Here is a 57,671-nt window from a genome sequence, read left to right on the forward strand (position 1 = left end):
GCTCCTTTCAAATAAGTGAGGGAAAGAGCATACATCTCTTTCCCTCTATGCATGTCTTCTTATTTTAAGCCTTCTAAAGTTTTTAAGCCTTCAGTATATTTTTCTTCAGGTAAACGAACATAGCCAACTGCTTCAGCCATATCGCCTGCGTTTTCAAGTGTAAATTTAATGAAGTCGTAGGCTGCTTCATTGTCCTTCATAGCACTATTTTTTACGTATGTGAATAGTGGGCGTGAAAGTGGTGTATATTCGCCACCTTCAATTGTTTCATTAGTTGGCTCTACTCCATTTACTTTTACAATGTTTAATTTATCTTTATTTTCAAGGTAGTAAGCATAACCGAAGAAACCGATAGCGTTTTTATCACCAGCCACACCTTGCACTAGCATATTATCATCCTCTGATAATGTTGCTGAGCTTACTAGATCCGCCCCATCTAAAATGACTTCATCGAAGTAATCATATGTGCCTGAATCCGTACCTGGTGAATAGTAAATGATTTTTTCATCTGGCCAAGATGGATCAATATCAGACCATTTTTTCTCTTTTCCATCTTCAACCCAAATTTTTTGTAATTGTTCTACAGTTAAATCCTTCGCCCAATCATTTTCCGGATTCACCACTACTGATAAACCGTCATATGCTAAAGCTAGCTCTGTAAAATCAATGCCCGCTTCTTCTAATTTCGTTTTCTCTTCATCTTTTATATTACGAGATGCATTTGAAAAGTCTGTTTCACCTGCGATGAATTTTTCAAAACCACCACCAGTACCAGAAACCCCCACTGATACTTTGACATCTGGTTGTGTACCTGCATACTCTTCAACAACTGCCTCAATGATTGGTGCTACTGTTGATGAGCCATCTCCAGCTACAGACCCTTGTAGCTTTTCATCAGCAGCTTCTTGTCCTGAGCTTGCTGGTGCGTTCGTTTCTGCATTGTTTCCATTTTGTGCAGAATCGCTACCACATGCACCTAGCATTAATGCAGAACCCATTACTGCTGTCATCGTTAAGTACTTCCACTTTTTCATCTCATTTGCCTCCGTCATGAACTGTTTTATAGTTATTTGTCTTACAATCTTTACTATAATGACTGATTGTTGAAGTCGTATAAACGGTTCGTAAAAGAGATGTAAAGGAATGTAATGCTTTGTAAACGATTGTAAAGATGCATTTACAATCGAAGAAACTTGCTTCCCATTGGAAAGGTGCTATAATAAGCAATTGTGTCAGGAAATATAATATTTTAATGATAAGGAGAGTTTGACCTTTGTCATGAAACATGCAAAAGTACAAAATGCCGATTATTTTAAAACATATTTATCATTAGTAATGGAACATCGGGACTTCACACTTCAAGAGGCGATTGATTTTATGGTAGCTTCTTATTTCTATCACAATATAGAACTTTATGGAGTAAAGCCAAGAGAGCAATTTGAATTAGCCATTCAGCACTTATCTGCGTAAAGGTACTAAATATGAAACAGGGGCGTTTTGCTATGCAAACGCCCCTTTCATGTTGTTGAAAAAAGATGATGTCAACGGCAGAAAAAGCAACTTTGCAAGGTGAGGGGTTGATTTCCGTTCCGCCAGCGTCCTTTCCAGGGGGCGTCCGAGGAGCCGCTTCACTCACTTGCGTTCGCTCCAGGGTCTCCTCTGTGACGCTAAATCCCCTAGGAGTGACGCTGGCTCCACTCCAATCAACCATGTGCAAAAGTGTCTTTTCCTTATCTTTCATACTAGCCGTAGCGATCAAAATAGCCCATGATTTGTATAATTAGATAGGCTCTTATTTTCAATGTAGTGACAACACCCCTTCATAAAGAGTAGTGAACACCTTCACTTTATTTGAAAACCTTTGCTAAAAAGGTAACACTTTTGTGGGTTGGAGTGGAGGGCTACTTGACTCCCGTGGGATCGCGAGACAGGCGAGCCTCTAAACGGAGCGGTAGCGGAGGAAGCGGCTCGGCGCTCGCCCACAGGAAAGCAAGTAGCCTGCAACGGAAATCCATTTCTACCTTTCAATTGACTGTTTTGTTTTTCAACACTAAGAAAGGGACGTTTTGCTATGCAAACGTCCCTTTCACTACTTATTTTAGTTTAAATTTTGCAACTGACTGATTGAGTTCATCAGCAATTTTGACAAGTTCCTCTGAATTGCGCACAATGTCAACGATTGCTATAGTGGATTTTTGAATAAGTGCCGATGTATTTTCCACCCCTGCCTGTGCCTCTTCTGTCACAGCAGCTACATTTTCAAGCGAATTATTCATATTACTACCACGTTCTGAAATACTTTGTACATCATGTGCAATACCATGAATTTGCTGCTGCATTTGTTCAACGGCTTCATAAATATGAGTGAAAGTTTTACCTGTTTCTCTTAATGTGTTTGTCCCTTTGTCTGCTTGCTGATATCCTTGTTCTAACAATTTCGTCACTTCACTGGATTCTCTTTGCACACCTGTAACTATAGCAGTAATATCGCCAATGGAGCTCTTTACCTCTTCCGCCAGCTTTCGTACCTCATCGGCTACAATCGCAAAACCTTTACCTTGTTCTCCCGCACGTGCTGCTTCAATGGCTGCATTTAACGCTAATAAGTTCGTTTGGTCTGCAATTCCTTCAATCACCTGCACTAAGCTCGAAATATCCCTTGTTTGATGGTCCAGTCTCTTTACTTGCTCCACCGAGTCCTCCACATTTTTATAAAGAATGGTTATTTGCTTTTCTGCCTCTATGATATGTTTATAGCCTTGGTCTGTTAATGCGAGAACATCTACAGACTCTGTATGTAGAACTGTGCCTTTTTGATTAGCATCGTCTATTTGAATAGTAAAATCCTTCATCATTTCCGAGATATCGACGGTTGCTATTGCTTGCTCCTCAGAACCTAATGCTAATTCCGTCATTGTTTTCTCTACAATATCATTCCCCTGTTTTATTTCCTCCATATGGCTTAATTGATTGCTAGACATGGAAGCAAGGTTGGAGGAATGTTGGTGAATGCCTTGAATAACCTGCCTTAAATGGTTGGTCATTTTTTGAAAAGCTATTGTTAAAGTGCCAATTTCATCTGATCTTGTTGTTTCAATAGTTGTTGATAAATCGCCTTCTCCAATTTTCCCCACCTGATCTGCCAGTTTTTTTATAGGGGCTACTAGATAGGAGCTCAAACTATAAACCGCAATCATACTCACTAGCAAGGCCACACCAATAAAGAGTATTAAATTTCTTTTTTGTGTCGCCATTTCTGCATAAATCGCTGTAGCATCTAAATCCGCACCAATAATTCCAATTACTTCGCCAGAGATTGCTTTTATGGGGATATAGGCTGAAATCAGTGCGCCATATGACGCTTCATTTGTCATTTCAATTTGCGCGCTGCCTGTTTCAAACGTTTTTTCAATTCGTGGCAAAATTTCTGGGCTGTCCTCATTTTCACCTAAAAGAGACTCATTGTCATCACCTACTGGTAAGCCATCTACCATATAAAAATAATCATATCCATTCGCTGTTTGATTACGTCCCATCGTATATAAATAGACAAGACCTGTTGACTCACGATAATCATTTAGCGTCTCTCGTAAATCATAATAGTATGTTAAATCTTGATCTGCTGCTAATGTGATTTCTTTTTCGTATCGATCTATATCGATTTTACTTAATGATTGCATGGCTATCGTTCCCGCTACATTGCTTAAAGATTCTTCAATTAACTGTACTGAAGAACGATAGGTCGACCATGCAATCAATATAGAAATAATGAACACTACTAGAGAAAAATAGAGCGTCATCTTTTTCTGTATACTCCCCCGCATCTCAACCACCCCTGTTGTTTTTATAGTGAATAGAAATCAACTAGCTCATATTCAATGACTTATCATTGCCATCATAAGCTACACATTCCATATTTACTTAAGGATTAGCGTAACATCATTTAAAATTCATGACTAGTCTTGAAAAGAGTAAAAATAAAAACGAATTTGGAAAATAAATTTTCCAAATCCGTTTTTATATTAGAGCATCTCAAATGCCCTTTATTCCTGCTCATCCTCACCAATTTTTTCTTCTGTAATCGCTGGTAAAATTGGCTGTTTTACATTGCTATCTGTCACTTTTTCAGCTTGGTATTTTGCTTTTAATTCAAAATACTTATCTAATGACCGTCTAGCAATGACATTATTTTGATAGTAGTGTGGAGCTAAATTTGTATTAACCCATGGGATAACAACTGCATAGGCAATTTCAGGATTTTCATATGGTGCAAAACCAACATGTGTTAAGTTAATCGTGTTTGTACCGTAGTGCTCACGTAATGGACCATAATAAACTACCTCTGCTGTCCCTGTTTTCCCTGCAGCTGAATAGGGAGCATCCGCAAATTGAGCTCGTGCTGTACCTTGATTACCCGTGTATACACGACGTAATCCTTGTTTTACATAATCGATCTCTTCTCTAGGATTATCAATTTGATTCAAAATAGTTGGTCCTATTTCTGTCACTAATTGGCCTAATTGTTTGCCATCTTGAGATGGATCACGAACCTGTTTCACAACATGTGGCTGAATACGATAGCCACCATTGGCAACTGTTGAAATATATTGCGCAAGTTGAAGTGGTGTATACGTATCATACTGACCAATAGCCAAGTCAAGTGTTTTACCACCCATTGTTGGACCTGATGGACCACGCACCCCACTAAATTCATTTGGTAAATCAATGCCTGTTTTCACACCTAATCCAAATTGCGCATAATTATTACGCATTTTTGAGAACGTATCGTCCTTTAAGCGTAATGGCATACCATAACTATAAGGTGTTCCATTAAGCAGCAACGCAATCTTAAACATATAGGAGTTGGAAGAACGTTCTAATGCCAACAGGTCATTCATTGGTACATAGCCATAACGGTTAAAAATAGACGCTTTAGGGTCAGTGCTAGCTAATTTAATAGGCTCATCCCCCATAGAAGTGCCCATGGATATAACGCCTTGATTGTAACCAGTAAGAACGGTCGCTGCTTTAACCGATGAACCTGCTTCATAAGCCGTTGTAAATGATCCATATGCATAGTCAACGACCATATTTTTTCCTGTTTCAGGATCTTTCTCTATTTTTTTACCAACCATCGATAAAATGTCGCCTGTATTTGGATCCATCATGATTAGGAAGGCACGGTCTAATAAATAGGAGCCTGGAAGTGCCTTTAAATTAAGCAATTCTTCTTCCACAATCTTATCCGTTTCCGCCTGTAACTCACTATCCAATGAAAGGATTAAATCTTTACCTGGCTCCCCTTCATAGGTTGTCACGGTGTCGACTACCTGGCCTTTTTTATTGGTAATGTTTTTAACAACGGTTTTTTGACCTTGTAGTAATTCTTCATATTGTGCTTCAATATAACTTTCTCCCACACGGTCATTACGTGAGTAGTCACGTGCTAAATAATAATTAAGCTTTTCTTTCGGTATCCCTTTTGTTGGGACCGTTGTTCGGCCAAGAATAGATAAAGACGATAATTTGACGCGTTTCCAATCTGTTGTTGTATTCACGCCTGGTAATTCTGTTAAACGCTCAGATACACGGGCAAATTCATCCGCTGATACATTTTCACTTTTAATAATTTGAGGAGATAAATTATAGCCAGATACCATCTCACGATAAATCGCTAATACTTCTAAATCTGCCTCTGTTAATTGTAAAAGTTCATCATTCGTTATACGTTCGCGTACCAGTTTATCAATTTCTGCATTGATTTGACTTGTTGTAATATTTTCTTGTGCTCGAATTTTATCCTCTTCTGCCTTCGTGATTTTTTCATAGGCAGCATCATGATTTTGTAGAATCCAGAAATCCTGTTTATCACGCAACGTGACACGCTTCGTTGGCTGTTCAATTAATTGCGCCAGCTTTTTCGCGATATCAAGCATCTCCTCTGTTGTGGTCGTTTGCATTTTCGTATACGTAATGGCATTTTCCGGGTGATTATCCACTAAAATACGTCCGTATCGATCATACATACGTCCCCTCGGCACACTTGTATTGACAGGTACCTCTTCTTTACGCTCTAAATCACGTACATAATCTTCCCCTTTGACGATTTGCATATAGCCAAGTCTAAAAATTAACATTGAAAATACGATAAATATTGCAAAGAAAAGGATATTCATACGAAATGTTAAATTAGAATGATGTTTTGCTTTAACACTCGCCGCGCGATTTTTTCCTGGTGCTTTGCGCATATGCATTCCCCTCCTCATCTTCTGATCATTTCAATACACGATACCTAGTATACCATTCGAAGGTATGACAGAAAAGCACGCACTTATGAATTCTTATGTAAAACATCATTTATTTGACGGTACTTTATGTAGAAAGGTTGCCCTATTTCACGCTCTCTATTTATTTAGGTTCCTCTATCCGTATATTTCTAGATTCTCTCCCTTATTTTTGCTGTTTTATCCAATAAAAAAAGGCTATGCCTCCGTGATTGCTCACTTTAGGCACAGCCGATTATTCATTTTTATTTTGCAGCTTGGAATTTAGCTTCCACTACATCCCAGTTTACTACGTTCCAGAAAGCACCGATGTAATCTGGACGACGGTTTTGGTAGTTTAGGTAGTATGCATGTTCCCATACATCTAAGCCTAAAACTGGTGTTTTACCTTCCATTACTGGAGAGTCTTGGTTTGGAGTAGACGTAACAGCAACTGAGTCACCATCAACGATTAACCAAGCCCAACCTGAACCGAAGCGAGTTGTAGCAGCTTTTGCAAATTCTTCTTTGAAAGCATCGAAAGAACCGAATTTAGCATCGATTGCTTTTGCAACTTCGCCAACTGGTGTATTTGAACCGCCTGGAGCGATTACTTCCCAGAATAATGTATGGTTAGCATGTCCGCCACCGTTGTTGCGTACAGCAGTTTGTTTGTCAGCTGGAAGAGCATCAAGGTTTGCGATTAAGTCGTTAATGTCTTTTTCTGCAAATTCAGTACCTTCTACTGCTGCGTTTAAGTTTGTTACATAAGTATTGTGGTGTTTAGAATGGTGAATTTCCATTGTTTTTGCATCGATATGTGGTTCTAATGCGTCATAAGCGTAAGTTAATTGTGGTAATTCGTAAGCCATTGTTAAGTTCCTCCCTAAAATAAGAAATAATTAGTACATCCTTAGATTATCAAAATTGGTCAAACCATTCAACGAAAAATACTTCAATTTGAAGATTTCAGCCTTTTGACTGAAATACCGATACGTTTACTATCTTACCCTTTCATCCAACACACTAAACCTTAAAAGCGAGGCATTAAATGGCGATAAAAAATACAATAATCATCACAATTTGAATAACGGCCTTTGCAACAGTAGATGTCAAAAAGCCAATTAAAGAACCCACACCACTTTTTACCGCCTCACTAAATGTACGTTTCTCAACGATTAGTTCAGCAATCACAGCCCCTAGAAATGGTCCGATTAAAATCCCTGCCACTGGGATAACAAATGGACCAATCAATAAACCGATGGTGCTGCCCCACATTCCCGCATTGGAACCACCAAACTTTTTAATGCCAAACGCATTTGCCACAGTATCTGCCCCAAATAACAACACGACAAATAGTATTTCAATGACCCAAAACCACCAGCTTAGCTCTGCGAATGAGAAAAATAAGCCATAGAGCAAAAATCCACCGACTAAAAACAGTACACCGGGAATTATCGGATATACTAAACCAATAAATGAAATCATAAAGCAGGCAATCACTAAAATCCAGCCAACAACTTCCATAACGTTTCTCTCCTTTAACGTGCATTGCCTTTCATACGGACTAACAAAGTGAAAAGTTTCATTTCATTAATGACGAATGCCTAAAATAGAATCTGCAATGTTGACTGCATGGTCTCCTATACGCTCTAGATTGCTAACGATATCCATATAAACAATTCCTGCCGCTCCACTACATTCATTCGTATTTAATCGTGCAATATGCTTTTGACGCAGTTTATCTTCCATATCATCTATCAAGCTTTCTAGCTCTGTTACTTCTTGAGCTAAACTTAAGCTTGCCGTATCCAATGCTTCTATACTTTTACGTACCGCCTCTATGGCTAAACTAAACATACCAATTAAATCTTGTCGTGCTGATTTACTTAAGCTTACCTCATGATGATCCTTGTATTGTAAAAGCTCTAATATATTTTCAAAGTGATCTCCAATTCGCTCAAAGTCTCTTACATTTGTTAGTAAGCTATGATGTCTCACTGAGTCTGCACGAGAAAGAGGCTGCTTAGACACCATTACTAAATAATCAGTAATTTCATTGTCTAGATGATTAAGGCCGACTTCTAGCTGTAGCACCGTTGGGATATGTTCCGCCTCTCCTGATTTCATATATAAAAAGGTTTCTTCCAACCCACGCAATGCATGTTCACCCATTCGCAATACCTCTTCTTTAGCTTGACCAAGCGCAATGGCAGGAGAGGCATCGATGAATGAAGGATCTAAATGCTTTGTTGTTACATTAATATTGCCATCATGTCCTGGTAGTAACTTCGTAACCAATGCTGCGAGTCCAGCAATAAATGGTAGTTGGATCATCATATTAAACACATTGAATGAGCCATGAGCAATGGCAATTTGCATGCGAGGCTCTAAATGAAATACCCCACTGATCCACTGTACATATTGCATAAACGGTGTAAACAATAACATGAAAATGATCGTTCCAATGACATTAAATAGCACATGAGCCGCTGCTGCGCGCTTAGCGTAAATAGAAGCACCAAGAGAAGCTAAAACAGCTGTAATGGTCGTGCCAATATTTTCACCGAATAAAATTGGTAAAGCACTATTTAAACCAATTAACTGTTCAGCATATAAACCTTGCAGCACCCCAACCGTTGCGGTAGAGCTTTGCACAAGTAAGGTGAAAATGGTTCCTAAAAATATGCCTAATATCGGTTGATTACTTAGGTGAAGCGTTAACGATGCAAAATCTGCAAGCTGATGTAACGCCTGCATACTAGCACTCATCAACTCTAGTCCTAAAAATAAACCGCCAAAGCCAAACAGAATTTGACCAATATGTTGATATGTTGCTTTCTTTAAGAAAAATAAACAGCCTGCACCAATTGCCAATAAAGGGTAAAAATAGAGTCCAATATTAATACCAATAATAAATGCTGTTATGGTAGTACCGATATTTGCCCCCATGATGACACCAATTGCTTGACGCAATGTTAAAAAACCAGCACTCACTAACCCTACAGTTATGACTGTTGTGGCAGAACTTGATTGTATGCAAATCGTTACAAATATCCCTACCAGGACACCCATAATCGGGTTTGTAGTAAAGCGATTTAACCATTCACGCAACCGATCATCCGCTGATTTTTGAAGCCCGTCTCCCATGAATTTAATGGAAAATAAAAAGACCCCTAACCCACCTAAAAACTGAAAGAGTATGCTTTGCCAATCTATTGTCAATTGTTTTCGCTCCAATTCCTACATCTCTACTACTCTAGTTCTAATCATTAAATGATTCCAAACAAAAAGTAAAGAATTCCTTTAACTTCTTTACATAATGTTAACATTTTAACATCAAGACCCTCCTCATTTATACTTCTTTCATATCTTGTCTTCTTTGAACATGTTAAAATATCGATTGGAGGAGATATAGCATGAAACACTCACAGCTTTTTATCGATAGTCTCATACATCCTAAAAAACTAGCAGCCTATCGTTTATTACCTATTGGAAAGGTTATTCAATATACTTTTCTACTTATTACCATTGTGTCCGTATTCTCTTTAGGTCGCTTTGCAGCAGGTATGTCTGTCGATACATTTGATATGGATAGTTTAACTGGTTTAACAGATTACATAGAGGGCATTAAATGGCTTTTATACCCATTCACCTTCCTAATGCTTTTCGTCGTGACAACAATGCTTATTTTTGCACAAATTGCCCTTTATGCTTTAGCAGGTTTATTTATCTTGAAAGCGATGAAGCGTCGAGGTGAATATCGCCACATCTGGAGAACAACTACTTTTGCTATCACTTGGGCAACGTTACTATCGATGCTAGCAGACTATTTGCCCGTTAACAGTACTGTTATCACTGTACTCTCTTTATTTTTAACCATTTCTCTATTAATTGTGGCCTTTACAAAATATCCAAAACAACCAAATATAAAATAATGTGCATGAATCCCCTCTCTTCTCAATATAGTGTAGAAAAGGAGGGGATTTTTTGCGCGCATTCATCTTAACAACTATCATCATCGTAATTGCCTTTGTCGTCAAAGTAGATTTAACAGAAGGGTCCATCCCGCTTGCGGCTTTATCCACAAAGAGCTCAGAAAATGGACTTTGTGAAAAACAGCGTGAGCCAAATTATATTACCGTACAAACGATTGAAGGAGATACCGTCCATAGTTTATTTGCCCTACACCCTGCAAAAGTTCCCATGACCTTTCCAGAACGCTTACAACTTTTTTACAACTTAAACCCACACTTACAATTACAAGCACTAGTTCCAGGTGAAAATATCAAGCTCCCTCTCTCGTTTGAGCTTGAAAACAATTGCGGAAAATGAAAAGTTAGCGTTTCTTCCTTGTCCTTATTTTCTTACACTGCTAAAATAAATGACAGTGACGGCTGAAAATAGTGGCCCGAAAAGGAGAGAAAGTTAATGAGTGAAATTTGTCACCGTTCAAATACGCGTCCGGTGCGTGTCGGTAACTTAACAATTGGTGGTAGTAATGAATTATTCATTCAAAGTATGTGTACAACCAAAACACATGATGTAGAAGCAACAGTTGCAGAAATTCTGCGTCTTGAGGAAGCGGGCTGTCAAATTGTTCGTGTTGCTGTACCAGATGAACGTGCAGCGGATGCGATTGCCGAAATCAAAAAACGTATTCATATTCCATTAGTAGCTGATATTCATTTTGATTATAGATTAGCATTAAAAGCCATTGAAAATGGTATCGATAAAGTACGTATTAATCCAGGTAATATTGGTCGTAAAGAAAAAGTGGAAGCTGTTGTCAATGCAGCCAAAGCGAAAGGTATACCCATTCGTATTGGTGTAAATGCCGGTTCATTAGAGCGTCATATTTTAGAAAAATACGGCTACCCTACAGCTGATGGTATGGTTGAATCTGCACTACACCATATTAAAATTTTGGAAGACTTGGACTTCCACGATATTATCGTGTCAATGAAGGCATCTGATGTTAATCTTGCTATTGAAGCCTATGAAAAAGCGGCTAAAGCCTTTAATTATCCGCTCCATTTAGGAATTACAGAGTCAGGGACATTATTTGCGGGTACTGTTAAATCAGCAGCAGGTCTTGGAGCCATCCTCTCAAAAGGCATTGGGAACACATTACGTATCTCCCTTTCTGCTGACCCTGTAGAAGAGATCAAAGTAGCACGAGAACTATTAAAATCATTTGGCCTCGCTTCTAATATGGCCACCCTGATTTCTTGTCCAACATGTGGACGCATTGAAATTGATTTAATTTCTATCGCAAATGAAGTAGAGGAATATATTTCAAAATTAAGTGTACCTTTAAAAGTAGCTGTTCTAGGCTGTGCAGTAAACGGTCCTGGGGAAGCACGAGAAGCAGATATCGGTATCGCCGGTGCTCGTGGTGAAGGCTTACTATTTATGAAGGGGAAAACAGTTCGTAAAGTGCCAGAAGAAACAATGGTGGAAGAACTGAAGAAAGAAATTGATAAATTAGCAGCAGAAATGGAAGAAAAACGTGCAGCGGAAGAAGCACAAAAAGCGAATGCCTAAGGAGGTGCTAGCATGAAAAAGCCCCGCTTTGGTATTGATATTGATGGGACTGTGACATGTCCAAGTACACTCATTCCACATATTAATAAACAATACAATGTAAATATTACGCTGGACGATGTTTGTGAATATGATTTTTTATCTGCCTTTCCACACCCTATTGACCGAAGTGCCTTTAATACTTGGTTTAAGGAAAATGAGCCTTATATGTACGAAGTCTCTGAGGTGGCAAAAGATGCAAGAAATATTTTAACCGCTTGGAAAAATAATTTTGAGCTGTATTATATTTCTGCACGAGGTGAAAATGTTGCAGACATCACGGTCAATTGGTTTCATACGCAAGCTATACCATACGATCATATTGAGCTTCTCGGCAGCCATGATAAACTAGCTGCTGCTAAAAAACATCATGTAGAAGCTTTCTTTGAGGATAAGCACGATAATGCGGTGATGCTGGCAGAGGAATTAAAAATACCTGTTGTGTTATTTGATACACCATATAATCGTCTTGCTGTTCCTAATAATGTTGTAAGGGTCTATAACTGGCAGGAAGCGAATCAATTTATTACACAATTTTTTAAATAAGTAGAAGAGCTGTTGGCAAGGTTGGATGAAAACTTCACCTTGTCAACAGCTCTTTCCATTTAATATTGAAATTTAGCTAGCGCTCCCTGTAAAGAGTCCGTCATAGCTGCCAATTGCTGGGCTTTACGATTGATGTCATGAACCGCTAAATTTTGCTGTTCCATCGTTGCCAATAGCTCCTCTGTTCCTGCTGAGGATTGCTGGCTGACAGCCGTCATATTTTCCACTGCACGCACAACTTCCTGCGTCTCCCTTTGAATGACACTAGAGGCAGCTGTCACATTATCAATTTGCGCTACTGTATCGACTATATGGCGTAAAATCGCATCAAGTGCCTGTTTATTGGCATCAATATACTGTGTGTTGGTTTGCACAGCTAAGACAACACTTTGCATAGCATCACTGGCCTTAGCCGCTTCCCTGACAACCATATCAATAATTAAGGCAATTTGGCTTGTTGACTTGGCTGATTCTTCTGCAAGCTTTCGTACTTCCTCTGCTACTATAGAGAAGCCCTTGCCATGCTCACCTGCACGAGCCGCTTCTATCGCCGCATTCAGTGCTAATAAATCCGTTTGACCTGCGATAGCATTAATGACTTGTAAAATACGATTAATTTCTGTTGATTGGTCACTGAGCTGTTGGACAACCGTAGCTGTCAGTGACACTTTTTCAGACATTGCCTCCATCCCTTGAATGGACTGCTCTGCATGAACCAACCCTTGTTTAGATGACGCTGTTGTTAGCTGAGAATCCTGTAGCATTTCCTCAATTGCCATTTGAATCGCTTGCAGTTTCTGCTCAACCTCCTGTGTGACCCCCAATGTGGTAGACGCTTGTTCGGCTTGTAAGGTAGCACCTGTCGCCAGCTCACTTGTTGTCGTCAACACCTGTTCGATACTGATGCTCATATCATTGGTAGAAGAACGTAATTCACCGCTGTATACATTCACCTGATTGGAAATATGTGTAGCCGCTTGTAACAGCTCGCGCATATTGTCTGTCATATGATTCATGGCATGTGCAAGCTCACCAATTTCATCCTTCGAACGAATCTGTAACGGCTCCACGGCTAAATTTCCTGCAGCAATGGTTTTGACCTGTTCCACTGTCTGAACCACTGGTTTTACGATCTTTTGAGCTATCCAAGTAATGGCTACAACTAACACAATAATACCAATAATGGCCAGTAGTATTGACAGCCACATCGCTTCACTTGCGGCTGCCATTACCTCATCGGAAGGAATAATTACCTGCAATGCCCACGGTGTCGCTGTTTGACCAATTTGAATAGGTGAAATCGCAATAAAGGAAGGTTTTTGTAAATAAGATGAATAATCCTCTACTATATAGGATTTGCCCTGTTCAACGGCAGTCAAAATTTCATCTGAATTTTTATATTTTGCCGTTTCAGCTACCGGCCTATTGACATAATCAGGAGAGGGATGGGAAACAAACATCCCTTTATGTGACACAATGGCACTATACCCTGTATCATATAGGACAATTTCATTATTAATAGCTACCAATGTTGCTAAGCTTATATCAACCCCAACAATACCAACGACCTTGCCATCTATTTGAATAGGAATAGCCGTAGAAGTCATCAATACCTCTTGTCCATCAATTGGGTAAGAAAGCGGCTCTAAAATAACCTCTTGCTTCAGCGTTTTAGGTAATACATAATAATCACTTGTTTCATAGTCTTCAAGCGGAGCGACCGTCACATCATTGTTGCTACGTGCCCAATAGGGAAGGAAGCGACCTGATGCATCATGCCCCTCCATATTGGCAAAGTGAGCATCTTGTCCATCAAAGGCATTTGGCTCCCAAATCGTCCAAACCCCTAGAAAGGTGTTATTTTGTTCAAGTAATTGTTTGAACATGTCGTTTGCTAAATCACGATCTCCCTTATGATTGGCTACCATCGTTTGGAGATTAGAGGCTAATGTCCTCGCTGTATCCATCGCATAATCAAGTTCCATCTGCATTTTATATGCACTTTCAGACGCACGCGATTGAGCAAGCTGTCGTGCATCATCCACTGCTAATGAATTAGTTTTTACAATATTGACACTTAAAATAATGATGAAAACAATCATCATTGTAGATAATGTTGTCAGTAAGATTTTATGTAGTAATTTCACATGTACCAGCTCCTGCCTATAGCAACTAAATAAATAATAGCATTTATGCACCAATAAATAACTTAAAATTCAGAAAAATAATCCACATAGAAATCAACTTACAATATAGCCGCATGTTATCCCGTTGTACAAAAGATGACACGCAGCTACTGCTGTCCATTAGTAATGGAATTTTGCTAGTGTTTGTTGTAAGGAGTTTGTCATGGCTGTTAAGCTTTCTGCCATACTTTGCAGCTCATGAACCGCGGTATTTTGCTGCTCCATCGTTGCTAATAGCTCCTCTGTTCCTGCTGAGGATTGTTCGCTAACGGCTGTCATATTTTCTACTGCTCGTACTACCTCTACTGTTTCCTTTTGAATTAAATGAGAGGCAGTTGTCACTTCGTCAATTTGCGCTACTGTATCAACGATATGCTGTAAGATGGTATCAAGTGCTTGTTTATTGGCATCAAGATACTGTGTGTTGGTTTGCACAGCAGCCACGACATTTTGCATAGCATCGCTTGCTTTCACAGTCTCTTTCACAACTGTATCTATAATCGCTGCAATTTGACTTGTCGATTTGGCGGATCCCTCCGCAAGTTTGCGTACTTCCTCCGCTACGACAGAGAAGCCTTTCCCATGCTCACCTGCGCGAGCAGCCTCTATCGCCGCATTCAGTGCTAATAAATCCGTTTGACCTGCAATGGCATCGATTACTTGTAAAATACGATTAATTTCAGTCGATTGGTCACTGAGCTGCTGGACAACAGATGCTGTTAATGTGACTTGCTCCGCCATCGCCTCCATGCCTTGAATCGATTGTTCCGCATGAACCAGCCCTTGCTTGGATGCCTGCGTTGTCTGCTGAGAGCGATGCGTCATTTCTTTAATTGCCACTTGAATAGCTTGCAATTTCTGCTCAACCTCTTGCGTTACGCCTAATGTTAGGGCTGCTTGCTCGGCTTGTAAGGTTGCTCCTGTTGCCAACTCACCTGTTGTTGTTAGCACTTGGTCGATACTAACACTCATATTAGTTGTAGAGGACATGAGTCGATCACTATAGGCACTCGCCTGATTTGAAATTTGCGTCGCTTCTTGAATCAATGTTCGTGTATTACTTGTCATGATATTGACAGCCTTTGCTAAATGGCCAAGCTCGTCCTTGCTATCCTCTGCTAATGGTTCCACTGCTAAATTTCCATCTGCTACTGCTTGTACTTGTGCCACTGCCAATACAATAGGTCGAACAATTCGGCGAATAAGCCATGTTAACACGATTAAAAGATAAATCATACCAGCAACACCTATGATAACCATTGTCCATGTTAGCTTTGTTGTTTGTGCTAATACTTCTTGAGTCGGTACTGTGACCAGCAATGACCACGGTGTCTCAGTTTTCCCAATGTGAATGGGAGCAGTGACAATATAGCTATCCTCTTGTAAATAGCTTGAAAAATCCTGGATAACGGAAGACTTGCCCTGCTGAATGGCTGTTTGGATCTCTTTTATATATGTATAGTGTTCTTGCTCAGCAAGTGGCATTGTCACATAATCATTGTTTGGATGTGTCACAAACATGCCATTATTCGAGATAATCGAGCCATAGCCATTATCAAATAATTTTACTTGTTGGCTTAGTTGAGCTAATGCTTCTAAACTCATATCCACGGCCACGATGCCTTTAAATTCATTGTCAATCGTAACAGGCACAATGATGGACGTTAATAGCACATCCTTACCAGCGACAGGATAAACAAATGGTTCCAAAATCATTTCCTGCCCTTTTTGTTTCGGTAAAAGATAAAAATCAGACGTATCATAATCTACAATAGGAGAATGAACGATCCTATCGCCATCGCGCGTCCAGAATGGAACATAGCGTCCTGTTGTATCATGTCTATCTGTATTGACGTATATTTCATCTTGCCCGTCAAAGGCATTAGGCTCCCATACAGACCAAACACCCATAAATTGCTCATTATTATTCAAAATACGTTGGAACATAGCATCTGTTAAAGCACGATCAGCCTTTTGTTCTTCCACCATTGTCGTTAAATTGGCTGCAAGCGTACGTGCTGTATCCATTGCATAATCCAGCTGAATTTGAATCTGATAGGCATTATCAGATGTTTCTGCCTGTGCCATTTTTTGAGCTGTTTCTATCGTTAAATTTTTTGTTTGATAAATATTCACAGCTGTTATAACTGCAAATACGACAAATACCGTTCCAATGACAGTGGCAAGTATTTTTCCCAATAAATTCATATGTATCATCCCCCTTTAGATAGAAAGTAATAGAGAAGTAACCAATTAAGCTAATTATAGCATTAGTTACTATGAGTAAAGTATCTAAATCGGAGGGATATATGTCTTTTTTATAGATAAAAACTCCTGTTTCCAGGAGTTTTTACAGTACAGCTCACTATATGTCAAGTATGCCTCGTAGCCAACGCTCCACAAAGTTTTCAAACGTAATACCATAATTATCATAAACAGCATGATAAACAAAATATGTTCCTAATCGATCAAGCATTTCATCATTAATTTTCATCACACACCGCTCCCATTCGCTTGAAATTTTACTAAATTTTCAGACTTCTATTCTTCCCAAATGCCGAACAATCAAGTGGAGGTCGCATCGTTGCAAAACCGTCACAATCTGCCGCCTTCATGCCCTTTCTTCGTATTTTTCTTTTCGTTAAGATAGTAATAACAACTTACTAGACTGGAGGGACTACTTGTGAAATGGATGACAAAAGTAGCTTGTATCACATGCATCTGCGCACTACTTTCTGGCTGTGGTAATCGATTATCAGAAATTAAAGATGCTGCTTCAGGCATCAATTCAGCTGCTAATTCCGCAGCTAGTGCAGTTAGTCGAGATGTCCATGTAATACGTGCTCTAGACATTAACTATAAAGATACATCGTTTACGGTTAATGACCTATTTAAAACTATTTTACGTGACATACGCTGGGATTATGACCTTGAAAAAAATGAGCTACATGTGAGAGGTACTTGGCAGTCTCCACTATTTTCTGATCAGGCATGGAGTGAAGAGATGAAAGAAAAGCTTGCTGAATCAGGCTTTGTAACTGTTACCTGTAAAATAATTGATGACAAAATTGATAGCCAGCACACGAACGTAACGCTTACATATAATGAAGAAGTTCTCTTACAAAAAAATGGTGAGGAAGCACTCCATCACCTCTATGATACTTATTTACTTCCGTAAACCTAGTAACGTCTCTACCATTTAATCCTGGTAGAAACGTTTTTTTTTTTGCAAAGAAATTTTATAATTTCGAAATATTAGAGGCTATCATTTGAATAAACTAAAACCATCACGTTATAATCAAAGTATCACGTGATGGTTTGGAGGTGTTTGCATTGGGACAGAGAAATTAAAAATTGGCGAGCTTGCAGAAAAAACAGGCATTACTAAACGAACAATCGACTACTATACGAACATTGGTTTGCTAGATGCAGAACGTTCTGCAACAAATTATCGCTACTATGACCCAGCCATGATTAAACGGCTTCAATTTATTGAACAGCGCAAACAACAGGGGCTTTCACTCGTACAAATCCAACATGAGTTAAACATCACACCCTATGAAGAAATCGATGTACAAGTGCTTCGTTTAAAAATGCAAGATTTAGAGCATGATGTCACTTCTCTGCTAGCACAAATGAACAAGCAAGATGATAATAAAATTGAAACGATTAAGAAAAATGTTTCACCCGAAAGTATTGCATTGATGCAATCCTTATTATTACTCATTCATAATTAGGAGGTGACGTTCTGTTTTTACAGAACGACTATTTGGAGACCATAATAAACCTATCGATTTTTACCATTTTATTAGCTTTAACAGGCTTTTTCGTGGCAACAGAATTTGCCATTGTAAAAGTACGTTCCTCAAGACTTGATCAACTGGTTGCAGAAGGCAATAAAAAAGCAATTGCTGCTAAGCATGTTGTTCAACATTTAGACGAATACTTATCAGCCTGTCAATTAGGAATTACTGTAACAGCTCTTGGTATCGGGATGGTTGGTGAAAAAACATTTGAATTTATGCTTCACCCGCTATTCGAAATGATCGGCATTTCCGATAAGTATATGACGATCTTTACAATTGGAACAGCCTTTGCCATTGCAACGTTTTTACATGTAGTGGTCGGCGAGCTAGCCCCAAAAACGGCAGCTATTCAAAAAGCTGAATCCATTACACTTCTTTTCGCAAAACCAATTATGTTTTTCTATAAAATCATGTATCCATTTATTTGGTTCTTGAACGGCTCTGCACGCGTGTTAGTTGGTTTATTCGGCATGAAACCTGCTAGCGAACATGAGCTTTCTCATACAGAGGAAGAATTGCGATTATTACTGTCTGAAAGCTTTAAAAGTGGTGAAATCAATAAATCTGAGCTCAAATATGTCAATAACGTCTTCGAATTTGACGAACGTATTGCGCGCGAAATTATGGTTCCCCGAACAGAAATTGTTGGAATTGAACAAAATGAATCATTCACCAATATTATTCATTACATTGCGGCTGAAAAATATACGCGTTACCCGATCTATGATGGTGACCGAGATAATATATTAGGTTTCATCAATGCCAAAGAACTATTAACGCATGGTCTACTTGAACAACTGACAGACGACTCATTAGTTCTGGAGGATTTCATTAACCCTGTCATTCGAGTAATTGAAACCATTCCAGTCCAAGAATTACTTGTACGTATGCAAAAAGAACGAATCCATATGGCCATCCTCATGGATGAATATGGTGGCACATCTGGTCTAGTAACAGTTGAAGATATATTAGAAGAAATTGTTGGTGAGATTCGAGATGAATTTGATGATGATGAAATTGCGGATATTCGAAAAATTACAGATCATCACTATTTATTAAATGCAAAGATGCTTGTGGAAGATGTGGAAAATCTATTAAACATTACGCTGGATGCCGAAGAAGTGGAAACATTAGGTGGTTGGTTCTTAACCGTGAATAACGGCATTAAAGCATCAAAAAATATTGAGCTAGGCTCCTACATTTTTAGCATCTATGAGCAACAAGGTCATCAAATTCATTATATTGAGGTACGTCCTCTTCGGAAAAATCTCTCTCTCAAAACAGAGGTTCAATCGTAATAGTATGAAACAGGTATTCCTTATTCCATTATTAGCCATTTCACTATATAATGAATAGAGAAAAATGATTCTAGTTGCAGGGGGCCATACACATGACATTATTTAAGCTATATCATTCAGATGGTATTCACATTATTACTGACGTAAAAAAACACAAAACAAATATTGAATTAAAAACAATCACGGGAGAAGTTCTATTTATTATCGTGGTAACAGATGAAAATTACACAGTCTACGATGATCGTTTTGCAGGCGCATCTAAGCAATTAAATTCTGTTGAAGCTTTCGATATTGATGGGAGTTTTCGTAGTTTAGATTTCGATAATATGCGCTCCTTATTTAAAGAATCTTTTACAAAGCTATTACAAGAGATTGCCGTGTGTGTTAAAAATAAAGAGGAGCTTGTAGATATTGATACACTTCGCCATAAAGTAAGTGCACAGATTAAAGGCATCCACTTCAGGGTGATCTCTGATACGAAAAAATATGAGATTTAACATCCGATAGACTGTCCATTATGGGCAGTCTGTTTTAATTTTAGTCCATCTCCTCACCTTCCCATGTTGAAAGAAAAACACGCATCTTTACTTTCATGTATAATGGAATTTAACAATCTGAAAATAAGGGGTGTTAGGATGAATCGTGAACAATTAATCACACTCGTTTCAGAAAAACTGAAATTAATCCGTACAGAAAAATCTTTTACACAGGATCAAATGAGTGATTTACTAGGACTATCCAAAAAAACACTTGTCCAAATTGAAAAAGGTCGAATACTAGCCGGCTGGACAACCACTGTCACTGTTTGCACATTGTGTCGGGACAGCACGATATTACAGCACGAGCTTGGTGGTGATCCATTAGAGGTTGTGGATTTAATCGCGAATAATGGAACATTGCAGCCAAAAGAAAAAACGATGGGTGGATACATATGGTGGAAAAACATTCAGGAGCACGGTGGTTTTCGACTACAGCAAAACGTCATCAGTCAGCATTTCCGCATTTTAGACAGCCATAATTTTCGCCTAATTTCAACATTTGATGAGCAAATAGCAAAGCAAGCATGGGAAAAACTACAAATCTAATCTTACTATTGAACAGTAGAAGCATTGCTATTTGCTTCTGCTGTTACGTTCCCCCCTTTCCTTCCTCTCATAAGTCATCCTCTCTAGACAAATGAATAAAGATATAAAATCACCTATCATATGATAAAAATAGTAGTAAGAGAATTATTTCTCTAAAATTTCTATGGAAAAAGCCAGGAGAAGCTGGAAAAGTCGAAATTTGTAGAATAATTCTCTATACTTAAGGGTAAAGCTGTACTATTAGAAAGGATGCTCGTAAATGAAGCGAATACTAGCAATTAGTGATATACATGGAGAATTAGGGCTGCTGGAAGAATTACTATTAAAAGCAAACTACGACCCAATGAACGATCAGCTTTTTTTACTAGGTGATTACATTGATAGAGGGCCCTCTTCTAGTGGTGTGTTAAATTTAGTGAGTGAATTACAGGCAAAGGGTGCACGCGTTTTGCTAGGCAATCATGAGGCGATCATGCTCAATGCATGCCGTTCAGGCCTTGCTAAACCATGGAACCATTGGGTAGGGCTTTGTGGTGGAGAGGCAACATTAGCAAGCTATGGCTACCAGCTAGAAGACTTTGAGGAAGCGATCCAAAGTAATACTTTGCCTAGCTTTATTAAAACATTGCCGAAGCTCGAAGAACATTTACAGTTAATCGAGACGTTTGAAATATACATTGAATTAGAGGATGCTATTTTTGTCCATGGTGGCGTTGTACCAGATGTTGCGATAGCCGAAACTGACCCCATGCGCTTACTTTGGATTCGCGAGGAATTTCATGCCGGCTATCAAGGGAAAAAAACGGTTATCTTCGGCCATACTCCTACCTATAACCTACACCACAATCCAACTGATTATCGTGTCTATTTCGGAGAAAATAATATTATTGGCATAGACGGTGGGGCTGTGTTTGGTGGACAGTTACATGCATTCGAATGGCCAAGTCGCCAAATCATTTCAGTCGATAATGAAAAAACAACAAATATACTCTGAAGAATGTATTCTAAAACCATAGTAGCAAAAGATTGTCTTTCATGTTACACATTAGCAAGAGCTTGCCCAATGACCGATTCTTGCTGAACAGTATACGAAAACAAATGGGTTACAGCTCATGTTGAATCATTTAAGTAGTAAAAAATGACAGCTATTTGTAAACATTATTCCTATTAATGATAGTTAGAATTAGGAAAATAGTGAATTGGTATATAATGTTGAATAGTGTATTATCAAATCAGTACATCACTAAAATAATAGTGGTGTGCTTTTTTATTTGTAGACCACTTGTATCTTTAAAACAAAATTTAACCGTTTGTAAGAAAGTTGTACCGTTTATAAAAAAGATGAACTGTTTTTTTAGAACTTAGAATAATAATTTAAAAAAATTTGAACAAAAATCCTGTTATATGCAGGATTTTTCTTTATTCAGCAATTGGGCCAGATTGTAGAATAATCTAAGATCATATTTAAAGGCTCTTTTAGGGGTCCCGTCAGGAGATTTACAACGTTAAGAAAATTTAATGTGAAATAGCCGAATTCCAATGGCTTTGGAATCCGGCTTAGGTCCTTATTTACTTTTATTTAAAGGAACGACCAATTCTAGTTCTTTTATTTCTTCACTAAAACCTTCACTATTTGTATGACTTGGTTTGAGTGTTAATGATTTTGGTATCGTATCCATTGGAGGCAAAGTCAGTACCATATGATGACCATAGTTCCCAGCCATGCCTGCTTGTAGTTTCAGTTTATCATATACATGACCATTATCATCGACTACAGAGAAATCAAACCATGGCCAACTATCGTTTTCATCCATTTCAGTAGGGTAATCAATCGTTAGGTCTATTCTAGTTGATAGAGGTGAAAATGTTACTTTGTCGGCCGTTAATGTATAAACTTCATCAACCGTTTCAGTTGTAACTTCTGGATAAAACTCAAATGCATCACCTTTTATTTTTTCAAGTGGGAAAGCCACCTTCAACTTGCCCTCATAGCCAAATAAATCTTCTCCATGGACCGCAATCTCAATTTTATCTCCATATTCATTATAATTAGAAAAAGTAAATTGATGATGTTCAATTATTGTTTTCGAGTTTATGTCATCTTGCCCTGTTGAACCAATCGCTGGTTTAACTGGTTGTCCATTAATTGTTATATAATTAAAGCCGACAATTTCTTCTTTCATCGAAAGTTCTTTTTCTCCTGTGTAAACTAATGTTACGATTAACCGGCTGCCATCATAAGCTGCTTCTTTTACAGTCATTGTTAAGCCATTTTTACTATCTTGTTTATCAATTACTGTCGTAAGTTGATCGTGTTCAATTTTATCTGAGGCAATGTCTCTAAAGTCCTTATAAATTGGACCGATTAGGGGAATATTTGATAATGCTTCTGCCATGCCTGTTGAAACAAATCCAGAACCGAGTAAAGTAATACATAACCCACATGCAACCAAAAGTGACCGTTTTGAGGTTCTTACTTTTCTATTTTTCTTGGCTTGAAAGATAGCCGTCTTCTCCCTTGCCATTAGCTTTTCAATAGGTACATTTATGTTGTTGATAGATTGATTGAATTTGTCTTTATTCATAAAGATAGCCCTCCTTTAAAATGGGTCTTAGCTCTTTTTTCGCTCTATTTAAGTGTGATTTCACGGTTCCTTCCGGATAATTCATTATGGTGGCAATTTCTTTAATAGACAGATCATGATAATACCTCAACAAAATAATGGTCTTAACAGTAGGATTTAAGAATTTAAAGGCTTCTGATAAATCCATCGAATGCATAATAAAATCAACATTTTCAGAAGCGATTAATTCAGTAAAGATTTCCTCATTATCTGTAGTAAAATGGTGGGATTCTTTCCGAATAAAATCAATCGATTTAAAAACTAGAATTTTTGTAATCCAACTCGAAAAACTTTCAGGCTTTTTTAATGTCTTTATTGAAATATAGGCAGTATAAATAGTTTCTTGATAGACATCAAGAGCATCTTGTTCATTTCTAACGTACGCATAGGCTGTTCGGTACAGCTTTTGTCGAACAGAACCTATCAGAAGTTCAAATGATTCATCATCACCCTTTTTTGCTTTTTTTACTAATTTTGCTATATCCATTTTGGTTCTCCTCTCCGTTACACAATAAAGTCGAATGAGGAAGTAAATCGGTTGCAAAATAATTAAACACATTAAAATTGTTATACATTATCTTTTTCCATTTCCTTTAGCCTACGATATAATGCCGCCTGACTGATTCCTGTAATTGTACATATCTCCTTTACAGTTTTATCGGAGTATTACGTAATTCAATAGCATGATTCTTATGCTTATCTGTATTTTTTTAACTCTTCCTCGATATTACCATTTTGCTTGCTCAATTTAATTCCTGAATGTTGCTTCTCTTTAATCATTTCACTATCTAGTTCACTAAAGGCTGCTGCCATTACCGTTAAGAAAAATTTACTAGTTGGTGTTCTGGTATCAATTCCTAAGTTTAAAATAACAAAGTGTATGTCTCTTTCTCGGAGTTGTTCAACTAATTGCTGTAGCTGAACAAATCGGTACCTTATTCAACAATCGGGCGCGATTGTGGAGCAACATAGGTAGAAAATAATCAACATTTTTTATAATAACCTAACTTAAAACTGCTAAAGAAGAATCCCTTTTGATCAAACTTTTTTCAAAAGGGATTCTTCTTATTTATCGTAAAATAAGGGTTTGCGAAGTATTATTGCTCAAAAGACATCTTTTTATGGAATTACATATAACGATTGCTGTCTCTTTTTCAAATAAAGCAGCCGGTGAATTGAAGAGTATCTCCAAAACTACAGAAATTTTCTTTTTTTCTTTCGTCTATCAAACCAGGGCACAATTTTCTTTTCATATATTTTCATTCCTACATTTCCATCAACAAAAGCAGCGAATAATCCAATAAGAATCATGCTTATTCCCGTATTGTCAGCCAAAACAATTGGTTTAAGCACTGCAAAAACAACCAAGAACACGATTGGCACTGTTAAACCAACCCATAAACTCACAAAGGTTATAGCCATTTTCCCATCTCCCTTTAATAGTCATTATCAAGCGTTATTCTTTTCAATTCACTTGCACCGTTAGTTGAATAAGAATCAACATTTCTTTCGTGAACTTAGATAACCTAGGTGTATGATAGCTTCCATTGGTATACATATAATCCAAACGATACTATTGTCATATAATTTACCTCTTTTATAAATAAAATAATCATGCACGAAATCAAGTGTGTATAGGACAACTTACATCATGATTTCGCATTTAAAAATCAGAAACACTATCATAAAAAAACCTTGTGTACTATATAACTTCATTTTTATTCTTCCTAAATATAAAAATTTACACAGTATCCCTTTGTTCCGAAAGTTTCCCAACAGGATGTTTGACCTATCAAATCTTAACAATGTATTGCCCGATTTCATATATGTAATTTTTTTCACATCCACCTAAACTGACCCATTAGTTGAATAGATAGAAGCTCCTTTTGAATTACTTAAGGTCATTTGTGGAAAGAAAAAGGATAGAAAGAGCAAATTTACTTAAGCTCTTCTATCCTTTTTCTTTCTATACATATAATGTGTGACATTATATAAGAATTCACTATTTAAAATAAATTTAGCTTCTAAACTTAACTTTTAATAAAAACGCGTAAACTTGTTGGTTTTTATTTAGCAAATGCTTCTGCACTAAGTAAATTTTTCTTTTTCTCTGCCATTTCGGAAATAAATAGACATCAAAGGGGAAAATTAATATAGCTTAAAGATAACCCCTACTAACGAGTACACAATGACTGTTGAGAATAGTATAGTCATATGGAATAGTGAAAAAACAAACATTTTGGTAGCCCATTTCACTTGATCTGTATTACTATGATAGCCGTAAATACTCATCACTAGCCAAGCAACGCTTAAGATCAATGCCACAAGCATAATACCTACACTTAACGAGCCAAATAAAAAGCTTGATAGAATCAATAAGATTAAATAAAAATTGGTTTGATAATACGTACGTCGCATCCCTTTGACAACTGGTAGCATGGGCACACTGGCTGCTTCATAGTCTATACGTTTGCGAATGGCAATAGCATAGAAATGCGGCATTTGCCAAATGACCATAACAAAAAATAAACCAAGTATCGCTGGGTGTGTAATATCTGTCGATACAGCAGACCAACCAATTAATGGCGGTACTGCACCACTAATACTACCGATTTCTGTATTATAAATCGTACGACGCTTTGTCCACATTGTATAAGGGACTACATATAGGAATACACCTAATAAACCAAATGCAGCGGCTAGCGGTGAAGCAAGTGCTAACACAGCTATCCCAATAATTAACATTACGACAGCTAATGATAAAGTCGATTTCGCTGACATTTCACCTGTTACAGTTGGTCGGCTTTGTGTACGAGGCATAATCGCATCAATGTCACGATCATAGACATTATTAAAGGCCCCTGCTGCTCCAATGACAAGGGCAGAACCGATTGTTGAAAAAATGATTTCTGGTATATTGTCTACAAACGTCATTTTATTTTTGTACATGCCTAGCGTTAAACCAGCCCACATAGGTATTAAATTGGATTTGATAATCCCTGTTTTGACGGTTTGCGCTAAAATAGAAGAACGTGATGACTTCCCTCTTGTTTTTTCGGAGGATTGTGGTTTATGCTCCGTTTTCAGATTTTGTTCCATTCAGCTTAATTCCTTTTCTCCATAATTTCTACACGCTTCCATCGATAGAAAGCGACAAAATTTGCATCTAGCACATCAAATCATTATTTTACCCCTTTTAGATCTGTTCTGTCTCTCTGTTCACATAAAGTACATGTTTTCATCTAACAAAGCACGCTCATTCACAACATCTTCTATGATACCACCGACTGACGTGAATTTGAACCTTCTTGCCTCGATTCTTCCAATCACTATTGGAGAAAAATAATTGGATGATAGATCATACTGCAGTAGCCAAAAAAACCGAGACAAATCTTTGCCTCGGATTTCCTTTTATTGAATTTCTTCCTGCAGTTGCTGCGCTAAAAATGCCACCAAATCACGAAGATTGTCAGGTGTTACACCATGTCCATCTGGGTATTGTTTAAATGTCACCGTGGCACCAAATTGTTCAAAGATCTCTTTGCTTTCCATGCCCCATTGAGAAGGAATGACATAATCATAATCTCCGTGCGAAATAAAAGCCTGTAAATGTTCTACAGAACGGATGGCATATTCCTCTGTCACAAATTTGGGTGTATAGCCACTTAATGCAACGATTCCTGTCACTAAATTCCCCATAACAAAGGCAAGTGATTGTGCTAATACCGCACCTTGGCTAAAGCCTAGAACAAATACTTTATGGGGATCGATTTGATATTCATCGATGGCCTCTAATAGAAACCGTTGCAATGCCACCAACACTTTATCAAAGATAGCACGATCTGGTTGCCCTACTTCTTGAATGGTGAAAAAAGCATAGCCAGGTTTCTGTGTAATCGGCCCTCGTAAGCTAAAAATATGACATTGCTCTTGAAAATCCTGCACTAATGTTGGTAAATCATCCTCATGGCTACCCATGCCATGTAGCAAAAAAATACCAGGGTATTTCTTCGTTGGATCCATATTTGTTGGTTGTGTATGGTTAAAAGTAAATGGTGTATTCATTCAATTAAATTCCTTTCACGTAAAGCTTCGTAACAAAATTAGCATAATTTTGTTTTATTAATTAGTCCATCTGTATGGTAGGCAATATAGCCATTAACAATACGTATCGTTTCTTGTGGGTCTGCGTCAAAGAGTATTTTGGATTGTTCTGGCGTTGATACAAGAACAGTTAATAAATCCATGCGCATGGAATGCCCAGCAGAGCTATACGCATAATCATAAATAATCGCTTCCTCTGTCATGCCTTCCGTCTCATATTGCTGATGGAATAAATCCTTTGCAGCATCCATTTGCTCTGCAACTTGTTGACGAATTCGCATCTGATGCATTAATAATTCCTCTTCAAGAGCTGCTGGCTTTAGCCACTTTTTTGCCTGGAGCATTTTTAGAAATTCCTGCTCCCAAGCCTGTTCATTTTCTGTAAAATAAAGCATATTAATCATCAACATATCCCAAAAGTCCATTGATGTTGCGGCTGATTGTCGCTGCATGGCAATCGTTTCCTTAAAATGCTCTTCCACTTTTGTAATATTCATATTGCGAACTAAATGATTACATACGTTTTCAATAAACTTATTTGCCACTTCTTGTGCCATAAAAAAATCCGTCCTTTATATCTACAAATCATTTTCTTTCTTATCATACCATGATTGTGGAATATGGCAACGAACCCCGCTCACTAGATTTCTAAGTGAAAAGGATGTCTCCATATGCGTTGGAGACATCCTGAATGTTAGGAGAAAACATAGCTATCCATATTATCTATTGTATTTTGAATGGCCTCTTTCAATGACCGCTGCTGTTCGCCACAAGAAGCTAGTGCGTCCTCTAAAGTGATTGCCGCATTCGCCATAAATGGAGCCATTTGCAAATCTTTAGCTAATTGAATAAGTACGAGGGCTTTATTCCATTTCCAACGTGGGTTTGTGGGATCTAGATGTATCGCTTGCTCTAAATAACCAAGCGCATCGAAAGGCATCCAGCCAAAACGGTGCATGGTCTGTCCTGTGATTCCCCAGTAGACAGCTTTATTCGGGTTTTCCCTTACGGCTTGTTGAAAGCAGTGAACACTCTCATTGTAATGATGTGCGAATAAGAACAGCTCTCCCTGTGTAAAAAAAGACTGTGCTTTGTCAGCTGGTGTTCCTGTTTTCGCGACTTCCTCCAATTGCTGAATACGCTTCGTAAATGCCTCCTCATCTTTTATTGCCCGTATTTCTACAACTAGATCTGATTCTGGATAGCTTTCATCAGCACGTTCCACATGCTGTACTTCGTTATGAGGAGTTGGCTTTGGATAGCGATCATATTCATACTCTTCTAATAAAGTGATATATTTTTGTGCCAGTGCTTTGTCCTCTTCGTTTGTCACCTGCTTCGCTAATTCATAGCATTTCATTAGCTCACCATTATAAAAATAATCATCGATTGACATTCATAATTCCTCCAGTGTACGACTATTCAGTATTTTTAGTATACACTACAAAAACAAAAGAGACTGTATCAAAATAACTTTTGATACAGTCTCACACTTCTCTATTTATTTAACACAACGGTATTTAAGAATGTGCGTAAATCCTCTTCTTTTAAAGCTCCTACAAAACGATTTACTTCTTTACCATCTTCGAAACGAATAAATGTTGGTGTTGCTTCAATATTATATTTTTCCCATAAATCATCATATTCATAGACATTCAATTGAGCAATATCCACACCTAGCTCATCGGCAATCGGCATTAATTCAGGTGTAAATGCTTGACAGTGTACACAGATTGGACTGAAGAAATAAGCATTAACCGGTTCGCCCGCTTTAATTTTAGCTTCTAGCTCGTCTGGTAACATAATGTTTTGATAGTTTGCATCATCCAATTGATCAATTGTTTCTTGTTTTAGCTTTTTATCGCCATAAGGATTGTTTGCGCTTTCTAATTTACTTTTGTTTGAGACATTGGTAAGCACAATAATTGCTGCAAATAAAACAACAATTACAGAGCCAATAATTAATAATTTTTTCACTAAAGTAGTGACCTCCTTTTTTACACTAAAAGCCCTAATTTTAGTGCATTCGCGATTGATTATAAATTGTTTTGAAAACCTAGTAAACTAATTCGCCTTTAAATGAAGATATTTCACATTTATAACATAATTTCAAGTATATTTGGGAACATACATAGTGAGAGTTCATGCAAAATTTGAATGTGGGGTGATCATGATGAAAAACTCGTTCCAGCATGTTTTTCAAATTTATACAAAAGATATCCGTAATATTGTCACAAACTGGGTCGTAGCTGTCATTATAGGTGGACTAATTTTCCTTCCTTCTCTTTATGCTTGGCTAAATATTTATGCCTCCATGGACCCATACGCCCACACCTCTAATATGAAAATCGCGATTGTCAATGAAGATACGGGAACCACTGTGAGAGATGAAGCAATCAATGTCGGGAATGAGGTTATCGAGACTTTACGTACCAATAAAAGCTTTACTTGGACGCTCGAGACGGAGAAAAAAGCCAAGGAACATTTAAAAAATGGTGATTACTTTGCTGTCATTGTCATTCCAAATGATTTTTCCCAAAAACTAACCTCCATTCTAACCGACCAACCAATGAAAGCCCATATTGATTATTATGTAAATGAAAAAAAGAATCCTATTGCCCCTAAAATTACAAGTAAAGGAGCGAGCGTTCTTACGCAGCAGGTTTCGAGTGAATTTGTCTCGACAGTCAATGGCACACTTTTTTCTATTTTTAATACAATTGGAATTGAAATGGAACGTGACATTCCTGATTTCCGCAAATTCGAAAATTATGTTTTTACTATCGAACAGCATTTACCTGATATTCATACATTTTTAACTCAAGCCTCTACTCAAGGAAAAGAGGCAAATCAATTACTTAATCAGGCACTGACACAAGTTCCACAGGTGGAACAACTAACAACAGATGGTTTAACTACCATTCAAAAGGGTTTACATTTAGTGAATGAAGCAGATGCTTTATTTAATGAACTATCCCCTATCATCAAAAAGGATGTCACAACTGTTCAAAATATCGCCCAACATTTTACAGATATCATCAATCAGCTCAATAGTATAAGCCTTGATCCTACCTCTATCATGCAAACGAAAGAGGCACTTAAAAATCAATTGGCAACATCCAAAGACAATATAACCAATAGTATTCAAACGCTTGTGGCACTGCAAAAATTAATTCAAGCAGATGCTTTGACTCGTAAACAATTAGAGGACTCCTTAACAACCATTATCGGCTCTTTGCAGGAAAGTAATGCGGAAGCGAATCAACCAATTATTGAACAGCTTACAGCCATTCGCGAAGTTTTGCAGCATCCTCCAAGCTTCATTGATTCAACGTCAAATGCGCTTACCGCTTTACAGCAATTGCAAAATTTGCATGACGCTATACTAAATAAAATCAATCAATTAAAGCCAATTGATCAAGATGTCATCCAGCAGGATATTTCATCTATTCAGCAAATCGCACAAAATGCTACAGCTAATTTACAAAAATTCTTATCCTACTATAACGAAAGTCTAGAGCCACAAATTCGATCTACCCTTACCAGTGCGAAACAAACTTTAACTAACGCTTCTACCATGCTGACAAATGTAAAACAATTCATACCTCAGGCAACAGATAAATTGACACAGGCCAAAAACATGCTAGGAACAGCGAATAACGCTATTCAAAAAATACAAACAGAATTTCCGACTTTAAGTGCTAAAATCAAAGAATTAGCGAATAAGCTACGAACGTTAGAAGAGGAAGCGGATATAGCAGAGATTGTGCAATTACTTAAAAATGATGTCAATGCTGAACGTGACTTCTTTGAGGAACCCATTAAACTAAAGGAACATCGCGTATTCCCTATTGCGAACTATGGAACAGCCATGACACCGTTTTACACAGTACTATCTATTTGGGTAGGCTGTTTACTGTTAATTTCATTATTATCTGTGAATCTTCATGGAGATACACCTTACAGTATTCGAGAAATTTACTTTGGCCGACTCTTAACATTTGCAACTTTTTCGTTTATTCAAACCCTTATTATTACTATCGGAGATATTTTCTTAGTAGATGGCTCCATTCAAGCACCTACCTACTTTATCTTATTTGGACTTTTCATTAGTCTCGTATTTGTAACGGTTGTCTATACACTCGTATCTGTCTTCGGCAATGTAGGGAAAGCATTAGCTATTGTGATGCTCGTATTACAAATTGCTGGCTCTGGCGGAACCTATCCAGTTGAGTTATTGCCAAGGTTTTTCCAAATAATCAACCCGTTCTTACCTTTTACGTATGCGATTGAAATGATGCGTGAAGCTGTTGGAGGAATTATCTGGTCAACAGTCTGGATGGACCTTCTTTTCCTAGCAGGTTTCTGGTTCACTTTTATCCTGTTCGGCTTTTTCCTAAAAAAATTATTGAGCGAGAAAATGGAACATTTCATGAACAAAACACGTGGATTAGATATATTTCATTGATTTTCAACGAGGCTGCCTGTAAATGTTTATGAAAACGATGTTATAATGGAAGCATTGTAAACATGTAGGAGGCGCTATTTTTGAAGAAATCGATTTCTATTTTTGTTGTATTGGCGTTACTGTTATTAAGTGCTTGTGGAGAAAATAAAAACAGTGCTGATACCACTCCTGAGGCAAATGACGCCTCACATGAAGGACATAGCCATGCGGAGGCTTCGGGTGATATCCAAGAAGTAACCGCTTCTGCTGACGTCCTACCGACCTTTTTAGAGGACAAACAAGAAAATATTCGCTTAGTCTATCAAATCGCTGGACAATCGACAGAGATTCTCGAATGGATGCCATGCTATTGCGGCTGTGGAGAATCAGCTGGCCATAAAAGTAATTTAAACTGCTTTATTCAGGAAAAACGTGAGGATGGTTCTATCGTCTGGGATGATCATGGGACACGTTGTTTAGTTTGCTTAGAGATTGCTGTCCAGTCAGCACAACTGCATAAAGAAGGCAAGAGCTTAAAAGAGATTCGTCAGTTCATTGATGACACATATAAAGAAGGCTATGCAAAACCAACACCAACGGACATGCCTGCGTAAAAAAGCAAAGTCGCACAATCGCGACTTTGCTTTTATTGTTTCAATTGATTTTTCTTTCGTTTACGAAGGATGATATACAATATAACTGCGATGACAAGGATGAGCCCAAGAAATTCTGCAATTAAAATATAGGATATTTCACCTTTTTTATCTACCTTCACATCACCACTATCAGCTTTTTGCTCCACTGCCACGACAAATTGTCCTTCTTTTGTTTCAATCGCAGCGTCTGTCTGTGAATCTGTCTCTTTTAAGTGAGCATAAAAGTCACCTTTTACAGAAGCATGTTCTACTGAATGAATCCATAATAAAGGCTCGTTAAGCTGCCAGAAATTTTTTGTTATAAACACATATTGACCAATTGCCTCAGGTAAAAACCCTTGTGTGAGAAGCTGCTCAGATGTATGAGGAATTTTTGTGGCTTGTTTGGAAAGCCATGTGAGCTGTTCCATTTCGCCCATAAAAATCACTGCATGCTTTTGTAAAGCTTCCTCTGTTACATTCTTATCCTTCATCAGCGAAATTTGCGCCATATTGCCATTCGTCATTAGCGATTTATAAAGCGATACCATTGTTGTATCGTCCATTTCCCCATTATCAGGTATAACGATTAACGTATTTTCATGAAAAGCATTAGGAAAATCACGTAATGTAAATGTCGGTTCAGAAGTGTCCTTTGTAATCGATAATGTACTGTCACTATCAATGTAAATCCAATACCGTTCATTGGTTGTTTCGCATGGATCTTCTAGTTGGAAGCCCGTTACTTCAAATTGGATATCGGTCATTGATAGTTTGTTGAGCACATTGGTTTGAATCGGTATAAGGGCCTCATACATATCTGTTGTTGTTTGTTCTAATTTTCGTAAATCTACTGCATGTGGCACATTATTGATATACGCGATCAATTCTAATTTTCGATCCTCATCCTCTTTGCTACCCGGTATAGTTGCTGATTTTTTGACTATCAAACGCATGAAAGCTTCTTTATTTGCCTCTAACTGTGGCAAGGACACATAGTAATGAGGTGTCATTGTCGCCTGGCTGGATAAAAGTCGATCCTCAAAGCCAAATTGCTTAAATGAAATCGTTGTATCAGATGAATCCTCTATTTTAGGAATATCTTGAATCGCTAATGTATCACCGATTAATTGCTCGAATAATCTTGCTTCGGTTAAAAAAGATAGTCGATCCTGAATCACTTGTCCATTTGAAGAGGTTACGGCTAAAAGAGGTACTTTTCGATGAGAGTCTGTATTCACTAGTTCCTGCATCGTAAGTGTCATGGCATCTTTCTCAACACTTATATTTTCTAACATCTTTTTCAATAGGCTTGTACTAAATTCATTTTTTGCCCCTACGATGATGATGGGACCTGTTATCTTATTAATAGCACCTTCACGCTCAATCTGTACATCTGTGTCACCATGTTGAGATAAAAAGGCTGCAAGCTGATACCCGCTGTTTAATGTGGCTTCAGAGGCTTGCTTTGGTACAATAACCGTCGTTGCATAGCCCTCATAGCCTAAAAACGCAGCAGGGTAGCTATTTAATGACCAAACATTGCTCTCCTCGCTAAATGCTGAAATAGACGATTGTATTTCGATACGTAGCCAATTTCCAGCGTTGCCAGGAGGTACACAAATCCCTTCTTTAAGAATGCCATAAAAACTAGCTGAAATTTTATGAGAACCCTTTAGCAGTGCTTCTTTTGGAAGATTGACGGTAACAGTCTGTTTTAATAAATCTGCTTTCAATGGGATTGTTTTAATGGCTACATCATCCACTTTCACCGTGAAGGAGGATGGCGCTATAAGTAGCTCAGAATGTTGGATTTGAAAAGTAACTTGCTGGTTATTGAATGCTACATCCTCGTTTAGATTGTAATAAAAATCTCTGGACGAGGAAGGTCCCTGTAATTCAATTGGCTGTGCTAATAATGGCTTTTTCTGCTGTTGATTACCTTCAATTGCAATGGTGTTGTCATCTACGGTAATGGTAGCTGCAACTGCATCATTAGCAAAACATAAAAAACCAATACAGAATAAACATAAATAGAAAAATTTGGTTCTCATTATTTTGCTCCTTTATCTGATTGCTTGGAAAAACGCTCTGTCTTATACCACTGAACTTCTTGGCCTGTAAACATGCGCTTTATTTCTAATAGTAATGACCAAACGACTAGTACAATCCACATTTGTGAATAGGTAAAATACATAAGTATGACATAGAAGAAATTTTTTCGATTCATTTCTGTTTTTTCAATACTTAAGGTAATCATCACTTCACCTAAAAATAGTAAAAAGGCTAAAACCCATAAAACAAGAGCAATGTCGCCAACGGTCAATCCAATATCATAAAATAAATTAATAATAAACAGGGCATTAGATAAAATGACACCAAAGAAAAATAAAAAATACGTAAAGAAGAAATAAAATAAATCAAATATTATACTTTTTCTTTTTAGGGTGAAAAATTGACTTAAAAACTTCAGCACGACATATTGATTGCCCCTTGCCCATCTTGTGCGCTGCTTCCACCATACTTTTAACGTTTCTGGTTCTTGCTCCCACGTAATGGCTTTTGGGAAAAAACGAATATGGTAGCCTAAATTATAAACACGGATGGTCAGCTCCGTATCTTCAGCTAATGCTTTCACATCCCATCCACCTAATTGCTCCAAAACCGTCCGTCGGATTGCGAAATTAGTGCCAGGTATAGTTGCCACCTTAAACCATTTCCAACGCCCGCCTTGAGCCATCCATTGGAAACAAATCGTTTCTATATTGATAAAACGCGTTAACCATGTTTCTGCCGCATTAATAACGCGAAATTTCCCAACAGTGGCAGCCGCTTTCGGATCATTCATGAGCCCCATCACTAAATACCAAACGGCCATCCGTTCAGGTGTATTATCAGCATCATAAACCACTACAATATCCCCAGTTGAATCAGCTAGGGCAGAATTTAAGGCAGAGGATTTACCTTTCCCTTTGTTTGGCTCTACCGTTTCAATGACACGAATAAATGGGAATTTCTCTGCGTATCGCGCTGCAATAGCTCCTGTTTCATCCGAGGAATTATCATTAATGACGATCACCTCGAGTTGATCTTTCGGATAATAAAGTCGTGACATGGCCCGTAGTGTCTGTTCAATAACGAGCGCTTCATTGTGCGCAGGAATAAAGACACTAACAGAGGGAACCTTGTCCATTTTTTTAGCCCAGTCATCAATGGACTTTTCAAATGTCCGAAAGTGTAAATAACCACCCTCCATTAAAAACATATGGTAGAGCAGCATGATCCAAATGAGGAAAAGAGAAATAAAAAATAATGTATTAGCCATTTGTTTTCCTCTCCTCAAATAATCTCTTACGTAAGGTAATCCGTAAACGCAAGGTACTTATAAAAAATAATGTAACAAACAGCGAAACAATCAAGACAAGCGCCCATAAGATCAATTCAAATGGTCGTTCATCAAATAAAATCTTCAAACGTTCTATTTTTGTAAACGATAATTGAATCGTTTGTTCGCCATTTTCATCTTGCACAATCGAAACATTTTCTGATGTGACTCGTTGCTTTGTTTGCTGGAAATTAAGTAGTTCAATTTGTGGATGTTCACTTAAATAAGTGGCAAGATCTTGAACATAGGAAGCATTAAAATAGGCTGGGTATTGAATACCGATGATAGAACTCGGAACTTTTAATAACTGCTCTATTTTCTGTTTAACAGGATACAAAGGATTATTGTCCGTATTGGCAATAGCTCCTACTGTCATCGGATATATGGTGTGACTGTCGTTTTGCGATAGATAGAGCATTTGATTTCCTTGTTGAATACTACCTTGAAAAAAAGAGCTACTGCCACTAATTATTGTTGGATAGATTTTACGAAGCACTAAATAATCGAGATTTTTTTCAGTTTGACTAGCAGTAGACGAAGAAAGGACGAATGGATACCCTTCCTTTTGCAATTTTTGTAAATAACTTAATAATTTTTTGTTATCGTGCAAGTGATAGGTTTTTTTTTCATATTCATCCTGCAAAATCGGTGTGACTTCAAGAGCTACCGGGATTCTTTTTTCAGAAAATTCTATCACTAATTCTTTTAATTTCTGTACCTCTGTTTTCATATTGATATCTGTTAAAACGATAAAGGCAGGATGTATCTGCGGCTTGGATAAATGTAATAATTCACCTATTATGGCTGGCCATTGATAGTGCAAAAAATCCTTATTGATGAAATCTCCAATAAATGACCAATCGCCCTTTGTGACGATAAAAGGATAGGACTGATTCAAAGAAGAAGCATACTTTACTATTTCCGAATCTGCAGAAGGTTGTATACTTTTCCATCGAACAGGGTTGTTTAAACTTTCTTCTCCTATAGCTCGAAGTTCCACTACAGGTCCTTCCTGCCACTTGGAAAAAGTTGCGAATTGAAGTGCATTCTCACCAATCAGCAACACAGGTCCTTGAAATTGATTCAATGCAGATAGTGCATTTTGAGGGATTTTTGTTTGGTAGGAGTTCAAAATTACAATGCGTTTATACTGTTGTAGATTGCGTTCATTGATATCCTCTATATAAACAATATCTACGGACGTAGATGTTTGCAGCATCTCTTGCAAAGAGAATACATCATCATTTGGCTGCTGGTTGCTCGTGACATAAATCAATGCCACGTGCTTGTCAGCTTCTACTGCATATGCGATTTCATTATTGATGAAAGTATAAAAACAAAGCAATCCCATGGCGAACCATAATTGATAGTTAGAGCGCACTTGTTTTCATCTCTCTTTCCAGATCTTTTAATAATTCATCAAACGTGGATTCTTGCAGTGGCTGATAGGTAAAATAGCTTGTTTTATAACTTATGGTTACCCATTTACCATTTAACAATTGATGATTTTTCAAAGCTTGGTCCAATTTGTCATAGATGACTTCCATATATTTGTCAGTCGTATCGATTAGTAGCAACCCGATATGATCTTCACGAAAACGAAATTTTTTATCTGTTAGTCTGACAGTTTGCTGTATCCTTTGTGAAAGTTGTTGCCATAAATGTTGTATTTCTTTTGCCCCGTAAAGCTGTTGGAACTTTCGATAATTCTCAATTTTTAACACCATAAAAACAAAGGTTTGTTTCTGTCGATCCGCTCTTCGCATCTCCTCATTGACACTGATATACATACGTGTTTCATTATCAAAACCCGTTTCAACATCAATCGCTACATAATTCCTTACGTCTTCTTGCAGTTTCTTTAAATAGTTTTCCTGATCCTTCATTAATTCATGCACCCTACCGGCACAAAGAATAAGTAGCAATAACATAATGCCATAGAGGAAAAACAGCTGCATGGAGAAGGCTGGATCTAGAAATGTCAAAGATCCTGATATTCCTGTATAAAGCAACGTTGAACCTGTAATAAAAATTAATACTAAGCTACTTATAAGTCCAAATACGATCCCTCTCCAAAGTGTAAGAACAATTAATAGCAATAAAAGAACGTATAATAGCAAGCCTTCAGCATCCTGACGCAATAAAAAATAAGTAGGTATTTGTAAGAGTAAAATAAGGATGGTTCCATAGACAAAAATAGCTCTATTTCTAGTCATTGTTGTACGCATTTTCTACCTCCCTTTCTGCTAATAGTGGTAGTAAATTATCAAAACTATGCGTTGCCCTTGTTTTTTTATCAACATAACCTGTTGTAGGGTCCTTTAAGGTTTCCATTTTCTCAATAAACTGCTGTGCTATTTGCTGTTCGCCTAGTGCAAGCATGTATCTCGCTGCCATGGCATAAACAGCTGGTGATTCATAGTCAACAGTTGGTTGATTCGTTTGAGGATTATAACGACCATATAATTGATTGTCTCTTTTCAGAAGGTTTAATAGCCAGTCTTTGAATGCTGCTGTGTCCCCATCTATAGAAGCCAGATGATAAGCTGTATACAACTGATCAATCATGTGTAATTCTTCGTCAAATACATACTTTTCAGCGGAAATATCATAATATTTTGGAAAAAACCCTGCGTTAGCTTGTGGCGCATTTTGTATAATAGCTAACTGCTGTTGGACTTGTTGTTGGGATAAGAGACCGTTTTTTTCCATCTCATAAAAAGCTGAAGGCATAATATAGCTAATCGTTAACGTATTAGCTTTGTCATGGCTGTCAACATCTACAAAATCGACAAATAATTCTTTATTCATTCCATGCTGAACCAAGTTCTCTCCTATTTTTTTACCTAATTGTAAGTAAGTTGAATCATGCCATTTTTCACCGGCTGACAGTAAAACACGAATGATTCGCAAATCATCAATCAATGCATTAACAGAAGCCTTTCTAGTCCCCTCGATTCGCCAGACAATAAAATCATTTGTTAAAAAGTATGATTTCATAACATTTATTTGTTCATTAAAACGGGCTTGATCATCTTTTTCTAGTAAATACGCCAACCATAACCCTACCGACTCTGATAAAAATAGATCTTTTTGGTTTGTTAAATCTGTGCATAATAATCCTTTATCATTCAGTAAATCTTGAATAACAAATTGTTCCGTTGATGAAAGAGGATCTTTTTGTCCATTTACTTCTTTACCTGTACAACTAATCGAAAGAAAAACTACACTAACTATTAACAGTAACCATTTAACATTTTTTATCATCGTCATCATCCTCATTAATAGTTATCTCCCTATAATGAATTCCGGTTTTTTATTATAGTATACAACAATTAGAATGGCTAAGTTTTTATATGAGTAATGTCATAATTTATACAGATTTAATAAAAAAAGATGTTTGAAAAAGGTCTATATACCCATCAAACATCTCCTGTTTTATATATAAAATTATTATATTTTTATACATTTCTATCGAAAGCAAAAATTGTTATTACAGTGTATGAAGGACACAGACCTATTGTTTCAATTTTAACTCCACGTCACTTAACAAGCTTCAAAATGGTTTTAAAATGTTCATGATCTGCACGTTGTAATAGCTCATATAAGATCATTTCGGTGCTTGTTGGATAAATACCAAGGGCATTCATCTTTGCAAGCCCAATTTCTTTATTTGCCTTTGTTCGAGAAGATACGGCATCAACAACAACCTCGACTTCAAACCCTTGTTCTTTCAGTTGTCTAGCCGTTTGGTACACACAAATATGTGTTTCGATACCTGTGACAATGAATTGAGAACGTCCATTTTCCTTCATCGCCTCTACAAAAGCCTCTTCTTGGCACGCACTAAAGGCCATTTTGGCAATAGGTTGCCCTTGTAAATGCTGGGCAATATCAAGTGCTGTTCCGCCTAAACGACTCGGATTTTGTTCTAGCCATAAAATAGGTACTTCTAGTGCCTGCATCGCTTGTACTAGCTTTGCCACATTTTCAACTATCGTTTCACTGTCATCCACAATTGTTGCTAACTTTCCTTGCACATCTACAACTACTAAACAAGCTTTCTCTACTGTAAACATCCTAAACACCTCTTTTTCTTTTCTTTATAATATTATACAAAAATTTGCTTACCTATCGTAAAGTAATAAGGATTTTCTCTAATAGTAGATTGATTTATCATGTTCTTTCACATTTTATCAGACGGAATCATCTGTAAACAAAAACACGAACATTGTTAATATCAAACTCTAAAAATATATTCAATATACGAAAAATATAACTTTTTTTTTAAAAATAAGCTTCTATTCGTTCGTGTTTAACACAAAATACTTGCTTAAATGTGTACATTTTGTTGCGAGCCTGTCGCCATTCTGCTCAAATATTAAGAATTTTATTTTTTCTCTTGAAAATTAGGGTATAATCCAGTAAAGTTCTGTTATTAACCAAACAAGGAGTGTACCACTTTGACACAACGTGCATACAATTTCAACGCAGGTCCATCTGCTCTACCACAAGAAGTATTAGAGAATGCTCAACAACAATTAGTAAACTTCCGTGATTCAGGTATGTCTATTATGGAAATGAGTCACCGTAGTGCCATTTTCGACGATGTACATAACGAAGCTATTACTTTATTAAAAAAGCTTTACGCTATTCCAGAAAACTATGAGGTACTATTCTTACAGGGTGGAGCAAGCCTTCAGTTTACAATGGTGCCTATGAACTTCTTAAACACTGAGCAAAAGGCTAGCTATGTATTATCAGGCTCATGGTCTGAGAAAGCTTTTAAGGAAGCTAAATTGTTTGGAACACCTGTTGAAGCTGCAAGCACAAAAGAAAACCAATACCGCAATATTCCTGCATTAGAAGCTATTCAATTCAATGAAGATGATGCTTATGTTCACATTACTTCCAATAACACGATATACGGCACACAATGGAAAAACTTCCCTAATACAGGAAATGTTCCACTAGTAGCGGATATGTCAAGTGATATTCTGTCTAAGCCAGTGGATATTGAAAAGTTTGGAATCATCTATGCTGGTGCTCAAAAAAACCTTGGCCCTTCAGGTGTAACGGTCGTGATTATTCGCAAAGATTTACTTGAAAAAGCGAATAAAAACATCCCAACGATGCTAAAGTATACAACACATGCCGATAGTAATTCTCTTTATAATACACCACCGACATTTGGGATCTATATGCTAGGTGAGGTGTTAAAATGGGTAGAAGCTAAAGGCGGCGTAGCAGAAATTGAAAAACATAATGAATTAAAGGCAAAAGTGATTTATGATGCCATTGACAATAGTAATGGTTTCTACAAAGGCCATGCGACACCTGAAAGCCGTTCTTTAATGAATATTACATTCCGTGTTGCAGATGAGGAGCTTGAAAAGCAATTCCTTGTAGAGGCAAAGGCAGCAGGTTTTGTCGGGCTAAATGGACACCGTTCTGTAGGTGGCTGTCGTGCTTCCACTTATAATGCAGTGCCATTTGAGGCTTGTGAAGCTTTACGAGATTTCATGGTAGATTTCCAACAAAAACATCAATAAACTTATCTTTGAACGACGAGTCCTTACATTTCTGTAGAGACTCGTCGTTTTTCTCGTTTGTAGAGGGGAAACAAGCAAATCTATCCCCATAAAATTAACTTGTGTAGATGTTTATAGCAATATTTCAACTTAGGGCTTTACACAATGCCAAAGTTTTTGAGAAATATATAGATTTTTAAGCTGCCTATCGGACATATCGCCAGCCTCTAGCTATGCACCAAACATAGATTATTACTGTAAGGGTTACCCTTACGAAACTAGAGGAAGGGAGGTCTAGACAATGGAAGATAAACGATATATGTCACATATGAATTGGCAAGGCTGTAAATGTCCTAAAAAAGAGGAAAAATGCTGTCAACGTAAAGTTGAGAAATGTCCTTGTCAAAAAGAGGAAAAATGTACACCAAGAATGAGCAGCAACTGTAGAAGTTGTATTTGTCAACAATTAAGAAAATTAGAGCTTGCTACTACACTAGATATCTTCTTATCTGGAGGTATTAGCTTCTTAGGTGTGACTTTCATTTCCTTCGATCCACGAACTTGCTGTGCATACTTCCTTGAGCCAGGTGCAGCAGCTGCTTCTCCTTTAATCGTAGATTGCAATAAAATTGTTGCAATTCGCCGAGTGGCAGTAGCTTAATCAATTTAGAGGGTAGCCCTATACAGGCACCCTCTTCTTACATAGAAAAAAACTCTGTCAACATTTAATGTGACAGAGTTTCATGCTTACAATCTGGGCATTTCCCATATATTTCGAACTTATGATTTTCAATTTCATAGTCAGGCAATTTTTCACCTAACATTTCCATTGGACAAAGATTAAGCTCTTTGACGTTGCCACAATCCATACAGATAAAATGATGGTGATGATGCGCAGATTCACAGTGCATACGGAAATTACGTTCCCCTGATAGCTCTGTTTCTTCTAATATCCCAAGTTTCACAAAAGTAGCAAGGTTACGATAAATGGTATCAAAACTCATTCCCGGAAAATCTTTTTTTAAAACATCCAATAAATCACGAGCTGTTAGATATTTATCTGTTGCTGCAAACATATCTAATATTAACTCCCGTTTATCTGTTTTTTTATAGCCATTTTCCTTTAATATTTCCCACGCTCTTGAAATATTCATTGCGCTACCTCCCCCTGCTTTGCAGCCATTTTAAATGCTACCTTCTTTCCTAGGATTACAAGTAACAAAATCAAAATAGAAGTGACAACAATCGTGCCTCCTGGCGCTAAATCCAAGTAAAATGCACTAATTAGTCCAATTAATACAGCTGTTTCTCCAAAAACAATAGCATAAAAAATGGTTTGCTTAAAGCCCTTTGCCAAGCGCATTGCAGCTGCGACAGGTAACGTCATCAGCGATGATACAAGTAAAATACCTACTATGCGCATGCTTGCCGCAATGACAAGTGCTGTCACAATCATAAATAAAAGATGAACCCAACGAGCCGGAAGTCCGCTAGCTTTTGCGTATTCCTCATCAAAAGACAAAACAAATAATTCTTTAAAAAATAAAAACAAAAAGACAATAACAATAGCCGCTATTCCGATCACTACCCATAAATCTTGGCGAGACACAGCAGATACTGAGCCAAATAAATAGCTCATTAAATCTGTACTAAAGCCACTGGCAAGTGAGATAAAGATAGCACTAATCCCAATACCACCTGACATAATGATTGGAATGGCAAGCTCCTCATAGTGCTTATACAAACGTCTTAGACGCTCAATTAAAATAGAGCCACTAACTGAGGCTAATATTCCTAGATAAATAGGATTGAGCATTGCTAATGCTGTTACTGATTGACTGATGTATAAGCTCCCAGCGATTCCTGCGAGTGTTACATGCGACAATGCATCCGCAATCAAGGATAGTCTACGTACAACAATAAACACACCCAGCAATGGAGCAAGTATGCCAATTAATAATCCAGAGAAAAAGGCATTTTGTAAAAATTCATAGTGTAAAATTGCTTCAATCATCGTGCCTACTCCTTCTAATGAATCTTTCTCACGGAATGGCCATACCAAGCGTCTAGCGCATCCTGAGAAATATTATCAAATTCATTTTTATAGCCATGGAAGTGAATGGTTTGATTCAAACATGCCACATGGCTAATGCGATTTGATACCGTATCAACATCGTGTGTGACAAGAATCATGGTAATTCCTTGTTCCCGATTCAATTTCGCCAGCATATCATAAAATGACTGCACATTCTCGTGATCAATGCCGACTGTTGGCTCATCTAAAATGAGCAGTTTGGGATCACTGACTAAAGCTCTTGCAATAAAAACACGTTGTTGTTGTCCACCAGATAGCTCTCCAATGTTACGATTCATAAAAGCATCCATGCCAACTGCCTTTAAAGCTTCTTGAACTTTCCCTTTGGCATCTCGGCCAGGTCTTTTAAAAAGCCCTAATTTTTTCGTTAATCCACTTTTCACGACCTCTTGCACGGTTGCTGGGAACCCAGAATTAAAGGCATTGGATTTTTGCGACACATAGCCAATCCATTCACGGTGCTTAAAATTTGCACTTGGTTCGCCAAATAATTTTATTTCTCCAGATAAAGGTTTTAATAAACCTAAAATAATTTTTAATAATGTTGATTTTCCCGAACCATTCGGACCGAGAAGCGCTAAAAAATCACCCTCTTCTACACGAAAAGAAATGTTTTTTAGAACTTGCGTATAGTCATATTGAAATGACACATTTTCAATGTCAATAAGTGTTGTTTTCATGCATGATCGCTTCTTTCTAATTCAAAATCATTACGATTTACAAATTGTAAGTATAAAGGAAAGTGCAGTTTTTGTAAAGAAAAGAAGATGGATGCTTTTTTCGAATAGACTAAACGTAAGTGTGTATATGATTTCATGAAAATAAAATGGGATAAAGGAGGATTGACTTTGAGTATTCAATTTTTACAGCAATTAGCACAAAGCACGGATAAGGAAATTGTCGCGATTGCTCGTGAAGAAGGCTTTAACATTACGACTTCTGAAGTAAAAAAACTTCGACCTTATTTGGAGCAATTCTCATTTTCTTGGCTATTTTTAGGTATTCCTAAAGATATTCTTGTTGAAGTGGAGGCCGTTTTAGGAAGAAAGCGCTCTCGTCAACTCATCGCCTTGTTTACAAAATAAAAAAAGCCCGAAATCAGAATCACAGCCTGATTTCGGGTTATTTAATGTTAGCCTTTTAACGCTTCAATAAGCTCAGGCTTAAATGTACCGTTTCGTAACATATCGATTTCCACTTTATACGGAGCTACCTTAGATTTGGCATCACTATTGAGAGGAACAAATGGCGTTTCTAAAATTTTGGGAACATCCATTAATTGCGGATGATGTACTACATAGTTGAGGGCATCAAAGCCAATATGACCAAAGCCAATATTTTCATGGCGATCTTTACCTGCGCCTCGCACATTTTTGGAGTCATTAATATGCAATACTTTAATGCGCTCCACACCGATTATTTTATCAAATTCGTTTAATACACCATCAAAATCTTCTACAATATTATAGCCAGCATCATGTGTGTGACAAGTATCAAAGCATACAGAAAGACGTTCATTATTTGTTACACCGTCAATAATTTTAGCAAGCTCTTCAAAGGAACGCCCACATTCTGTCCCCTTCCCTGCCATAGTCTCTAATGCAATTTGAACGGGATAGTCTTGAGATAATACCTCATTTAAACCTTCAATAATTTTAGCAATGCCAGCATCAGCACCTGCACCTACATGGGCCCCAGGGTGTAAAACAATTTGCGTTGCTTCCAGTGCGGCAGTACGTTCAATTTCTGATTGTAGAAAATCTACGCCGAGACGGAATGTTTCTGGTTTTTCTGTATTGCCAATATTAATAATATAAGGTGCATGGACAACAATGTTGGTCATACCATGCTCTTTCATATGCAGGAGGCCATTCATGATGTTTAAGTCAGCAATGGCTTTGCGACGCGTATTTTGCGGTGCTCCTGTATAAATCATAAATGTATTGGCTCCGTATGATAGAGCCTCTTTACTAGAGCCAAGTAGCATTTCTTTCCCACTCATCGAAACATGTGAGCCAAGTAACATGTAAAAGCCTCCTTATTTTTTACCTCGTGCTTTTAAGCGACGTTCACGTTTTTTAACTTTTTCCATTTCCCACTTCATATTACGTTTATAGCCAGGTTTTACCTTTTTAGGCTTACGCACCAATGCTTTTGCTTTCACATCAATTTCATTCTCTTGCTTCACACGATTTTTACGAGCATGACGCTCTTTTAACTCTGACCATTCGCCATCTTTGACATCTTTTTGTACAAAAGGAATGCCCATTTTTTCTACGCGAACGACTGCATCCTCATCTGATGGCTCAAATAAAGTAATGGCTGTCCCTTTATTGCCTGCACGAGCTGTACGACCAACACGGTGAATAAAGAATTCTAAGTCCTCTGGGATTTCGTAGTTAATAACATGAGAAATTCCTTGAATATCGATACCACGAGCAGCTAAATCAGTCGCTACAATGTATTGGTAGTCAAGATCACGTATTTGCTTCATCATCTTTTTGCGATCACGTGGACTTAAATCACCGTGAATTTGGCCACAACGGATACCATGTTCATTTAAGTAACCAGCAACGTGTTCTGCTGTTTTACGTGTATTGGTAAAAATAACAGCTAAAAACGGATTAATGCCTTCAATAACTTCTAGTAAACGTTTGTTACGCGATTTTGAGCGCACTGGCACAAGTACAAAATCGATCCCTTCTGCCACTGGTCGTTTATCATTCATATGGATGTGCACTGGCGCTTCCATATATTTCTTTAAAAACGGCTGAAGTTTTTCCGGGATTGTTGCAGAAAAAACATACATTTCAAGCTTTTCTGGCATCTGAGAAGCAAATCCATCAATCTCTTCAATAAAGCCCATATCAAAAGCTAGATCCGCTTCATCAACAACTAAAATTGGTGCTGTATGCACAAATAACGCTTGTGCTGAAACAAGGTCACGAATACGTCCTGGTGTTCCAACAACAATTTGTGGCTGTGTTTTTAATTTATCAATGGAGCGTTGTTTGTCCGTACCCCCAATAAATAGTTTTGCTTGAATAGCAGTTCCTTCTATTAATTGATTTAATGCATCAAAAATTTGTTGTGCTAACTCTCGTGTAGGAGAAGTAATAACGGCCTGTACTTCCTGTTTTTCTGCATCAATACGTTGAACAATCGGAATTAAAAAACTATGTGTTTTCCCTGTTCCTGTATGTGCCTGTCCAATAGCACTCTTCCCTTTTAATAAAAGCGGAATAATTTCTTTTTGAATTGGTGTCGGTTCTGTAAAGCCAAGATTTGCAATGGCGTCCTGCAAAAATGGCTGAAAATTATAATCAGTATATTTTGACATCATTCGTTCCTCCTAACATCTTTTTCATTGTACCATGATTCGAACTTTAAGGTATATTTACGTCCTATTTCTTACTAGCATAAACATAATTTTAATGTTTTATTATCACCGTAACAAAGCCCTTATCAAAGGTACTTGAAATACGCAGAATATGCAATCAAAAAAGCGCTGCAACAATGTTCGAAAACGCTTGTAATATGTAATTTTTATGTCAATTTATAGGGAACTAATGATTAGCAGATTCTCCACATGTTATGATAGGGCTGTAAGACATTATAGGAGGTTGATAGATTATGAAAGCAGCAAGATGGTATAAAGCAAAAGACATCCGTGTAGAAAACATTGAAGAACCAGTCATCGCACCTGGAAAAGTAAAAATTAAAGTACATTGGACAGGGATTTGTGGCAGTGATTTACATGAATACGCAGCTGGGCCAATCTTTATTCCAGTGGAGCAACCTCACTATGTAAGTAAAGACATCGCGCCCATTGTGATGGGACATGAATTCTCAGGAGAAGTAGTTGAAATTGGCGATGGTGTAACATCTGTTAAAATAGGAGATCCAGTAGTAGTAGAACCAATCCTTGCATGTGGCGAATGTGCTGCCTGTAAAAAAGGTAAATATAATATTTGTAAGCATTTAGGTTTCCACGGTCTTTCAGGCGGTGGCGGAGGATTCTCCGAATATACAATGGTAGAGGAAAAATTAGTTCACAAAATGCCAGAAGGTCTTTCTTATGAGCAAGGGGCACTTGTAGAACCAGCAGCAGTCGCTTTACATGCCGTGCGTCAAAGTAAATTAAAAGCCGGTGACAAAGCTGCTGTCTTTGGAACAGGACCTATCGGACTTCTTGTTATCGAAGCATTACGTGCAGCAGGCGCTTCAGAAATCTATGCTGTAGAGCTTTCGGCAGAGCGTGCCGCAAAAGCTTTAGAACTAGGTGCAACAGCTGTCATTAACCCTAAAGATGAAGATGCCGTTGCGCGTCTACATGAATTAACAATTGGTGGCGTAGATGTTGCCTTTGAAGTAACGGGCGTTCCTGTAGTATTACAACAAGCTATTGACTCAACAACTTTTGAAGGTGAAACAATCATCGTGTCGATTTGGGAGTCTACAGCAGCTATCCAGCCGAACAACATTGTTCTATCAGAGCGTACAGTCAAAGGAATTATTGCCTACCGCGATATCTTCCCAGCAGTAATGGAGCTTATGACACAAGGTTACTTCCCTGCAGACAAGCTTGTTACAAAACGAATTGCTCTTGATGAAGTAGTAACAGAAGGCTTTGAGGCATTAATGAAGGAACGTAATCATATTAAAATTTTGGTAAATTCTCAAGCATAAAATACGATCAGGTAGAGAACCAAGCATTTCTCTACCTGATTTTATAGTTATTATTGTTTATTATCCATTTTTTTCATGATTGTTAAATTTGCCATTAGAACGTTCACTTTATTTTCTCCAAAGATCCCTAGTGTTCGTTTCTCCGTATTTTCTTCAATGATTTTTTCAATCTCATCTTCTGAAAGACCGCTTGCTTGGGCAATGCGCTTCACTTGAATGTTTGCAGCCTTCACACTAATATGTGGATCCAGCCCTGAGCCAGAAGCGGTCATTAAATCTGCAGGTATATCTTGGCGTTTTACTGTTGGGTTTGCTAGTAGAAACTTCTTGATATCTGCTTCAATTCGCTTCTTCAATTCTGGATTAGATGGTGCATAGTTAAAAGTTCCAGAGGTCACTCCACTATAATTTAACTGACCATTTTTGTCTGGTACCATATCATCCTCAGTATAAACATTATAATGAATGGCTGAAACACGTCCCCAGAAATATGATGGTGCTGAAAAGGATTGACCGATCAGTTCTGAACCAACAGCTTTACCATTGATTTCTAGTAAACTACCATTTGCTTGATGCTGAAGTAATCCTTGAGCTAAAGCAGTCACCGCAAACGGGTAGATTAGCCCACACAGTATAAACATTGTTATAGTAATAAGAAATGCTTGCTTTAAGTTTACAAATAATTTTCGCATGTACCTTCCTCCTATAGCCCAAAACTACGGCATAGTGGACCAACTAGTATGTCAATTAACTTAATCCCAATAAAAGGGGCTATAATACCACCTATACCATAGACGAATAAATTTTTATTCAAAAGTTTTGTAGCACTCATTGGTTTATACGTTACACCCTTTATTGCAATTGGAATTAACAAAGGAATAATGATTGCATTAAAAATTAAGGCAGAAATAATCGCACTTGTTGAAGAATTAAGTTTCATTATGTTTAATGCGCTCATCTCAGGCACAGCCACCATCAACATAGCAGGTATGATGGCAAAATATTTTGCTATATCGTTAGCGATACTAAATGTTGTTAAAGCGCCACGAGTCATCAGAAGCTGCTTCCCTATCTCTACAATTTCAATAATTTTAGTTGGGTTTGAATCTAAATCAACCATGTTAGCTGCTTCTTTTGCTGCATTTGTACCTGAATTCATTGCAAGCCCGACATTGGCCTGCGCTAACGCTGGTGCATCATTTGTACCATCACCAGTCATTGCTACTACCTTCCCTTGTGCCTGTTCATCCTTAATGACTTGAATCTTATCCTCAGGTTTGCTTTCTGCGATAAAGCTATCTACCCCAGCTTCCTTTGCAATGGCTGCTGCAGTAAGTGGATTATCTCCTGTACACATAATGGTTTTAATTCCCATTTCACGAAGCTGTTCAAAACGTTCCTTTAGTCCAGCCTTGACAATATCCTTAAGATAAATAACGCCTAAAATCTTATCATTCAGTGCTACGACCAGAGGCGTCCCCCCTACTGTAGATACTTGTTGAACCAGCAACTCTAAATTTGAAGGAATACTGTACCCTGCCTTCAAACTCTCTCTTTTTATTGTATCGTAGGCACCTTTTCGAATTTTTGTGCCATCCACCCTATCTAAGCCACTCATTCGTGTTTGTGCAGTAAAGGGAATATGTTTACTTGTTTGGATAATGTTTTTTTCACCGTCCGTATTCACCCCTAATTCGCAAGCAAGCGTTAAGATCGATTTTCCCTCAGGTGTATCATCTGTTAGAGAACTAAGCCATGCAGCTTGCATTAACTCTTCCCTGACAACTCCTTTTACTGGTAGAAACTCAGCTGCCATTCGATTGCCATATGTTATCGTGCCAGTCTTATCTAAGATTAATGTATCCACATCTCCGCAGGCTTCCACCGCTCTTCCAGACATTGCGATGACGTTAAATTGTGTTACCCTATCCATACCAGCAATACCAATTGCGGATAATAATCCACCAATCGTCGTAGGAATTAAACAAACTGTAAGTGCTATTAATGTTGCGATAGAAATTGGCACATTCAAATACATAGTCATTGGATAGAGGGACACTACCACTAACAGAAAGATAATTGTTAAACTTACTAGAAGTGTATTAAGGGCTATTTCATTTGGTGTTTTCTTACGGCTAGCCCCTTCAATTAGCGTAATCATTTTATCCAGAAATGATTCACCAGGCAATGAAGTAATTTCAATCATCAACCAATCACTCGTAACCGTTGTACCACCCGTAACGGATGAAAAATCTCCACCTCGTTCTTTTACAACAGGGGCAGATTCACCTGTTATTGCTGATTCATCCACAGTTGCAATGCCATCAATGACTTCTCCATCATTTGGAATTACCTCTCCAGCTTGAACTAATACAATATCTCCTTTTTTTAGGTCATTGGCCTGTTTAAGGATTTCCGTACCATCATGAAGCAAAACACGAGCCTGTGTCACTGTCTTTGTTTTTTTTAAAGTTTGAACTTGTGCTTTACCTCTTCCTTCTGCAATTGACTCTGCAAAATTAGCAAATAGAATTGTAACAAAAAGTAGGCTAGCAACTATTCCATTGTATAATCGAGCGTGTTCTTCTACTACACTCCCAAACATATTTGGAAAAAGAACTAATAGCAGCACAAACAAAAATCCTACTTCTACAACAAACATAACAGGATTTTTTAGCATATAAGTGGGACTAAACTTCTTTAAAGCATCTATCATGGCATTTTTCAGCATCTTACTTGTCAAAAAACTCTTTTTTACTGTTTCCATATGCTCTCTCCTCCATTAAGAATAAAGTTGTAAATGCTCTGTAATTGGACCAAGTGCTAAAGCTGGTAAAAATGTTAGCGCACCAATCATTAAAACGATAGCCACAAGTAAAAAAGTGAAAGTAGTATTATCCGTTTTTAATGTTCCTATTGAATCACTGTGCCAAAACTTTTTGGCAAGTAGAGACGCAATCGCCAGTTGAATGATTATGGTTAAATATCGTCCAAAGAACATGGCAAGCCCTGTTGTTACGTTCCAAAATGTGGAATTATCTGCTAACCCTTCAAACCCTGAGCCGTTGTTGGCAGAGGCTGAGGCAAATTCATATAAAACCTGTGATAATCCGTGAGCACCTGGATTCGTAATTCCTGCTATTCCTGACGGTGTTACAACTGCTAGTGCTGAAAATAGCAAAATAATAGCTGGATGAATCAAAATGCATAGTGCAATTAACTTCATTTCTTTCTCTTCAATCTTTTTACCTAAAAATTGAGGAGATCGCCCAATCATTAAACAGGCAATAAAAATTGTTAGTAGAACATACATCATCATGTTCATCAGGCCGACCCCTTTACCACCAAAAACAACATTTAACATCATATTAAACATCGGTACTAGACCACCAAGAGGCGTCAATGTATCGTGCATATTGTTAACAGATCCTGTTGTGAACGCGGTAGTGACAGTGGTAAATAATGCTGATTGTACTACTCCAAAACGCATTTCTTTCCCTTCCATGCTCCCTAGCTCCTGTGTTATACCGAGTTCACTTATCATTGGATTACCAGCCTTCTCTGCTATGTACACAGTCACTAATCCAAGTAGAAACAATATACTCATTGCTGCAAAAATAGCTAAACCTTGTTTTCCAAAAATAGTTTTCTTTTTTCTACTAGCGATCATCAAACTAAAGGCAACTACACAAGCGCCCGGCAATAGCATCATCGATAACATCTCCACTATATTTGAGAGAACGGTTGGATTTTCAAAAGGTGTTGTTGAATTGGCTCCGTTAAAGCCCCCACCATTCGTACCTACATGCTTAATTGATTCTAGAGAAGCGACAGGTCCAAGTGCAATATCTTGTAATTTTCCTTCGATCGTTTGTACTGTTTTATTTGCACTTAAGGTTTGTGGTGTACCTTGAGATACTAAAATAATGGCAACAACAATGGAGATAGGCATTAAAATACGCGTAATAACACGAACAAAATCAATAAAGAAATTCCCAATAGTATCTGTTTTTGCAACAAGACGACGGCAGAATGCCATACAAGCTGCATAACCCGTAGCTGCAGATGTAAACATCATGAAGATAATGACTAGCATCTGTGATAAATAGCTGAGTCCAGATTCACCACTATAATGTTGAAGGTTTGTATTCGTCATAAAAGAAATGATCGTGTTAAATGAAAGTGTAGCTTCCATACTGCTAATATTATTTGGATTTAAAAACAGTAAAGCTTGAATGCGCAACAAAATATATCCAATAAAAACCATAAATGCATTTGAAAGTATTAATGAAAGTACATATTCTTTACCATTCATATCTACTTGTTTAATACCACACAATTTATAAATGACTGCGTCAACTTTGTCTAAGATAGGATCAAACCAAGTTTTTTGGTGTAATGTTACCCGATATAGATAATGCCCAGTTAAGATAACGAGCGGTAAATAAATAATTAATACGATGGCTATTTGCCACATAGTGCATTACCTCCTAGCAGCCTTTAATAATTTTCAGGACAAAGTAATGCATGCCCTAGATAACCAAACAAGAATACAAGTACAATCCCGATAAAAATCCACATTTCTATCTCCTCCTTATTGCTCATCCACTAGTTTGAAGCACCATGTAGTTAATGACAAAATACTTCCAAAGCTTATCAGTAGCAATACAACCATATAAAAGTCCATCACTATAATACCCCTCCTTCATTTAGGATGTTTTCATCATACTGACTTTCAAATTAATGTAGTGTTAGGAAATCTACTTTTCTATTAAGAAAGCATAAAGAGGCAAAATCTTTATACTTTCTTAATGGGAGTTAACGCTATAATACAAATGAGGTGAACGAGGATGGAAAATACACGTCCAACTCCTGAGATGTTTTTAGCAAGACTTCAACAGGAGCAACAATTTGTAGGGAATTTAAAAATCTTTCTCGGTTATGCTGCTGGAGTAGGTAAAACTTACGCAATGTTAGATGCAGCACATCAAGCTCAAAAATTAGGTAAAGATGTGGTGGTTGGCTATGTAGAACCACATCCTCGTCCAGATACGTTAGCTTTACTAGAAGGGCTTGAGCAAATTCCTACGAAAAAAATAACCTATAGAGGAAAAGCTTTTTATGAACTAGATATTGATGCCGTATTGCAGCGCAAGCCAGAAATTGTTCTTATCGATGAATTAGCACATTCCAATGTTCCAACAATGCGGCACAAGAAGCGTTTTGGAGATGTTGAAGAACTCCTTTCAAAGGGGATTCATGTTTATACAACTGTAAATATTCAACATATTGAAAGCCTTCATGACTTAGTAGAAGAAATTACTGACATTAAAGTACGAGAGCGTATCCCTGATTACTTAATTGATCAAGCATCTCAAATAAAAGTTGTAGACATTGAACCAGATGAGCTAATACAACGTCTACAAGAAGGTAAAGTTTATGCAAAACAACAAGCGGAAAAAGCACTACATTCTTTTTTCCGCAAACAAAATTTAGTGTCATTACGAGAAATCGCATTACGTAGAGCAGCGGATACAATCAACTATAAACAAATAAACAACCATGAATCTGCCAAACACCCTGTACAAATTGAAGAACACCTACTAGTTGGTATCAGTAGTTCTCCTACAAATGCAAAAGTTATTAGAACCACTGCAAGACTTGCACAAGCATTACACGGTAAATTTACTGCTCTTTATGTGCAAAACCTGCACGAGCATGAAGGAAGTAGTGCAAATTCAGAACGATTACAACAACACATTAAACTTGTGGAACAGCTTGGCGGCCATGTCGTCATTGTTCAAGAAGACGACGTAGCGGCAGCCCTTGCTAATTATGCTCAAATTAGTGGGGTCACGAAACTTGTTATCGGACGAACCAGTATGAGGAAAAAATGGTGGCGACCTAGCACAAAAATAAGTGACCGCCTGAATGAATTTGTTCCGAACTTAGCCCTACACATAGTACCAGATCAAGAAAATGAACCATTTTATTTTCCTAGTATAATTAATAAATTATCATTTGAATGGCTTGATTTGTTCAAAATGTTTATCGTATTTTGCTTCATATCAGTTGTCGGCTTATATCTATATAAAATTGGTATAAGCGAGTCAAACATCATTACAATTTACATTTTAGGGGTTCTCATCCTTGCTATTTGGTCAACTGGATCGATAATGAGTATTATTAACTCCATTATTGCTGTCTTACTTTTTAATTACTTTTTTACAGAGCCTCGATTTTCATTTGATGCTTATCATCGTGACTATCCAATGACATTTTTTATCATGTTTATCTCTGGCGTAATTACGAGTAGCTTAACAAAGAAGATAAAGGAGCAAACCTTAATAGCCATTCGTAAATCTTATCGAATGGAGGTACTCCTTGAAACAAATCGTAGGCTTCAACATGCTAAGTCTATGGAAGAAATAATAGTTGAAGGCATGTCTCAAATTGTTAAATTAGTAGAAAAGCCTGTACAATTTTTCGAAATCAATAACCAGGTAGTGGAGAAATCCTCTTTCTTTCGTACTGAAACAATGTCTAGTAGTGAAAATCAAAAAATAGCTGTACTTTTCGATAATCCAAATGAATGTGGTGTTGTTAGTTGGGTGACAAATAATAGGCATGTAGCAGGTGTATCCACAGACATATTTCCTGAAGTGAACGCTTATTATATACCTGTAATCTCTAATGGAGATGTGAAGGGTGTTATAGGTATTGCCCTATCTAAAGTCTCCCCATTGCCTGCATTTGAGCGCAATATTTTGCACGCCATTATTAATGATTATTCATTCGCCTTGGATAAATGGTATTTACAGAAACTTAATGAGGAAGTAGCGCGAGAAGCTGAAATGGAACAGATGCGAGCTAACCTTTTACGTGCAATCTCTCATGACCTTAGGACACCACTCACTGCTATCTCTGGAAATGCAGATATATTACTCAACAATGCACCACGAATACCAGAGATTGAAAAAAATAAATTATATGAAGATATTTATAAAAATTCAAAATGGCTTGTACAAATGGTTGAAAATTTACTAGCTGTATCTAAGTTAGAGGATGGGCAATTTGCGTTAGAAATGCAAATTGAACTAGTAGAAGATATTATTCAAGAGGCACTTTCCCATGTTGTTCGTCACAACAATACACATAAAATATCTTATGAAATTAAACCTGAGTTTTTATTTGCTGTAATGGATGCTCGATTAATCATACAAGTTTTCATTAATATCATCGATAATGCATTGACTTACACCCCACCAGGCAGTGCCATTACTATTATAGTGAAAGAATCTGATGGGTTCGTAAGTTTTAGTATTTCTGATAATGGGCCTGGAATCGATGACGCTTTAAAAAGTAGCTTGTTTGAGCCATTTACAACTGGAAAAGTACAACGCAGCGATAGTAGACGAGGTCTTGGTTTAGGCTTGGCACTCTGTCAAACAATTTTAAAATTACATGGTAGCAGCATAAACGTTTCAGATAATAAACCACAAGGAACGATTTTTAACTTTTCGCTGAAAAAAGGAGTAATGAAATTTGATGAGTAAAAGAATTCTAGTAGTTGAGGACGATGTAGCCATTGCCAATTTAATTAAAATGACATTAGCGACAAACCATTATGAATTCGACATTGCACATGATGGTAATAGTGCCCTTCAAAAGGCTCTTACCATAAAACCTGACGTTTTTATTTTGGATTTAGGTCTACCAGACATAGATGGCGTAGAACTAATCACAAAAATTAGAAGTTGGAATCAAACACCAATTATCGTCGTAAGTGCTCGTGGAGAAGAACATGATAAAATTAATGCTTTGGATGCAGGTGCAGATGATTATGTAACAAAGCCATTTAGTGTGGAAGAATTATTAGCAAGAATTCGGGTTGCCTTAAGAAGAATGGCCTATGAACAACCACTTGAAAAAGAGAATCCCATTTTCACAAATGGTTATCTTCAAATTAATTATGTTGATCATACAGTATTTGTAAATGGAAAAGAAATACATGTGACGCCGATTGAATATAAGCTTTTAATTGTTTTATCCAAAAATGTTGGGAAAGTTCTAACACATAATTATATTTTAAAGGAAATCTGGCAAAATGCTCTTCAATCAGATGTTCCAAGTTTACGAGTATTTATGGCTACACTTCGAAAAAAAATAGAAGTTAATCCAGCACAGCCCAAACTTATTCAGACACATGTACGGATAGGCTATCGAATGCTTCGCTATCATGAAGAGGATGAATAAATTTGGAACCTAAGGACTAGTTGTATTTGGACTTCTACTTTACAAATTCCATATTACATTTGATTTTATTTAGCTTTATCGAACCCTCCCATTAGCCTTTGCATATCATAGCTATAGTCAGGTATGTCATCAATGAAAAACAAGTAGAAAGGAGATCATTATGGTATTTCGACCACCTTATCCATACCCAATGTACCCGGGTGGCATGAGAATGCCCATGCCCATGCAAACACCTCCACAGATGTCGCCACAGTCCTTTTTCCCGCCTGGAGGCTTCCCTGGTCAACCACGAATTCCAGGCGGCTTTCCAATGGCTAATGGAATAGGTTCATTTGGAGGGCAAATGCCGATGCCACCTGTGCAAGAAGCTTCGAAAGTCGGTTCATTTTTACAGCAAGCCAACAGTTTATTCAATACAGCCAAAACCTATACCCCTTATATCCAACAAGCTATGCCGATGGTGAAAAATATTCCATCACTCTTAAAATTGTATAAAGGATTCCAAGGACTTCCTTCCTCTGGCGGTGGAGCAGCTGAAGCAGCAGGAAGCGACAGTAAGGCTGCTGGAAGTAGACGGTCATCCAGGCAAAGTGCATCATTTACGCCTCCCGAGCCACTTCCATCCAAACCACGTATTTTCCAACCACCTATGTAAATGAACGTTTCTTTGTATTCACAGTCCCTGTCCGTTATAATGTAGATAGGTAAGCTTGAAAGGAGTCACAACCACCATGCAAGTATTAAAAATTAATCCACGTGGCTATTGCTACGGTGTTGTGGATGCGATGGTGATCGCTCGTAACGCCGCACTTGATAAAACATTACCAAGACCTATCTACATCTTAGGGATGATTGTGCATAATAAACACGTCACAGATGCGTTTGAAGAGGATGGTATCATCACGTTAGATGGTGATAACCGCCTAGAAATTATTGAACAAGTTGAAACAGGTACTGTCATTTTTACAGCACATGGTGTTTCACCGGAAATTCGTGAGATTGCGAAGCGAAAAGGCTTAGTGTCCATTGATGCTACATGTCCTGATGTAACAGTTACCCACGATTTAATTCGTGAAAAATCAGCAGAAGGCTATGACATTATTTATATTGGTAAAAAAGGACATCCCGAACCAGA

Annotated in this window: 52 protein-coding genes and 1 pseudogene (1 of these 53 running past the window's edge); 21 read left to right on the plus strand and 32 right to left on the minus strand. The window is 37.6% G+C overall.

The features are described from left to right. Positions 1–59: 59 nt before the first annotated feature. Positions 60–1,034 (minus strand): PstS family phosphate ABC transporter substrate-binding protein, encoded by a 975-nt coding sequence (locus tag JTI58_RS00005; protein ID WP_205444371.1) that lies wholly within the window; start codon positions 1,032–1,034, stop codon positions 60–62. Positions 1,035–1,278: 244 nt separating this feature from the next. On the opposite strand from JTI58_RS00005, the gene JTI58_RS00010 reads away from it, so the two are divergent. Further along, on the plus strand, positions 1,279–1,470 hold the full coding sequence (locus tag JTI58_RS00010) for a hypothetical protein (protein WP_205444373.1): 192 nt from the start codon (positions 1,279–1,281) through the stop codon (positions 1,468–1,470). A 623-nt stretch (positions 1,471–2,093) separates the two neighbouring features. Here JTI58_RS00010 and JTI58_RS00015 read toward each other — a convergent pair. The 5 genes from JTI58_RS00015 to JTI58_RS00035 form a co-directional block, all read right to left on the minus strand. Continuing rightward, positions 2,094–3,824, minus strand: a complete 1,731-nt coding sequence (locus tag JTI58_RS00015) for a methyl-accepting chemotaxis protein (protein ID WP_205444375.1) — start codon at positions 3,822–3,824, stop codon at positions 2,094–2,096. A 219-nt stretch (positions 3,825–4,043) separates the two neighbouring features. Then, entirely contained in the window at positions 4,044–6,248 is a 2,205-nt protein-coding gene (locus JTI58_RS00020; RefSeq protein ID WP_205444376.1) for a peptidoglycan D,D-transpeptidase FtsI family protein, read from the minus strand. A 281-nt stretch (positions 6,249–6,529) separates the two neighbouring features. Beyond that, positions 6,530–7,135 carry a superoxide dismutase gene (locus JTI58_RS00025; RefSeq protein ID WP_016995356.1) on the minus strand — a complete coding sequence of 202 codons (606 nt, stop codon included), beginning with the start codon at positions 7,133–7,135 and terminating at the stop codon, positions 6,530–6,532. A gap of 175 nt (positions 7,136–7,310) precedes the next feature. Next, a complete protein-coding gene (locus JTI58_RS00030) occupies positions 7,311–7,790 on the minus strand; it encodes a DUF456 domain-containing protein (protein WP_205444378.1) in 480 nt (159 codons plus the stop codon). 66 nt (positions 7,791–7,856) lie between these two features. Then, a complete protein-coding gene (locus JTI58_RS00035) occupies positions 7,857–9,488 on the minus strand; it encodes a Na/Pi cotransporter family protein (protein ID WP_205444379.1) in 1,632 nt (543 codons plus the stop codon). Positions 9,489–9,682: 194 nt separating this feature from the next. On the opposite strand from JTI58_RS00035, the gene JTI58_RS00040 reads away from it, so the two are divergent. The 4 genes from JTI58_RS00040 (at position 9,683) to JTI58_RS00055 (ending at position 12,395) form a co-directional block, all read left to right on the plus strand. Further along, positions 9,683–10,201 carry a DUF1189 family protein gene (locus JTI58_RS00040; protein WP_205444381.1) on the plus strand — a complete coding sequence of 173 codons (519 nt, stop codon included), beginning with the start codon at positions 9,683–9,685 and terminating at the stop codon, positions 10,199–10,201. Between the two features lie 52 nt (positions 10,202–10,253). Continuing rightward, complete coding sequence (locus JTI58_RS00045; RefSeq protein WP_205444383.1) at positions 10,254–10,598, plus strand: hypothetical protein; 345 nt, start codon at positions 10,254–10,256, stop codon at positions 10,596–10,598. A 96-nt stretch (positions 10,599–10,694) separates the two neighbouring features. Beyond that, entirely contained in the window at positions 10,695–11,810 is a 1,116-nt protein-coding gene (gene ispG, locus JTI58_RS00050) for a flavodoxin-dependent (E)-4-hydroxy-3-methylbut-2-enyl-diphosphate synthase (protein WP_155591574.1), read from the plus strand. A gap of 12 nt (positions 11,811–11,822) precedes the next feature. Further along, positions 11,823–12,395: a 5' nucleotidase, NT5C type gene (locus JTI58_RS00055; protein ID WP_205444384.1), complete on the plus strand. Its 573-nt coding sequence runs from the start codon at positions 11,823–11,825 to the stop codon at positions 12,393–12,395. Positions 12,396–12,454: 59 nt separating this feature from the next. Here JTI58_RS00055 and JTI58_RS00060 read toward each other — a convergent pair whose 3' ends face one another. The 3 genes from JTI58_RS00060 to JTI58_RS25000 form a co-directional block, all read right to left on the minus strand. Beyond that, complete coding sequence (locus JTI58_RS00060) at positions 12,455–14,542, minus strand: methyl-accepting chemotaxis protein (RefSeq protein ID WP_205444385.1); 2,088 nt, start codon at positions 14,540–14,542, stop codon at positions 12,455–12,457. Between the two features lie 159 nt (positions 14,543–14,701). Then, positions 14,702–16,789, minus strand: a complete 2,088-nt coding sequence (locus tag JTI58_RS00065) for a methyl-accepting chemotaxis protein (RefSeq protein ID WP_205444387.1) — start codon at positions 16,787–16,789, stop codon at positions 14,702–14,704. Between the two features lie 157 nt (positions 16,790–16,946). Then, the gene (locus JTI58_RS25000; RefSeq protein WP_004227289.1) at positions 16,947–17,075 is read right to left on the minus strand and encodes a hypothetical protein; all 129 of its coding nucleotides are present in this window, start codon (positions 17,073–17,075) and stop codon (positions 16,947–16,949) included. 198 nt (positions 17,076–17,273) lie between these two features. Between JTI58_RS25000 and JTI58_RS00070 the strand changes: the two genes are divergently transcribed. The 6 genes from JTI58_RS00070 (at position 17,274) to JTI58_RS00095 (ending at position 21,764) form a co-directional block, all read left to right on the plus strand. Then, a complete protein-coding gene (locus JTI58_RS00070) occupies positions 17,274–17,759 on the plus strand; it encodes a hypothetical protein (RefSeq protein WP_243456443.1) in 486 nt (161 codons plus the stop codon). A gap of 217 nt (positions 17,760–17,976) precedes the next feature. Next, positions 17,977–18,318, plus strand: a complete 342-nt coding sequence (locus JTI58_RS00075) for a MerR family transcriptional regulator (protein ID WP_243456444.1) — start codon at positions 17,977–17,979, stop codon at positions 18,316–18,318. A 32-nt stretch (positions 18,319–18,350) separates the two neighbouring features. Continuing rightward, positions 18,351–19,685 (plus strand): hemolysin family protein, encoded by a 1,335-nt coding sequence (locus JTI58_RS00080; RefSeq protein ID WP_205444390.1) that lies wholly within the window; start codon positions 18,351–18,353, stop codon positions 19,683–19,685. A 92-nt stretch (positions 19,686–19,777) separates the two neighbouring features. Then, positions 19,778–20,182: a hypothetical protein gene (locus JTI58_RS00085; protein ID WP_004227282.1), complete on the plus strand. Its 405-nt coding sequence runs from the start codon at positions 19,778–19,780 to the stop codon at positions 20,180–20,182. Between the two features lie 138 nt (positions 20,183–20,320). Beyond that, the gene (locus JTI58_RS00090) at positions 20,321–20,770 is read left to right on the plus strand and encodes a helix-turn-helix transcriptional regulator (protein WP_205444392.1); all 450 of its coding nucleotides are present in this window, start codon (positions 20,321–20,323) and stop codon (positions 20,768–20,770) included. Positions 20,771–21,029: 259 nt separating this feature from the next. After that, positions 21,030–21,764, plus strand: coding sequence for a metallophosphoesterase (locus JTI58_RS00095; protein WP_205444393.1), 735 nt, complete (start codon positions 21,030–21,032; stop codon positions 21,762–21,764). A 571-nt stretch (positions 21,765–22,335) separates the two neighbouring features. Here the strand turns inward: JTI58_RS00095 and JTI58_RS00100 are convergent. From JTI58_RS00100 to JTI58_RS00140, 9 genes and pseudogenes are all read right to left on the minus strand, one after another. Continuing rightward, on the minus strand, positions 22,336–23,355 hold the full coding sequence (locus JTI58_RS00100; protein ID WP_205444394.1) for a DUF4179 domain-containing protein: 1,020 nt from the start codon (positions 23,353–23,355) through the stop codon (positions 22,336–22,338). Continuing rightward, positions 23,348–23,881 (minus strand): sigma-70 family RNA polymerase sigma factor, encoded by a 534-nt coding sequence (locus tag JTI58_RS00105; RefSeq protein ID WP_205444395.1) that lies wholly within the window; start codon positions 23,879–23,881, stop codon positions 23,348–23,350. Before JTI58_RS00105 ends, JTI58_RS00100 begins: the two co-directional genes overlap by 8 nt. Before the next feature lie 80 nt (positions 23,882–23,961). Next, positions 23,962–24,318: pseudogene (locus JTI58_RS00110) on the minus strand (recombinase family protein); the annotation flags it as partial. 270 nt (positions 24,319–24,588) lie between these two features. Beyond that, positions 24,589–24,816 carry a hypothetical protein gene (locus JTI58_RS00115; protein ID WP_205444396.1) on the minus strand — a complete coding sequence of 76 codons (228 nt, stop codon included), beginning with the start codon at positions 24,814–24,816 and terminating at the stop codon, positions 24,589–24,591. A 726-nt stretch (positions 24,817–25,542) separates the two neighbouring features. Beyond that, the gene (gene cyoE, locus JTI58_RS00120; RefSeq protein WP_205444397.1) at positions 25,543–26,493 is read right to left on the minus strand and encodes a heme o synthase; all 951 of its coding nucleotides are present in this window, start codon (positions 26,491–26,493) and stop codon (positions 25,543–25,545) included. A 312-nt stretch (positions 26,494–26,805) separates the two neighbouring features. Then, entirely contained in the window at positions 26,806–27,459 is a 654-nt protein-coding gene (locus JTI58_RS00125) for an alpha/beta hydrolase (RefSeq protein ID WP_205444398.1), read from the minus strand. A gap of 38 nt (positions 27,460–27,497) precedes the next feature. Further along, positions 27,498–28,055, minus strand: a complete 558-nt coding sequence (locus tag JTI58_RS00130; protein ID WP_205444399.1) for a hypothetical protein — start codon at positions 28,053–28,055, stop codon at positions 27,498–27,500. A gap of 137 nt (positions 28,056–28,192) precedes the next feature. After that, a complete protein-coding gene (locus JTI58_RS00135; RefSeq protein ID WP_205444400.1) occupies positions 28,193–28,894 on the minus strand; it encodes a tetratricopeptide repeat protein in 702 nt (233 codons plus the stop codon). Positions 28,895–28,995: 101 nt separating this feature from the next. Then, positions 28,996–29,475 (minus strand): thioredoxin family protein, encoded by a 480-nt coding sequence (locus JTI58_RS00140; RefSeq protein WP_205444401.1) that lies wholly within the window; start codon positions 29,473–29,475, stop codon positions 28,996–28,998. A 193-nt stretch (positions 29,476–29,668) separates the two neighbouring features. On the opposite strand from JTI58_RS00140, the gene JTI58_RS00145 reads away from it, so the two are divergent. Together JTI58_RS00145 and JTI58_RS00150 are read left to right on the plus strand one after the other, a co-directional pair. Further along, on the plus strand, positions 29,669–31,966 hold the full coding sequence (locus JTI58_RS00145) for a YhgE/Pip domain-containing protein (protein WP_243456259.1): 2,298 nt from the start codon (positions 29,669–29,671) through the stop codon (positions 31,964–31,966). Between the two features lie 80 nt (positions 31,967–32,046). Continuing rightward, positions 32,047–32,559, plus strand: a complete 513-nt coding sequence (locus tag JTI58_RS00150; RefSeq protein ID WP_205444403.1) for a PCYCGC motif-containing (lipo)protein — start codon at positions 32,047–32,049, stop codon at positions 32,557–32,559. Between the two features lie 32 nt (positions 32,560–32,591). On the opposite strand, the gene JTI58_RS00155 is transcribed toward JTI58_RS00150, so the two are convergent. From JTI58_RS00155 to JTI58_RS00180, 6 genes are all read right to left on the minus strand, one after another. Continuing rightward, a complete protein-coding gene (locus JTI58_RS00155; RefSeq protein ID WP_205444404.1) occupies positions 32,592–34,634 on the minus strand; it encodes a cellulose biosynthesis cyclic di-GMP-binding regulatory protein BcsB in 2,043 nt (680 codons plus the stop codon). Next, positions 34,634–35,905, minus strand: a complete 1,272-nt coding sequence (locus tag JTI58_RS00160) for a glycosyltransferase family 2 protein (RefSeq protein WP_205444406.1) — start codon at positions 35,903–35,905, stop codon at positions 34,634–34,636. The genes JTI58_RS00155 and JTI58_RS00160 overlap by 1 nt, the downstream gene beginning before the upstream one ends. Beyond that, entirely contained in the window at positions 35,898–37,346 is a 1,449-nt protein-coding gene (locus JTI58_RS00165) for a DUF2334 domain-containing protein (protein ID WP_243456261.1), read from the minus strand. Before JTI58_RS00165 ends, JTI58_RS00160 begins: the two co-directional genes overlap by 8 nt. Then, positions 37,336–38,193, minus strand: a complete 858-nt coding sequence (locus JTI58_RS00170; protein WP_205444407.1) for a diguanylate cyclase domain-containing protein — start codon at positions 38,191–38,193, stop codon at positions 37,336–37,338. Before JTI58_RS00170 ends, JTI58_RS00165 begins: the two co-directional genes overlap by 11 nt. Beyond that, the gene (locus tag JTI58_RS00175) at positions 38,174–39,232 is read right to left on the minus strand and encodes a hypothetical protein (RefSeq protein ID WP_243456263.1); all 1,059 of its coding nucleotides are present in this window, start codon (positions 39,230–39,232) and stop codon (positions 38,174–38,176) included. The genes JTI58_RS00170 and JTI58_RS00175 overlap by 20 nt, the downstream gene beginning before the upstream one ends. Before the next feature lie 275 nt (positions 39,233–39,507). Continuing rightward, the gene (locus tag JTI58_RS00180) at positions 39,508–40,044 is read right to left on the minus strand and encodes a hydrolase (protein ID WP_205444408.1); all 537 of its coding nucleotides are present in this window, start codon (positions 40,042–40,044) and stop codon (positions 39,508–39,510) included. Positions 40,045–40,428: 384 nt separating this feature from the next. On the opposite strand from JTI58_RS00180, the gene serC reads away from it, so the two are divergent. After that, the gene (gene serC / locus JTI58_RS00185; RefSeq protein ID WP_205444409.1) at positions 40,429–41,517 is read left to right on the plus strand and encodes a 3-phosphoserine/phosphohydroxythreonine transaminase; all 1,089 of its coding nucleotides are present in this window, start codon (positions 40,429–40,431) and stop codon (positions 41,515–41,517) included. A 280-nt stretch (positions 41,518–41,797) separates the two neighbouring features. Then, complete coding sequence (locus JTI58_RS00190) at positions 41,798–42,157, plus strand: hypothetical protein (protein ID WP_205444410.1); 360 nt, start codon at positions 41,798–41,800, stop codon at positions 42,155–42,157. Between the two features lie 64 nt (positions 42,158–42,221). Here the strand turns inward: JTI58_RS00190 and JTI58_RS00195 are convergent, their stop codons facing one another. The 3 genes from JTI58_RS00195 to JTI58_RS00205 are packed head-to-tail and all read right to left on the minus strand — an operon-like array spanning position 42,222 to position 44,271. Next, complete coding sequence (locus JTI58_RS00195; RefSeq protein WP_004227247.1) at positions 42,222–42,650, minus strand: Fur family transcriptional regulator; 429 nt, start codon at positions 42,648–42,650, stop codon at positions 42,222–42,224. Beyond that, positions 42,647–43,510, minus strand: coding sequence for a metal ABC transporter permease (locus tag JTI58_RS00200; RefSeq protein WP_205444411.1), 864 nt, complete (start codon positions 43,508–43,510; stop codon positions 42,647–42,649). The genes JTI58_RS00195 and JTI58_RS00200 overlap by 4 nt, the downstream gene beginning before the upstream one ends. Positions 43,511–43,524: 14 nt before the next feature. Continuing rightward, positions 43,525–44,271 carry a metal ABC transporter ATP-binding protein gene (locus JTI58_RS00205; RefSeq protein WP_205444412.1) on the minus strand — a complete coding sequence of 249 codons (747 nt, stop codon included), beginning with the start codon at positions 44,269–44,271 and terminating at the stop codon, positions 43,525–43,527. Positions 44,272–44,439: 168 nt separating this feature from the next. Between JTI58_RS00205 and JTI58_RS00210 the strand changes: the two genes are divergently transcribed. Next, entirely contained in the window at positions 44,440–44,676 is a 237-nt protein-coding gene (locus JTI58_RS00210) for a Nif11 family protein (RefSeq protein WP_155591608.1), read from the plus strand. A 47-nt stretch (positions 44,677–44,723) separates the two neighbouring features. On the opposite strand, the gene JTI58_RS00215 is transcribed toward JTI58_RS00210, so the two are convergent. Together JTI58_RS00215 and JTI58_RS00220 are read right to left on the minus strand one after the other, a co-directional pair. Next, positions 44,724–45,617, minus strand: a complete 894-nt coding sequence (locus tag JTI58_RS00215; protein ID WP_205444413.1) for a deoxyribonuclease IV — start codon at positions 45,615–45,617, stop codon at positions 44,724–44,726. Positions 45,618–45,629: 12 nt separating this feature from the next. Further along, complete coding sequence (locus JTI58_RS00220) at positions 45,630–46,931, minus strand: DEAD/DEAH box helicase (RefSeq protein ID WP_205446996.1); 1,302 nt, start codon at positions 46,929–46,931, stop codon at positions 45,630–45,632. Between the two features lie 293 nt (positions 46,932–47,224). Here JTI58_RS00220 and JTI58_RS00225 point away from each other — a divergent pair, with 293 nt between their 5' ends. Beyond that, positions 47,225–48,280 (plus strand): 2,3-butanediol dehydrogenase, encoded by a 1,056-nt coding sequence (locus tag JTI58_RS00225; RefSeq protein WP_205444414.1) that lies wholly within the window; start codon positions 47,225–47,227, stop codon positions 48,278–48,280. A gap of 50 nt (positions 48,281–48,330) precedes the next feature. Here the strand turns inward: JTI58_RS00225 and kdpC are convergent, their stop codons facing one another. From kdpC to kdpA, 3 genes are read right to left on the minus strand one after another with little or no spacing between them, the layout of a single operon-like run. Then, positions 48,331–48,972: a K(+)-transporting ATPase subunit C gene (gene kdpC, locus JTI58_RS00230; protein WP_205444416.1), complete on the minus strand. Its 642-nt coding sequence runs from the start codon at positions 48,970–48,972 to the stop codon at positions 48,331–48,333. A gap of 11 nt (positions 48,973–48,983) precedes the next feature. Then, positions 48,984–51,047, minus strand: coding sequence for a potassium-transporting ATPase subunit KdpB (gene kdpB, locus JTI58_RS00235; RefSeq protein ID WP_009370137.1), 2,064 nt, complete (start codon positions 51,045–51,047; stop codon positions 48,984–48,986). 15 nt (positions 51,048–51,062) lie between these two features. Further along, the gene (gene kdpA, locus JTI58_RS00240; RefSeq protein ID WP_205444417.1) at positions 51,063–52,757 is read right to left on the minus strand and encodes a potassium-transporting ATPase subunit KdpA; all 1,695 of its coding nucleotides are present in this window, start codon (positions 52,755–52,757) and stop codon (positions 51,063–51,065) included. A gap of 373 nt (positions 52,758–53,130) precedes the next feature. Between kdpA and JTI58_RS00245 the strand changes: the two genes are divergently transcribed. The 4 genes from JTI58_RS00245 to JTI58_RS00260 all read left to right on the plus strand — a co-directional run. Continuing rightward, positions 53,131–55,836, plus strand: coding sequence for a sensor histidine kinase (locus JTI58_RS00245; RefSeq protein WP_205444419.1), 2,706 nt, complete (start codon positions 53,131–53,133; stop codon positions 55,834–55,836). Continuing rightward, on the plus strand, positions 55,829–56,536 hold the full coding sequence (locus tag JTI58_RS00250; protein ID WP_205444421.1) for a response regulator transcription factor: 708 nt from the start codon (positions 55,829–55,831) through the stop codon (positions 56,534–56,536). Before JTI58_RS00245 ends, JTI58_RS00250 begins: the two co-directional genes overlap by 8 nt. A gap of 160 nt (positions 56,537–56,696) precedes the next feature. Continuing rightward, positions 56,697–57,191 (plus strand): VrrA/YqfQ family protein, encoded by a 495-nt coding sequence (gene vrrA / locus JTI58_RS00255; protein ID WP_205444422.1) that lies wholly within the window; start codon positions 56,697–56,699, stop codon positions 57,189–57,191. 76 nt (positions 57,192–57,267) lie between these two features. After that, positions 57,268–57,671, plus strand: the start of a protein-coding gene (locus JTI58_RS00260) for a 4-hydroxy-3-methylbut-2-enyl diphosphate reductase (RefSeq protein WP_004227216.1). Its footprint extends 565 nt past the window's final position; only the first 404 of its 969 coding nucleotides appear in the window; the start codon lies at positions 57,268–57,270; its stop codon lies off the right edge, out of view.

This window comes from Lysinibacillus fusiformis (assembly GCF_016925635.1).
Lineage (GTDB): Bacteria > Bacillota > Bacilli > Bacillales_A > Planococcaceae > Lysinibacillus > Lysinibacillus fusiformis_F.

Excerpts from the sequence above, each read along its gene's own strand:
- JTI58_RS00005 (WP_205444371.1), bottom strand. The coding sequence starts at position 1,034 with ATGAAAAAGTGGAAGTACTTAACGATGACAGCAGTAATGGGTTCTGCA.
- JTI58_RS00010 (WP_205444373.1), top strand. The coding sequence starts at position 1,279 with ATGAAACATGCAAAAGTACAAAATGCCGATTATTTTAAAACATATTTA.
- JTI58_RS00015 (WP_205444375.1), bottom strand. The coding sequence starts at position 3,824 with ATGCGGGGGAGTATACAGAAAAAGATGACGCTCTATTTTTCTCTAGTA.
- JTI58_RS00020 (WP_205444376.1), bottom strand. The coding sequence starts at position 6,248 with ATGCGCAAAGCACCAGGAAAAAATCGCGCGGCGAGTGTTAAAGCAAAA.
- JTI58_RS00025 (WP_016995356.1), bottom strand. The coding sequence starts at position 7,135 with ATGGCTTACGAATTACCACAATTAACTTACGCTTATGACGCATTAGAA.
- JTI58_RS00030 (WP_205444378.1), bottom strand. The coding sequence starts at position 7,790 with ATGGAAGTTGTTGGCTGGATTTTAGTGATTGCCTGCTTTATGATTTCA.
- JTI58_RS00040 (WP_205444381.1), top strand. The coding sequence starts at position 9,683 with ATGAAACACTCACAGCTTTTTATCGATAGTCTCATACATCCTAAAAAA.
- ispG (WP_155591574.1), top strand. The coding sequence starts at position 10,695 with ATGAGTGAAATTTGTCACCGTTCAAATACGCGTCCGGTGCGTGTCGGT.
- JTI58_RS00055 (WP_205444384.1), top strand. The coding sequence starts at position 11,823 with ATGAAAAAGCCCCGCTTTGGTATTGATATTGATGGGACTGTGACATGT.
- JTI58_RS00065 (WP_205444387.1), bottom strand. The coding sequence starts at position 16,789 with ATGAATTTATTGGGAAAAATACTTGCCACTGTCATTGGAACGGTATTT.
- JTI58_RS25000 (WP_004227289.1), bottom strand. The coding sequence starts at position 17,075 with ATGAAAATTAATGATGAAATGCTTGATCGATTAGGAACATATTTTGTT.
- JTI58_RS00070 (WP_243456443.1), top strand. The coding sequence starts at position 17,274 with ATGACAAAAGTAGCTTGTATCACATGCATCTGCGCACTACTTTCTGGC.
- JTI58_RS00085 (WP_004227282.1), top strand. The coding sequence starts at position 19,778 with ATGACATTATTTAAGCTATATCATTCAGATGGTATTCACATTATTACT.
- JTI58_RS00090 (WP_205444392.1), top strand. The coding sequence starts at position 20,321 with ATGAATCGTGAACAATTAATCACACTCGTTTCAGAAAAACTGAAATTA.
- JTI58_RS00095 (WP_205444393.1), top strand. The coding sequence starts at position 21,030 with ATGAAGCGAATACTAGCAATTAGTGATATACATGGAGAATTAGGGCTG.
- JTI58_RS00100 (WP_205444394.1), bottom strand. The coding sequence starts at position 23,355 with ATGAATAAAGACAAATTCAATCAATCTATCAACAACATAAATGTACCT.
- JTI58_RS00105 (WP_205444395.1), bottom strand. The coding sequence starts at position 23,881 with ATGGATATAGCAAAATTAGTAAAAAAAGCAAAAAAGGGTGATGATGAA.
- JTI58_RS00115 (WP_205444396.1), bottom strand. The coding sequence starts at position 24,816 with ATGGCTATAACCTTTGTGAGTTTATGGGTTGGTTTAACAGTGCCAATC.
- cyoE (WP_205444397.1), bottom strand. The coding sequence starts at position 26,493 with ATGGAACAAAATCTGAAAACGGAGCATAAACCACAATCCTCCGAAAAA.
- JTI58_RS00125 (WP_205444398.1), bottom strand. The coding sequence starts at position 27,459 with ATGAATACACCATTTACTTTTAACCATACACAACCAACAAATATGGAT.
- JTI58_RS00130 (WP_205444399.1), bottom strand. The coding sequence starts at position 28,055 with ATGGCACAAGAAGTGGCAAATAAGTTTATTGAAAACGTATGTAATCAT.
- JTI58_RS00135 (WP_205444400.1), bottom strand. The coding sequence starts at position 28,894 with ATGTCAATCGATGATTATTTTTATAATGGTGAGCTAATGAAATGCTAT.
- JTI58_RS00145 (WP_243456259.1), top strand. The coding sequence starts at position 29,669 with ATGATGAAAAACTCGTTCCAGCATGTTTTTCAAATTTATACAAAAGAT.
- JTI58_RS00155 (WP_205444404.1), bottom strand. The coding sequence starts at position 34,634 with ATGAGAACCAAATTTTTCTATTTATGTTTATTCTGTATTGGTTTTTTA.
- JTI58_RS00160 (WP_205444406.1), bottom strand. The coding sequence starts at position 35,905 with ATGGCTAATACATTATTTTTTATTTCTCTTTTCCTCATTTGGATCATG.
- JTI58_RS00170 (WP_205444407.1), bottom strand. The coding sequence starts at position 38,193 with ATGCGTACAACAATGACTAGAAATAGAGCTATTTTTGTCTATGGAACC.
- JTI58_RS00175 (WP_243456263.1), bottom strand. The coding sequence starts at position 39,232 with ATGATAAAAAATGTTAAATGGTTACTGTTAATAGTTAGTGTAGTTTTT.
- JTI58_RS00180 (WP_205444408.1), bottom strand. The coding sequence starts at position 40,044 with ATGTTTACAGTAGAGAAAGCTTGTTTAGTAGTTGTAGATGTGCAAGGA.
- JTI58_RS00190 (WP_205444410.1), top strand. The coding sequence starts at position 41,798 with ATGGAAGATAAACGATATATGTCACATATGAATTGGCAAGGCTGTAAA.
- JTI58_RS00195 (WP_004227247.1), bottom strand. The coding sequence starts at position 42,650 with ATGAATATTTCAAGAGCGTGGGAAATATTAAAGGAAAATGGCTATAAA.
- JTI58_RS00200 (WP_205444411.1), bottom strand. The coding sequence starts at position 43,510 with ATGATTGAAGCAATTTTACACTATGAATTTTTACAAAATGCCTTTTTC.
- JTI58_RS00205 (WP_205444412.1), bottom strand. The coding sequence starts at position 44,271 with ATGAAAACAACACTTATTGACATTGAAAATGTGTCATTTCAATATGAC.
- JTI58_RS00215 (WP_205444413.1), bottom strand. The coding sequence starts at position 45,617 with ATGTTACTTGGCTCACATGTTTCGATGAGTGGGAAAGAAATGCTACTT.
- JTI58_RS00220 (WP_205446996.1), bottom strand. The coding sequence starts at position 46,931 with ATGTCAAAATATACTGATTATAATTTTCAGCCATTTTTGCAGGACGCC.
- JTI58_RS00225 (WP_205444414.1), top strand. The coding sequence starts at position 47,225 with ATGAAAGCAGCAAGATGGTATAAAGCAAAAGACATCCGTGTAGAAAAC.
- kdpC (WP_205444416.1), bottom strand. The coding sequence starts at position 48,972 with ATGCGAAAATTATTTGTAAACTTAAAGCAAGCATTTCTTATTACTATA.
- kdpB (WP_009370137.1), bottom strand. The coding sequence starts at position 51,047 with ATGGAAACAGTAAAAAAGAGTTTTTTGACAAGTAAGATGCTGAAAAAT.
- kdpA (WP_205444417.1), bottom strand. The coding sequence starts at position 52,757 with ATGTGGCAAATAGCCATCGTATTAATTATTTATTTACCGCTCGTTATC.
- JTI58_RS00245 (WP_205444419.1), top strand. The coding sequence starts at position 53,131 with ATGGAAAATACACGTCCAACTCCTGAGATGTTTTTAGCAAGACTTCAA.
- JTI58_RS00250 (WP_205444421.1), top strand. The coding sequence starts at position 55,829 with ATGAGTAAAAGAATTCTAGTAGTTGAGGACGATGTAGCCATTGCCAAT.
- vrrA (WP_205444422.1), top strand. The coding sequence starts at position 56,697 with ATGGTATTTCGACCACCTTATCCATACCCAATGTACCCGGGTGGCATG.